Source organism: Pseudomonas sp. HN2, from assembly GCF_020736465.1.
Classification (GTDB): Bacteria; Pseudomonadota; Gammaproteobacteria; order Pseudomonadales; family Pseudomonadaceae; genus Aquipseudomonas; species Aquipseudomonas moraviensis_A.
Genome location: NZ_CP085885.1, coordinates 2,413,474 through 2,471,144 on the forward strand (window position 1 = coordinate 2,413,474; position 57,671 = coordinate 2,471,144).

29 protein-coding genes (2 of these 29 only partly in view) are annotated in these 57,671 nt (G+C 62.9%); 17 read left to right on the top strand and 12 right to left on the bottom strand.

Annotated features, from left to right (window positions below; translation table 11 throughout):
* From LIS66_RS10670 to gloB, 3 genes are all read right to left on the bottom strand, one after another.
* A protein-coding gene (locus tag LIS66_RS10670; protein WP_227974213.1) for an extracellular solute-binding protein crosses the window boundary here: on the bottom strand, positions 1-1,107 show its 5' portion. 726 nt of this gene lie to the left of the window's left edge; only the first 1,107 of its 1,833 coding nucleotides appear in the window; the start codon lies at positions 1,105-1,107; its stop codon lies beyond the left edge, outside the window.
* A 311-nt stretch (positions 1,108-1,418) separates the two neighbouring features.
* On the bottom strand, positions 1,419-2,882 hold the full coding sequence (locus LIS66_RS10675; protein ID WP_041480626.1) for a transglycosylase SLT domain-containing protein: 1,464 nt from the start codon (positions 2,880-2,882) through the stop codon (positions 1,419-1,421).
* Positions 2,883-2,981: 99 nt separating this feature from the next.
* A complete protein-coding gene (gloB, locus tag LIS66_RS10680; protein ID WP_042609669.1) occupies positions 2,982-3,749 on the bottom strand; it encodes a hydroxyacylglutathione hydrolase in 768 nt (255 codons plus the stop codon).
* 66 nt (positions 3,750-3,815) lie between these two features.
* On the opposite strand from gloB, the gene LIS66_RS10685 reads away from it, so the two are divergent.
* The 4 genes from LIS66_RS10685 (at position 3,816) to LIS66_RS10700 (ending at position 7,022) form a co-directional block, all read left to right on the top strand.
* Positions 3,816-4,574 (top strand): class I SAM-dependent methyltransferase, encoded by a 759-nt coding sequence (locus LIS66_RS10685; RefSeq protein ID WP_041480625.1) that lies wholly within the window; start codon positions 3,816-3,818, stop codon positions 4,572-4,574.
* Positions 4,575-4,664: 90 nt separating this feature from the next.
* The gene (gene rnhA / locus LIS66_RS10690; RefSeq protein ID WP_007910572.1) at positions 4,665-5,135 is read left to right on the top strand and encodes a ribonuclease HI; all 471 of its coding nucleotides are present in this window, start codon (positions 4,665-4,667) and stop codon (positions 5,133-5,135) included.
* Positions 5,136-5,339: 204 nt separating this feature from the next.
* Entirely contained in the window at positions 5,340-6,098 is a 759-nt protein-coding gene (dnaQ, locus tag LIS66_RS10695) for a DNA polymerase III subunit epsilon (protein ID WP_042609552.1), read from the top strand.
* A gap of 309 nt (positions 6,099-6,407) precedes the next feature.
* A complete protein-coding gene (locus LIS66_RS10700) occupies positions 6,408-7,022 on the top strand; it encodes a GNAT family N-acetyltransferase (protein WP_042609553.1) in 615 nt (204 codons plus the stop codon).
* Here LIS66_RS10700 and LIS66_RS10705 read toward each other — a convergent pair.
* Entirely contained in the window at positions 6,988-7,881 is an 894-nt protein-coding gene (locus LIS66_RS10705; protein WP_116657601.1) for a LysR family transcriptional regulator, read from the bottom strand. The genes LIS66_RS10700 and LIS66_RS10705 overlap by 35 nt on opposite strands.
* Positions 7,882-7,966: 85 nt before the next feature.
* Complete coding sequence (locus LIS66_RS10710; RefSeq protein WP_042609555.1) at positions 7,967-8,197, bottom strand: hypothetical protein; 231 nt, start codon at positions 8,195-8,197, stop codon at positions 7,967-7,969.
* Between the two features lie 183 nt (positions 8,198-8,380).
* Here LIS66_RS10710 and LIS66_RS10715 point away from each other — a divergent pair, with 183 nt between their 5' ends.
* On the top strand, positions 8,381-8,938 hold the full coding sequence (locus tag LIS66_RS10715) for an NADPH-dependent FMN reductase (RefSeq protein WP_042609556.1): 558 nt from the start codon (positions 8,381-8,383) through the stop codon (positions 8,936-8,938).
* Positions 8,939-9,082: 144 nt separating this feature from the next.
* The gene (locus LIS66_RS10720; RefSeq protein WP_064362003.1) at positions 9,083-10,366 is read left to right on the top strand and encodes an arsenic transporter; all 1,284 of its coding nucleotides are present in this window, start codon (positions 9,083-9,085) and stop codon (positions 10,364-10,366) included.
* 106 nt (positions 10,367-10,472) lie between these two features.
* On the opposite strand, the gene LIS66_RS10725 is transcribed toward LIS66_RS10720, so the two are convergent.
* Complete coding sequence (locus tag LIS66_RS10725; RefSeq protein ID WP_064362002.1) at positions 10,473-11,423, bottom strand: DUF1853 family protein; 951 nt, start codon at positions 11,421-11,423, stop codon at positions 10,473-10,475.
* 114 nt (positions 11,424-11,537) lie between these two features.
* On the opposite strand from LIS66_RS10725, the gene LIS66_RS10730 reads away from it, so the two are divergent.
* Genes LIS66_RS10730 through pepN form a run of 6 tightly spaced genes read left to right on the top strand, consistent with a single transcriptional unit; the run spans position 11,538 to position 18,055 of the window.
* Complete coding sequence (locus LIS66_RS10730; protein WP_041480619.1) at positions 11,538-12,428, top strand: NAD(+) kinase; 891 nt, start codon at positions 11,538-11,540, stop codon at positions 12,426-12,428.
* The gene (locus LIS66_RS10735) at positions 12,428-13,399 is read left to right on the top strand and encodes a metallophosphoesterase (protein ID WP_227974214.1); all 972 of its coding nucleotides are present in this window, start codon (positions 12,428-12,430) and stop codon (positions 13,397-13,399) included. Before LIS66_RS10730 ends, LIS66_RS10735 begins: the two co-directional genes overlap by 1 nt.
* On the top strand, positions 13,396-14,265 hold the full coding sequence (locus LIS66_RS10740) for a rhomboid family intramembrane serine protease (protein WP_227974215.1): 870 nt from the start codon (positions 13,396-13,398) through the stop codon (positions 14,263-14,265). The genes LIS66_RS10735 and LIS66_RS10740 overlap by 4 nt, the downstream gene beginning before the upstream one ends.
* Before the next feature lie 34 nt (positions 14,266-14,299).
* Positions 14,300-14,560, top strand: coding sequence for a YeaC family protein (locus LIS66_RS10745; RefSeq protein ID WP_064361999.1), 261 nt, complete (start codon positions 14,300-14,302; stop codon positions 14,558-14,560).
* Positions 14,557-15,387, top strand: coding sequence for a DUF2797 domain-containing protein (locus tag LIS66_RS10750; RefSeq protein ID WP_042609562.1), 831 nt, complete (start codon positions 14,557-14,559; stop codon positions 15,385-15,387). The genes LIS66_RS10745 and LIS66_RS10750 overlap by 4 nt, the downstream gene beginning before the upstream one ends.
* Positions 15,388-15,397: 10 nt before the next feature.
* Positions 15,398-18,055, top strand: a complete 2,658-nt coding sequence (gene pepN, locus LIS66_RS10755; RefSeq protein ID WP_227974216.1) for an aminopeptidase N — start codon at positions 15,398-15,400, stop codon at positions 18,053-18,055.
* A gap of 266 nt (positions 18,056-18,321) precedes the next feature.
* On the opposite strand, the gene katG is transcribed toward pepN, so the two are convergent.
* Positions 18,322-20,598, bottom strand: coding sequence for a catalase/peroxidase HPI (katG, locus tag LIS66_RS10760; RefSeq protein ID WP_227974217.1), 2,277 nt, complete (start codon positions 20,596-20,598; stop codon positions 18,322-18,324).
* A 220-nt stretch (positions 20,599-20,818) separates the two neighbouring features.
* A complete protein-coding gene (locus LIS66_RS10765) occupies positions 20,819-23,029 on the bottom strand; it encodes an LTA synthase family protein (protein WP_227974218.1) in 2,211 nt (736 codons plus the stop codon).
* A gap of 328 nt (positions 23,030-23,357) precedes the next feature.
* Between LIS66_RS10765 and LIS66_RS10770 the strand changes: the two genes are divergently transcribed.
* A complete protein-coding gene (locus tag LIS66_RS10770) occupies positions 23,358-24,374 on the top strand; it encodes an ABC transporter substrate-binding protein (protein WP_065617021.1) in 1,017 nt (338 codons plus the stop codon).
* A 550-nt stretch (positions 24,375-24,924) separates the two neighbouring features.
* Here LIS66_RS10770 and LIS66_RS10775 read toward each other — a convergent pair.
* From LIS66_RS10775 to LIS66_RS10790, 4 genes are all read right to left on the bottom strand, one after another.
* Positions 24,925-25,404, bottom strand: coding sequence for a copper chaperone PCu(A)C (locus tag LIS66_RS10775; protein WP_227974219.1), 480 nt, complete (start codon positions 25,402-25,404; stop codon positions 24,925-24,927).
* The gene (locus LIS66_RS10780; RefSeq protein ID WP_227974220.1) at positions 25,404-26,009 is read right to left on the bottom strand and encodes an SCO family protein; all 606 of its coding nucleotides are present in this window, start codon (positions 26,007-26,009) and stop codon (positions 25,404-25,406) included. Before LIS66_RS10780 ends, LIS66_RS10775 begins: the two co-directional genes overlap by 1 nt.
* A 156-nt stretch (positions 26,010-26,165) precedes the next feature.
* Entirely contained in the window at positions 26,166-27,518 is a 1,353-nt protein-coding gene (locus tag LIS66_RS10785) for an efflux transporter outer membrane subunit (protein ID WP_227974221.1), read from the bottom strand.
* A gap of 83 nt (positions 27,519-27,601) precedes the next feature.
* Positions 27,602-28,396, bottom strand: a complete 795-nt coding sequence (locus LIS66_RS10790; RefSeq protein ID WP_083353086.1) for a helix-turn-helix transcriptional regulator — start codon at positions 28,394-28,396, stop codon at positions 27,602-27,604.
* A 474-nt stretch (positions 28,397-28,870) separates the two neighbouring features.
* Between LIS66_RS10790 and LIS66_RS10795 the strand changes: the two genes are divergently transcribed.
* The 4 genes from LIS66_RS10795 to macA all read left to right on the top strand — a co-directional run.
* A complete protein-coding gene (locus LIS66_RS10795; protein ID WP_227974222.1) occupies positions 28,871-35,281 on the top strand; it encodes a non-ribosomal peptide synthetase in 6,411 nt (2,136 codons plus the stop codon).
* A gap of 161 nt (positions 35,282-35,442) precedes the next feature.
* Positions 35,443-48,408: a non-ribosomal peptide synthetase gene (locus LIS66_RS10800; RefSeq protein WP_227974223.1), complete on the top strand. Its 12,966-nt coding sequence runs from the start codon at positions 35,443-35,445 to the stop codon at positions 48,406-48,408.
* Positions 48,405-56,702 carry a non-ribosomal peptide synthetase gene (locus LIS66_RS10805; RefSeq protein ID WP_227974224.1) on the top strand — a complete coding sequence of 2,766 codons (8,298 nt, stop codon included), beginning with the start codon at positions 48,405-48,407 and terminating at the stop codon, positions 56,700-56,702. The genes LIS66_RS10800 and LIS66_RS10805 overlap by 4 nt, the downstream gene beginning before the upstream one ends.
* 66 nt (positions 56,703-56,768) lie before the next feature.
* Positions 56,769-57,671 carry the 5' portion of a macrolide transporter subunit MacA gene (gene macA, locus LIS66_RS10810; protein WP_042609572.1) on the top strand. The gene runs 246 nt beyond the window's last position, so 903 of the gene's 1,149 nt are visible here — the first part of the coding sequence; it begins with the start codon at positions 56,769-56,771; its stop codon lies beyond the right edge, outside the window.

Below are 57,671 nucleotides of genomic sequence, written 5' to 3' on the forward strand. Positions count from 1 at the left end.
GTAGTAACTGGTGGCGCGCTTGTAGGCGTCGCTGAACAGCGCGCGGTTGGTCCACTCGAAGTCGAACATCAGGCCCAGCGCTTCGCGAGTCTTTACGTCGGCGAACGTCGCGCGGCGGGTGTTCATGAACAGGCCCTGAGTCTGAGTCGGGATCTGATGCGGGATCTGCGCCTTGATCACCTCGCCACGCCGTACGGCAGGGAAGTTGTAACCGTTGAGCCAGTTCTTCGCCTGATGCTCGATGTAGACGTCGAACTCACCGGCCTTGAAAGCTTCGAAGGCCACATCGCTGTCGCGGTAGAACTCGACTTCCATGCGATCGAAATTGTACTTGCCGCGATTGACCGGCAGGTCCTTGCCCCAGTAATCCTTGACCCGTTCGAAGATCAACTGCCGCCCCGGCGTGACCGAAGTGATGCGGTACGGCCCGCTGCCCAGCGGTGGTTCGAAGGTGGTGGCCTTGAAGTCGCGATCTTTCCAGTAATGCTGCGGCAGCACCGGCAATTCGCCCAGACGCAGGATCAGCAGCGGATTGCCCGAGCGTTTGAACACAAAGCGAATGCGCTGCTTGTCGAGGATGTCGACCCGCAGCACTTCCTGCAGCGCCGTGCGATACAGCGGATGGCCTTCCTTGAGCAGCAGGCGATAGGAGAATGCTACGTCGTAGGCGGTGATCGGCGCGCCGTCATGGAAGCGCGCCTCGGGGCGCAGATTGAAGACGACCCAGCTGCGATCTTCGCTGTACTCCACCGATTGTGCGATCAAACCGTAGCTCGACGCCGGCTCGTCGCCGGAAGGCGAATACTGCCCGGTGCCGACCATCAGCGGCTCGTTCAGCTCGTTGATACCGTACTGGAGGAAGTTCGCTGTGGTGACCGGGCTGGTGCCCTTGAAGGTGTAAGGATTGACCGTATCGAAGGTGCCGGACGCCATCACCCGCAACGTGCCGCCCTTGGGCGCTTGCGGGTTGACCCAGTCGAAGTGGGTAAATCTGGCCGGGTACTTGAGCGTGCCGAACTGCGCATAACCATGACTTTCGGTAATCGTCGCGCTTGCGGTAGAGCTCAAGGCCAGGCTGATCAGGAGCAGGGAGAGGGCACGCTTCAAGTCAGATCCGATCCAGCGGCTTGGGCTTTGTGGGCCGTACAGTAACAGCTTGTCTGGACAGGAAAAAGATGCGGGTTAAAGAGCCCCTCACCCTAACCCTCTCCCGGAGGGAGAGGGGACTGATCGTGGTGTCAGGGCGAATTGCACCGACGTGCGAAACCGAGTCGAACTCAGATTTTGAAAAGCCTGGAGATCGGCTCCCTTTCCCCCTCGCCCCCTTGGGGGAGAGGGCTGGGGTGAGGGGGATGGATCTTCAGGGCGCGACAAAATTTCATCCAAAAAAAGCCCCCGAAATCTCAGGGGCTCTTCTGTCAGTGCGGCTGATAAACCGTCAGCATCTGCCCAGGCTTGAGTGCCTTGCCCGCACCCGGGTTCCAGCGCTTGAGATGTTGCATCTCGACGTTGAAACGCTTGGCCACCACATACAGGGTGTCGCCGCGCTTGACCTTGTACTGGGTCTGCTGCTTGCTCTCGTCCTTGCCTTTGGTCTTGGTATTCGCCGCGACCACGGTGTTTACCCGACCGGACTTGCGCGCCGGGGCACGCTTGGTGTTGTCCTGCATGACCAGGGTCTGGCCGACCTTGAGGTTCTTGCCGGTCAGCTTGTTCCAGCGCTGCAGATCCTTCACCTCGACCTTGTTGGCTTTGGCGATGGAGCCGAGGTTGTCGCCACGCTTGACACGATAAGCGCGCTTGAGTTGCGCGACTTCAGACGGATCGGCGCCTTCGAATACCGGCTTCAGCGAGCGCGGGCTGATCAGCTCGTCCGGGCGCATGGTCTGCAGACTCGCGGTCAGCAGTTGCGCCTTGGACGTCGGCACCAGCAAATGCTGCGGGCCATCGATGGTGGTGCGCTGTTTGAAGGCCGGGTTGAGCTGGAATAGCTCGTCCTCGTCGATGTTCGCCACCGCAGCGACCTTGGACAGGTCCATGCGCTGGTTGATTTCGACGACCTGGAAGTACGGTTCGTTGGCGATCGGGTTGAGGTTGACGCCGTAGGCTTCCGGCGCCAGTACCACCTGCGACAGTGCCAGCAGTTTCGGCACGTAGGCCTGGGTTTCCGCTGGCAGCGGCAGGTTCCAGTAGTCGGTGGGCAGGCCGAGCTTTTCGTTGCGCTCGATCGCCCGGCTGACCGTGCCTTCACCGGCGTTATAGGCCGCCAGAGCCAGCAGCCAGTCACCGTTGAACATGTCGTGCAGACGGGTCAGGTAGTCCATCGCCGCTGTGGTTGAAGCGGTGATGTCGCGACGGCCATCGTAGAAACGCGTCTGGCGCAGGTTGAAGTAACGCCCGGTGGACGGAATGAATTGCCACAGGCCCACGGCATCGGCACGGGAATAGGCCATCGGGTTGTAGGCGCTCTCGATCACTGGCAGCAGGGCCAGTTCCAGCGGCATGTTGCGTTCTTCGAGGCGTTCGACGATGTAATGAATATAGAGGCTGCCGCGTTCGCCGGCATTCTCGAGGAAAGAGGGGTTACTGGCGAACCACAGGCGTTGTTGCTCGATGCGCGGATTGACGCCAAGGCCTTCCTGCAACTGGAAGCCCTGGCGCATGCGTTCCCAGATGTCCTGGGGCGCCACGGGAGTGGGCTTCTCGGTCAGCCAGATCGGCTTCTGCTTGGCTCGCGCAGCAATGTTCGGCGTGTGCGTCGCTTCAGTCTGCGGAGCGTGGCTGGAACAACCCGCCAGCGTGGCGGACACAGCCACCGCGATGGCTTGCGCCAGGCGGGTCAAAGCATCTGAATTGACGGACTTACGTATGGATGACGACATTGGCTGGAAGTAAGTTCCGGGCAAAAATGTCGGGCGATTCTAGAAAGCGCACCCCCTGCGGTCAACCATTGAGAATTTCCGTGCCCGCCAGCCGCTTGCTCAGAACGTGTCTTTCCAGGCTCGCAACACTGCAAACACCTCGCTCGGCGCCCGGTTTTGAGCGCCTTCCCGTTCGTCCACTTTTTGTGTAACCAATGTTTCAGAAGTGCGTAAAAACGGATTGGTGAGCTTTTCCAGGGCCAGCGTCGACGGCAGCGTCATAACGCCGTTCTGCCGTTGTTGAGTAACCTTTTCCAGACGAGCGGCAGTGTGCGGATTGCCTGGCTCGACGGCGGCGGCAAATTTGAGATTGCTCAAAGTGTATTCATGGGTGCAGTAGACCAGCGTATCTTCCGGCAGGGCCGCGAGACGGCTGAGCGAGTGATACATCTGCTCGGGTGTGCCTTCGAACAGCCGGCCGCAACCGGCGGCGAACAGGGTGTCGCCGCAGAACAGCAGACCATGGTGGTAATAGGCGATGTGCCCCAGGGTGTGGCCGGGCACCGCATACACATCGAAGTCCCAGCCGAGCACGCTGACGCTGTCGTTGTCTTTCAGCGCTACGTCGCGCGCCGGGATGCGTTCGCTGGCCGGGCCGTAGACTTTGGCACCGGTCGCCGCTTTCAGGCGCTCGACACCGCCGACATGATCATGGTGATGGTGGGTAATCAGGATGTCGCTGAGCACCCAGTCTGGATGCGCGTCGAGCCACGCCTGCACCGGGGCGGCGTCGCCCGGATCGACCACCGCACAGCGCTGGGTCTGATGATCCTGTAACAACCAGATGTAGTTGTCGGTGAAGGCGGGCAGGGCACTGATCTGTATCATCGTCGGAATTCGCCAAGCGGAAAACATTGGCGCATCTTAGTAGTTCCTGGCGCGTTGGAGAATGACATGACCGATAAAGCGTTCGCTCAGGCCGATCCCGACTGGCTGGCATTGATCAGCGCCGCCCGCGAATGGCTGTCGGGGCCGCTCGGGCAATTTCTGCTGGATGAAGAACGGCGCATGCTCGATGACGAGCTCGGCCGGTTCTTCGGCGGTTATCTGGTGCATTACGGCCCGTCCGCCGAAACCCCGCCCGCTGCGCCGCAAGTGCAGCGCAACGTGCGGCTCGGGGCGCCGTTGCCCGGGGTCGAGATCGTCTGCGAAGAGCAGGCCTGGCCGTTGAGCGAGCATGCTGCCGACGTGGTGGTGATGCAGCACGGTCTGGATTTCTGCCTGTCGCCCCACGGCTTGCTGCGTGAAGCGGCCAGCAGCGTGCGTCCGGGCGGGCATCTGCTGATCATCGGCATCAACCCCTGGAGCACGTGGGGTCTGCGGCATTTCTTCGCCAACGATGCCCTGCGCAAGGCGCGCTGCATATCGCCGTCGCGGGTCGCCGACTGGCTTAATCTGCTGGGCTTCGCGCTGGAGAAACGCCGCTTCGGATGCTATCGTCCGCCGCTCGCGTCGCCCAAGTGGCAGAACCGTCTGGCCGGCTGGGAACGCAAGGCCGGTGACTGGCAATTGTCCGGCGGTGGCTTCTATTTGCTGGTGGCGCGCAAGATCGTGGTGGGGCTCAGGCCGTTGCGCCAGGAGCGCCGCGAGCCGATGGGCAAGCTGATTCCGCTGCCGATGGCCAAGGTCAACCGCCGCCGCATCGAACCGTAAACCCTCTTTTATTTGTGGCCGGGCTTGTCCCGGCCGCGGTCATTGTCGATCCGTGATTGGCAGGACACGCATTTTTCTGGAAAGACTGGCATGAGCGAAAGCGTGGAAAGCGTCGACACCGTAGAACTGTTCACCGACGGCGCCTGCAAGGGCAATCCCGGCCCGGGTGGCTGGGGCGCTCTGCTGGTGTGCAAGGGCGTCGAAAAGGAACTGTGGGGCGGCGAGGCCAACACCACCAACAACCGCATGGAACTGCTCGGCGCGATCCGCGGCCTCGAAGCACTCAAGCGCCCGTGCGAAGTGCTGCTGGTGACTGACTCGCAATACGTGATGAAAGGCATCAACGAGTGGATGGCCAACTGGAAGAAGCGCGGCTGGAAAACTGCCGCGAAAGAACCGGTGAAGAACGCCGATCTGTGGAAAGAACTGGACGAGCAGGTCAACCGCCACAAAGTCACCTGGAAATGGGTGCGCGGGCACATCGGCCATCACGGTAACGAGCGGGCGGACCAGTTGGCCAATCGTGGCGTGGATGAGGTTCGTGGGTACAAACAGTCCTGAGTTTTCCTGATAGTCCGTGGTGCGCTCATTCGCGAGCAGGCTCGCTCCCACAGGGAAATGTATTCCAGACCTTGAATTGGAATACATTCCAATGTGGGAGCGAGCCTGCTCGCGAAGGGCTCGCCACGGTCTGACTGAAACACCCCTCCGAGCGTGTTAACATCCGCGCCTTTGCCCGATTGACCCGTTGAGAGCTGAGCACTGATGGCCACCAGATCCGTTGTACTCGATACCGAAACCACCGGCATGCCGGTGACCGATGGTCACCGGATCATTGAAATCGGTTGCGTCGAACTGATCGGTCGGCGCCTGACGGGCCGGCACTTTCACGTTTATCTGCAGCCGGATCGCGAGAGCGACGAGGGGGCGATCGGTGTGCACGGCATCACCAATGAATTCCTCGTCGGCAAGCCGCGCTTTGCCGAGGTCGCCGACGAGTTCTTCGAATTCATCAAAGGCGCGCAGCTGATCATCCACAACGCGGCGTTCGACGTTGGCTTCATCAACAACGAATTCGCCTTGATGGGCCAGCACGATCGCGCTGACATCACCCAGCACTGCACGATCCTCGACACCCTGATGATGGCCCGGGAACGTCACCCGGGACAGCGCAACAGCCTCGATGCGTTGTGCAAACGTTACGGCGTCGACAACTCCGGCCGTGAACTGCACGGCGCCTTGCTCGACTCGGAGATTCTCGCCGACGTCTACCTGACCATGACCGGCGGCCAGACCAGCCTGTCGCTGGCCGGCAACGCCTCCGACGGCAACGGCACGGGCGAGGGCGCGGATAATTCGGCCACGGAAATCCGTCGCCTGCCGGTCGATCGCCAGCCAGCACGCATCATCCGCGCGACCGAAGACGAACTGGCGGCGCATCTGGTGCGGTTGGAAATCATCGCCAAATCGGCGGGAGCGCCGGCGTTGTGGACGCAGATTGCCGAGGCTGATGCGCAGGCCTGAAAGATCGAAAAATCAAAGGATCAGAAGATCAAAAGATCGCAGCCTTCGGCAGCTCCTACGGGGATTGCATTCCAGAGTTGAGAGACGAGGAAGGCTGCGATTTTTTGCGCTTGGCGACATGAAGCCAAGTTGCCACCCTCGCCACATTCGCTGCAACCCTCTACCCTGAGTGCATTGGCGGGTGCAGATCTGCCGCCTCAGGACACTGAGCCTCATGTACAAACAGTTGAAATTTGCGCTGGCAATCATCCATCGCGACATCAAGGTCGACAGCGTCGGCTGCGTCAAGGAATGAGGACCTTTCCCAGTATGCAACCGGTCATGAATCCGAAATACCCAGGGTTGTCGGTGCGCGTCGCCGACGAAGGTTTTGCGCCGTATATCTGGGGCAGCGACTTCAGTTTCGAGGTCGCTGCCTATGGCGCCGCCGTGATCGGCAAACCGGTCGCACAATGGCCGGTGACGCCGATCGTGCCGTACCGCAAGTGCTACGGCATCGATCCGGAGGAATTCAGCGCCTTTCACAACGCGCCCGACAGCGCGATTTTCATGGCGTACCTGGACGACGAGCCGGTCGGCCATCTGGTGATCAGCACCAACTGGAACGGCTTCGCCCACATTGATGAACTGGCTGTGCACGCCCCGGCCCGGCGCCACGGGGTGGCCAAGGCGCTGCTCGATGTGGCGCAGTTCTGGAGTCGCAAGAAAAAGCTGCCGGGCATCATGCTCGAAACCCAGAACAACAACCTCGGCGCCTGTCGGCTGTATGAGCGCTGCGGTTACGTGATTGGCGGCATCGATCAACTGCGCTATCGCGGCATCGATCCACACACCGCCGAAGTCGCGTTGTTCTGGTATCGCCTGTTCGACAACCCGTTGGAAAAACCCCTCAGCTCGACAGCATCGCCTCGGCTTGTTCCGTGATGATCGCCAGCAGCGACTGAATCGCCGCTGACGGCGCGGCGTGCTTGAAGGTCAGGGCGTAGAGGCTGATCGGCACCGCCGGTGACAGCGGGCAAACGTCCAGCCCACCGGCGCGAGCGCCCAAAGCGGTGAACGGATCGACGATGGCCAGGCCTTCGCCGGCCTCGACCATGCTGCGCATCATCTGATGGGTCTGCACGCGGGTCTGAATGCTCGGTGCCGGGCGCAACGCCTGCAGCTTGTTTTCCAGTGCCGGACTCAGCGGATCCTGACCTTCGAGACCGACCATGGCCTGACCCGCCAGGTCTGCCAAAGAAATATATTTCTGTTTCGGTTGCAGCCAGCCGTGCGGCGCAAGCAATTGCAGCTTGCCCTGGGCCAGTGGCTGACAGTGGATGTCGGGGTGTTCGGGATCGTGCAGGCTCAGGCCCAGATCGCTTTCGCGCAGCAACAGGCTGCGGACGATGTCGCGTGTCGGCGCGCTGAGCAGGCTGCAAGGTGCGTCGGGCAAGCGTCGGCGCAGAGTCGCAAGACTTTGTGGCAGTAATTGTTGGGCCAGCGGCGGGGTGCCAATGATGCGCAAGGGCGGGGCGAGGTATTGCTTGAGGCTGCTGGCCAGACGCTGCACCGGCTCCAGCGCTTCATAGACGTGTGCGATTTCCACCTGCAGAGCGCGCGCTTCGGGCGTCGATTGCAGGCGCCCGCGAACGCTGGCAAACAGCATGAACCCCAGCTGACTCTCGGCTTCGCGCAAACGCTCTTCGACCTCGGTCACGGGCAATTGCAGCCATTCGGCGGCGGTGCCCAGGTGACCGGTCTGCAAGAGCGCCTGAATCACTTCGATGTGGCGTAAACGCATGCGTGAAGTCCATGTTCAGCAGGTGGGGTCAGACGCTGAATCCTACCCCAAGTCTGCACGCATGACTTCTGCTCATAACGCAAGGTTACTGAGCGACGGTTGGCTCAGGTTCGCGGATCAGGGTAATGCCTGATTGAACCAGGAGAAACTCGCTGTCACTGACCTTGTTGACGCGATCGCCAATGGCCAGTCTGTAAATGGGCTCCGAGCCAGTGGATCCGCCTGCAGACGGGTTCGATTCCTGGAATTCATGCACGGAATAAACACGGCCTTCCGCGTCTCTTGCATGAAACTGACCGACGAGTACTGCTGCCATCTGCTTAGAACCTCTGGAGATAAAACGCTTGATTTGCGGCTTTGTAGACCGTCACCAAGCTCGGTAAGTTTTCTTACAGGAAAAAAATATTCCTAGCGCAGGAAAAACCAATGATCACTGGTGAAAGCGTCACTGGATCATCTATAACTAGCGACTCTTCCCACAGACCATCGAGAGTCTTCCATGAGCAATGTCTACAACGTCGCTGTAGTGGTCGGTAGCCTGCGCAAAGCATCGATCAATCGCAAAGTCGCACTGGCCCTCGCCGAACTGGCACCGGCCAATCTCAAGCTCGAGATTGTCGAAATCGGTGAACTGCCGTTGTACAACGAGGACATCGACGGCGATTCTCCGCCCGCAGCCTACAGCACTTTCCGTCAGAAAGTGGCGTCATCCGACGCAGTGCTGTTTGTCACCCCCGAGTACAACCGCTCGATCCCGGCACCGTTGAAGAACGCCATCGACGTCGGCTCCCGTCCTTATGGCCAGAGCGCGTGGAGCGGCAAGCCCGGCGCGGTGATCAGCGTATCGCCAGGCGCCATCGGCGGTTTCGGCGCCAACCAGCACCTGCGCCAGACCTTTGTTTTCCTCGATATCCATTGCCTGCAACAGCCGGAAGCCTACCTGGGCGGCGCGGGCAATGCGTTTGACGAAGCGGGCAAGCTGAGCGAATCGGTGAAGCCGTTCCTGCAGAAATTCATCGATGCCTACGGCCAGTTCGTAGAGCAACACAAGAAGTAATCTCGTACACGGTCCCATGTAGGAGTGAGCCTGCTCGCGATAGCGGTCTTTCAGCTGACAATAATGCTGACTGATACACCGCCATCGCGAGCAGGCTCACTCCTACAGTTTTGTCTATCAGACTTTTCATGAAGGCTTCTGCGAATGCTCGCTGCGTCACTGATTTTCCTGCTGACCATCACCCTCGTCATCTGGCAACCCAAAGGCCTCGGCGTCGGCTGGAGTGCAACGCTGGGCGCCGTGCTGGCGTTGATCTTCGGCGTCGTTCATCTCACGGATATTCCGCTGGTCTGGCAGATCATCTGGAACGCCACCGGCACCTTCGTCGCACTGATCATCATCAGCCTGCTGCTCGACGAGGCCGGCTTTTTCAATTGGGCGGCGCTGCATGTGGCGCGTTGGGGGCGCGGCAGTGGGCGCAAGCTGTTTGCGTTCATGGTGCTGCTCGGCGCGTTGGTCTCGGCGCTGTTCGCCAATGACGGCGCGGCGCTGATTCTCACGCCGATCGTGATTTCAATGCTGCTGGCGCTGCGATTCTCGCCAGCGGCGACCCTGGCCTTCGTCATGGGCGCCGGATTTATCGCCGATACGGCGAGCCTGCCGCTGGTGGTGTCGAACCTGGTCAACATCGTTTCCGCGGACTTCTTCCACATCGGCTTCAACCGCTATGCCGCGGTGATGGTGCCGGTCAACTTCGTCAGCGTTGCGGCGACGTTGGGCATGTTGCTGTGGTTCTTTCGCCGCGACATTCCTGCGTCTTACGACCCTGAACAACTGGAAAACCCGAGCACTGCGATCCACGACAAGGCGACGTTCCAAGCCGGTTGGGCGGTGCTGGTGATCCTCTTGATCGGCTGCTTCGCCCTCGAACCGCTGGGCATTCCGATCAGCGCAATTTCCGCGGTGTGCGCCGCGCTGCTGCTGGGTATCGCCGCGCGCGGCCACAAGATCTCCACGCGCAAAGTGATGAAAGAAGCACCGTGGCAGATCGTGATTTTCTCGCTGGGCATGTACCTGGTGGTGTACGGCCTGCGCAATGCCGGACTCACCAGTTACCTCGCCGGGTGGCTGGACGTATTCGCCGGCCACGGCGTGTGGGGTGCGGCCATGGGCACCGGGGTTTTGACGGCGCTGTTGTCGTCGATCATGAACAACCTGCCGACCGTGCTGATCGGCTTGCTGTCGATCGACGCGAGTCAGGCCAGCGGGGTGATCAAGGAGGCGATGATCTATGCCAACGTGATTGGCAGCGACCTGGGGCCGAAGATCACCCCGATCGGCAGTCTGGCGACCTTGTTGTGGCTGCATGTGCTGGAGCGCAAGGGCATCCATATTGGCTGGGGCTATTACTTCCGTGTCGGAATTGTGTTGACCGTACCGGTGTTGCTGGTGACGTTGGCGGCATTGGCTTTGCGGCTTTCGCTGTAGACCGGGCTGACCCCAATCGCGAGCAGGCTCACTCCTACAATTTGAAATGCGTTCCCCTGTAGGAGTGAGCCTGCTCGCGATGGCGGTGGCACAGGCACCACAAATCTCAGGCTTGGCCGGGGACATTCGGCCAGAGATCCGCCACCAGGAACAACCGCTCCGCCTCTTCCCATTCGCCCTGGGCATTCTCGGTCAGGCGCACCATCAATTGCGCCGGGGCCAGCGCTGGCAGGTCTTGCAGCCACAAACGCAAATGCTCATCCGCCCAGACCTGATCCGCCGGGTAGTGCGCCGGCGCCAGCCAGGCGTGGCGGGGCAGGGGTTGCCAGCGTCCTGGCGGACGTTGCGCGACAAACGCCGGCCAGTCCTGCTGATGCAGCCAACTGCCACGCAGATGTTGCGGATGGGCGCCGTTTGGTGAGTCGGCCTGCCCCGGCCACGGATACAGCAGATAACCGCCCAGCCACAATTGCGCGCTGAAGGTTTCGATATCCAGTGCCGCCAGCACTTCGCGGCTTTCCGGGCGCGCCGAGATCGGTAATTGATGCTCGGCCAGATGCGCCAGTTTGCGATCCAGCCGGTCATGGCAACCTGGCCCGAGCCACTGCGCCGGATCGCGGCCATCGCCAGCCTGCGGTCCGAGGTAGAGCTTGATCGCCAGTTCCAGATGGTGCACGCCGTCGCGGTCACGCAGCAGCATGTCCAGTTCGCCGAGGGTGTGCCCGGCGCGGCGGATCGGCAGGTTGGCGGCGATCAGGTCAATGCCCGGTGCGTGCTCCACGGCGAACTGCCACAGGCGTTCGTAATACAGGCCCAGACGCCGGGTGCGCGCCTGGGATAGCCATTGCAGCAGGCCGTAACTGTCGCGGTCGAGCTGACGCAACCAGTGTTCGAGACGCTGCGGGTCGTGCACCCAGTCGCTGCCGGCCAGCGGATGACGCTGCGGCCACGGCGTGTCGGCGAGCATCGGCGGCGCGAGGATCACCCACGCCAGGTCCCGCACTTCGGGATGGCGTAATTGATGGGGCAGTTGAAGCAAATCGGGAAACAGGATCATCTTGCGAGCATAGCCTTAAACCTGAGCCCACCCTTGAGGCTGAAAGGATTTTGTCTATCTGGCGCTTTCGCCCATAATCGGGTTTTCGCGTTTTCGATTGTCCGCAGAGGTCCCATGGAGCAATTTCGTAATATCGGCATCATCGGTCGCCTGGGCAGTTCCCAGGTGCTGGATACCGTCCGCCGACTGAAACGCTTTCTGCTCGACCGTCACCTGCATGTGATCCTCGAAGACACCATCGCTGAAGTCCTGCCGGGCCACGGCCTGCAAACCTCGTCGCGCAAGATGCTCGGCGAAGTCTGCGACATGGTCATCGTCGTCGGCGGTGACGGCAGCCTGCTCGGCGCCGCGCGGGCGCTGGCCAGGCACAATATTCCGGTTCTGGGCATCAACCGTGGCAGCCTTGGCTTCCTCACTGATATTCGCCCGGACGAGCTGGAAATCAAGGTCGCCGAAGTGCTCGACGGCCACTATCTGGTGGAAAACCGCTTCCTGCTGCAAGCCGAAGTGCGTCGCCATGGCGAGGCCATCGGGCAGGGCGATGCGCTCAACGATGTGGTGCTGCACCCGGGCAAATCGACGCGGATGATCGAGTTCGAGCTGTACATCGACGGCCAGTTCGTCTGCAGCCAGAAGGCCGACGGCCTGATCGTCGCCACGCCGACCGGGTCCACTGCCTACGCGTTGTCTGCCGGTGGTCCGATCATGCATCCCAAGCTCGACGCTATTGTGATTGTGCCGATGTACCCCCATACCTTGTCGGGACGGCCAATCGTGGTCGATGGCAACAGTGAGCTGAAAATCGTCGTGTCCAAAGATATGCAGATCTACCCGCAGGTCTCCTGCGACGGCCAGAACCACTTCACCTGCGCACCGGGCGACACCATTACCGTGAGCAAGAAAGCGCAGAAACTGCGCCTGATTCATCCGCTCGATCACAATTACTACGAGGTGTGCCGGACCAAGCTTGGCTGGGGCAGCAAGCTGGGGGGTGGAGGCGACTGATGCTCGATCCCGCGCGCAGTTACGACCTGATTGGTGACGTGCACGGATGCGCTCTGACCCTCGAACACTTGCTGGACCGTCTCGGTTATCACAAGCAGGGCGGGGTCTGGCGCCATCCTTCACGCATGGCGGTGTTCGTCGGCGACATCATCGACCGTGGCCCGCGGATTCGCGAGGCGCTGCATATCGTCCACGACATGGTCGAGGCGGGGCAGGCGCTGTGCATCATGGGCAACCATGAATTCAATGCGCTCGGCTGGGTCACCCCGGCGCCACCGGGCAGCGGCAAGCAGTTCGTGCGCGAACACACCAAGCGCCATGCGCGGCTGTTGCAGGAAACCCTGAGCCAATTCGAGGACCATCCCGGTGACTGGCATGACTTCCAACAGTGGTTCTACGAGCTGCCGCTGTTCGTCGATGCCGGGCGGTTTCGCGTCGTCCACGCCTGCTGGGATGCCGGCTTGATCGAGCCGCTGCAGGCGTTGTTCCCCGACGGCTGCGTCGATGAGCATTTCCTCCAGGCGTCGGCGGTTCCCGGCAGTTTCGCCTGCACCGTGTTCGACCGCTTGCTGCGCGGCACCGATATGCGCCTGCCGGGCGGCCTGACCATGACCAGCGGCGACGGTCTGGTGCGTTCGTTCTTCCGCACCAAGTTCTGGGAAGACGACCCGAAAACCTACGGCGATATCGTGTTCCAGCCAGATGCGTTGCCGGAACCTGTCGCGCAAACGCCGTTGACGTCCATTGAAAAGAATTCCCTGCTGCGCTATGGCGTCGACGAACCGTTGCTGTTCGTCGGCCACTACTGGCGCAGCGGCAAACCGGCGCCGATCCGCCCGAACCTCGCGTGCCTGGATTACAGCGCCGTGCTCTACGGCAAACTGGTGGCCTATCGTCTGGATCAGGAAACGCGCCTGGATCCGCAAAAATTCGTCTGGGTCGATGTCGAGCGGCCGGAGGTGCTGCAATGAGTGCGGTAGCGGTATTGCGCCTGCCGTTGGCGGTGGATTTGAGCGGCTTCGTCAAGCTGCTGCAACGTATGCAAATGCCCCATCGGGTCAGCGAAGAAGCGGGCGAGCAGGTGCTGTGGGCGCCGGAGGAAATCAGCGAGGACGTGCGTTCGCTGTACGAGCGCTTCCCGGCCGGCGACCCGGATCAGCAACTGGACATGCCTGTGGGCCAGACCTTCAAAAGGCCGGGTTTTGCCGAGCAGCTGAAACACGCCAGGGCCACCGGATTCATTCTGCTGTTGAGCCTGATTGTCGGCGGTCTGACCTTTCTCGGCGAAAATCTGGAAACGCTGCGCTGGCTGACCTTCCTCGATTTCCGCGTGATTGGCGAGTACATCCACTTCACGCCGCTGGCCGACAGTCTGGCGGCAGGGCAGTGGTGGCGGCTGATCACGCCGATGCTGATCCACTTCGGCATCCTCCATCTGGCCATGAACGGCATGTGGTACTGGGAGCTGGGGCGGCGCATCGAGTCGCGCCAGGGCAGCATCAACCTGATCGGCCTGACGCTGCTGTTCAGTCTGGTGTCCAACTATGCGCAGTTCGTCTGGAGCGGCCCGAGCCTGTTTGGTGGGCTGTCCGGCGTGCTCTACGGTTTGCTCGGGCATTGCTGGATCTTCCAGTTGCTGGCGCCGAACCCGGCCTATCGCCTGCCGCGCGGGGTGCTGGTGATGATGCTGGTGTGGCTGGTGGTGTGCATGTCCGGGCTGGTCTCGCTGATCGGTTTCGGCCAGATCGCCAACGCCGCGCACCTGAGCGGGTTACTCATCGGATGCTTCACCGGTTTGTTGGGCGGTTTGTATAACCGCCGTAAACTGGCCGTCTAAAATTTTTGCTTCAGTAAAGAGCACGGAGACCCTGATGTCCTCTTTCAACGACATGATCAGCAACATCACCCCGGACATCTACGAGAGCCTGAAACTGGCCGTGGAAATCGGCAAATGGTCGGACGGCAACAAACTCACCGCCGAACAGCGCGAGCTGTCGTTGCAGGCGATGATCGCCTGGGAAGTCCAGAACCTGCCGGAAGACCAGCGTACCGGTTACATGGGCCCGCAAGAGTGTGCGTCGAAGTCGATCGAAGTGCCGAACATCCTGTTCAAGTCGGATGCCATCCATTGATCGAGATTGGCCGCGGTGCAATCAGCAAAATGTCGGCGCGCCTGGACGGGCCGAACGTGCAGTACGCGTTTCGTCTGGATGACGTCGAGGTGCCGGTCAATCCGTTGATCGGCAGCACGCTGCGTCTGGAGTTCCTGGGCGCGATCCATTGCAGCCATTGCGGGCGCAGGACCAAAACCAGTTTCAGTCAGGGCTATTGCTACCCGTGCATGACCAAACTGGCGCAATGCGACCTGTGCATCATGAGCCCCGAGCGCTGCCATTTCGACGCCGGCACCTGCCGCGATCCGGAGTGGGGCGAGAAATTCTGCATGACCGACCATGTGGTTTACCTGGCCAATTCGTCAGGCATCAAGGTTGGCATCACCCGTGCTACGCAGTTGCCGACCCGCTGGCTCGATCAGGGCGCGAGTCAGGCGCTGCCGATCATGCGCGTGTCGACACGCCAGCAATCGGGGTTTGTCGAAGACCTGTTCCGCAGTCAGGTGGCGGACAAGACCAACTGGCGCGCGCTGCTCAAAGGTGATGCGGCGGCGGTGGATCTGGCGCAGGTGCGCGATCAGTTGTTCGAAAGCTGCGCCGAAGGCCTGCAAGGTTTGCAGGAGCGATTCGGCCTACAGGCAATTCAGACGATTGCCGATGTCGAACCGCTGGAAATCCGCTATCCCGTCGAGCAATACCCGGCGAAAATCGTCAGCTTCAACCTGGACAAGAACCCGATTGCCGAAGGCACGCTGCTGGGGATCAAGGGCCAGTACCTGATCTTCGACACCGGCGTGATCAACATTCGTAAATACACGGCCTACCAGCTCGCCGTGCATCAATAAGGATTCCAGCATGCGCACCGAACAACCGAAGATGATTTACCTCAAGGACTATCAGGCGCCCGAGTACCTGATCGACGAAACGCACCTGACCTTCGAGTTGTTCGAGGACCACAGCCTGGTTCACGCGCAACTGGTGATGCGCCGCAACCCCGAGCGCGGCGCCGGCCTGCCGCCGCTGGTGCTCGACGGCCAGCAACTGGAGCTGCTCTCGGTGACGCTGGCGGACCAGGAGCTGAGCGCTGCCGACTATCAAGTCTCCGACAGCCACCTGACCCTGCAGCCAACCAGCGAAATGTTCACGCTCGACACCAGCGTGCGCATCCACCCGGAAACCAATACCGCGCTGGAAGGCCTGTACAAGTCCGGCACGATGTTCTGCACCCAGTGCGAGGCCGAAGGCTTCCGCAAAATCACTTATTACCTCGACCGCCCGGACGTGATGAGCAAGTTCACCACCACAGTGGTGGCCGAACAGCACAGCTACCCGGTGCTGCTCTCCAACGGTAACCCGATCGCTTCCGGCCCTGGCGAAGACGGCCGGCACTGGGCGACCTGGGAAGATCCGTTCAAGAAACCGGCGTACCTGTTTGCGCTGGTCGCCGGTGATCTGTGGTGCGTCGAAGACACCTTCACCACCATGAGCCAGCGCAATGTCGCGCTGCGCATTTACGTCGAGCCGGAAAACATCGACAAGTGCCAGCACGCGATGAACAGCCTGAAGAAATCCATGCGCTGGGATGAAGAGGTCTACGGTCGCGAGTACGATCTGGACATCTTCATGATCGTCGCGGTCAACGATTTCAACATGGGTGCGATGGAGAACAAGGGCCTCAACATCTTCAACTCCAGCGCCGTGCTGGCCCGCGCCGAAACCGCCACCGACGCCGCGCACCAGCGGGTCGAGGCGATCGTAGCCCACGAATATTTCCACAACTGGTCGGGCAACCGCGTGACCTGCCGCGACTGGTTCCAGCTGTCGCTCAAGGAAGGCTTCACGGTGTTCCGCGACGCCGGTTTCTCCTCGGACATGAACTCGGCGACGGTCAAGCGCATTCAGGACGTGGCCTATCTGCGCACCCACCAGTTCGCCGAAGATGCCGGCCCCATGGCCCACGCCGTGCGCCCGGACAGCTTCATCGAGATTTCCAACTTCTACACCCTGACCGTGTACGAAAAGGGTTCGGAAGTGGTTGGCATGATCCACACCTTGCTCGGTGCCGAAGGTTTCCGTAAGGGCAGCGATCTGTATTTCGAACGCCACGATGGTCAGGCCGTGACCTGTGACGATTTCGTCAAGGCCATGGAAGACGCCAATGGCGTCGACCTCAGTCAGTTCAAGCGCTGGTACAGCCAGGCCGGCACGCCACGTCTGGCAGTGTCCGAGTCCTATGACGCCGCCGCGAAAACCTACAGCCTGACCTTCCGCCAGAGCTGCCCGCCGACTCCGGACAAGGTGGAAAAACTACCGTTCGTGATTCCGGTCGAGCTCGGCCTGCTCGACAGCCAGGGCAACGAAATCGCCCTGCGTCTGGCTGGTGAAGCCTCGGCACAAGGCACCACTCGGGTGATTTCGGTGACCGAAGCCGAACAGACCTTCACTTTCATCGATATCAACGAACAGCCGTTGCCATCGCTGCTGCGTGGCTTCTCGGCGCCGGTGAAACTGAGCTTCCCGTATAACCGCGATCAACTGATGTTCCTCATGCAGCACGACAGCGACGGCTTCAACCGCTGGGATGCCGGTCAGCAATTGTCGGTGCAAGTGTTGCAGGAACTGATCGCTCAGCATCAGAAGGGCGAGAGCCTGACGCTCGATCCGCGTCTGGTGTCGGCGCTGCGCACGGTGCTGTCCGACGAGTCGCTGGATCAGGCGATGGTTGCCGAAATGCTCTCGTTGCCGGGTGAGGCTTATCTCACCGAGATCAGCGAAGTGGCCGACGTCGAGGCGATTCATGTCGCGCGCGAATTTGCCCGCAAGCAACTGGCCGAAGGCTTGTTCGAAGCGCTGTGGCTGCGTTATCAGGCCAACCGCGATCTGTCGAAAAAGACTCCGTACGTAGCCGAGGCCGAGCACTTCGCCCGACGCGCGCTGCAGAATATTGCCCTGTCGTACCTGATGCTCAGCGGCAAGCCGGAAGTCCTGGCGGCAGCGCTGGAGCAGTTCGAGACGGCCGACAACATGACTGAGCGGCTGACTGCGCTGGCGGTGCTGGTCAACTCGCCTTTCGAAGAGCAGAAGGCCGTGGCTTTGGCCAGTTTCGCCGAGCACTTCAAGGACAATCCGCTGGTCATGGATCAGTGGTTCAGCGTGCAGGCCGGCAGCACCTTGCCAGGCGGGCTGGGGCGCGTGAAGGCATTGATGCAGCACCCGGCGTTCAACATCAAGAACCCGAACAAGGTGCGCGCACTGATCGGTGCCTTCGCCGGACAGAACCTGATCAACTTCCACGCGGCGGACGGATCCGGGTATCGCTTCCTCGCCGATCTGGTGATCGAACTGAACGGCTTCAACCCACAGATCGCTTCACGCCAACTGGCGCCGCTGACCCGCTGGCGCAAATACGACAGCGCGCGTCAGGCGCTGATGAAGGGTGAACTGGAGCGGATCCTGGTGTCCGGAGCGTTGTCCAGCGACGTGTACGAAGTGGTAAGCAAAAGCCTGGCGTAACCCCGATCCCGTAGGAGCTACCGAGTGAAACGAGGCTGCGATCTTTTGATTTTGATGATCACCGCCCCTCACCCTAACCCTCTCCCAGAGGGAGAGGGGACTGACCGAGGTGCCTTTTTCTATCCGCCGACCTGGAATTACCGAGTCGAACTCAGGATCTGAAAAGCCCTCGATCGGCTCCCTTTCCCCCTCTCCCATTGGGAGAGGGCAAAGCAGACACAAAAATGCCGCTCAACGAGCGGCATTTTCATTGGCACAAGAAACAGCTATTTACGCAAATCAAACCGATCCAGATTCATCACCTTCGTCCATGCCTTGACGAAATCGTTGACGAACTGCGTCTTCGCGTCGGAACTGGCATACACCTCGGCCAAGGCGCGCAATTGCGCATTCGAGCCGAACACCAGATCGACCCGCGTCGCCGTCCATTTCGCCGCTCCGGTCTGGCGATCACGACCCTCGAACTCGTCGGCATCCCGCGAGGTCGGCGTCCACTCCACGCCCATGTCCAGCAGGTGGGTGAAGAAGTCATTGCTCAGCGCTTCGGGTTTGTCGGTGAATACGCCATGCTTTGTCTGCCCGACGTTGGTGTTCAACACCCGCAGACCACCCACCAGCACGGTCATTTCCGGCGCGGTGAGGGTGAGCAATTGCGCCTTGTCGATCAGCAGGGTTTCCGCCGCAACCGTGTATTTGCCTTTGCTGTAATTGCGGAAACCGTCGGCGATCGGTTCGAGGAAGCCGAACGATTCGACATCGGTCTGCTCCTGCGAAGCATCGACGCGGCCCGGTGAGAACGGCACCGACAGCGAATGCCCGGCGTTTTGCGCGGCTTTCTCCACCCCGGCATTGCCGGCCAGCACAATCAAGTCGGCCAGCGAGATCTTCTTGCCACCGGCCGCGCCGTTGTTGAACTCGTTCTGAATGCCTTCGAGTGTGCTCAGCACCTTGTCCAGTTGCTCCGGCTGGTTGGCCTGCCAGAACTTCTGTGGGGCCAGACGCAAGCGCCCGCCGTTGGCACCGCCGCGCTTGTCCGAGCCGCGGAAGGTCGACGCTGCCGCCCACGCGGTGGAGACCAGTTGCGAGACCGACAGTCCTGAATCCAGCACCTTGTTCTTCAGCGCCGTGGCGTCGCTGTCATCGATCAGCGCATGGGTTACGTCGGGCAGCGGATCTTGCCAGAGCAACTCCTCTTGCGGCAGTTCCGGGCCGAGGTAGCGAGAGAGTGGCCCCATGTCGCGATGGATCAGCTTGTACCAGGCGCGGGCGAACGCGTCGGCGAGCTGATCGGGATTGGCCAGGAAGCGCCGCGAGATCTGCTCATAGGCTGGATCGAAACGCAGCGCCAGGTCGGAGGTGAGCATGGTCGGCGAGAGCTTCTTGTTCGGATCGTGAGCGTGGGGAACGGTGCCGGCACCGGCGCCGTTTTTCGGTTGCCACTGATTGGCGCCCGCCGGGCTTTTGCTCAGCTCCCATTCGAAGCCAAACAGGTTTTCCAGATAGTTGTTGCTCCACTGCGTTGGCGTGGTGGTCCAGGTGACTTCCAGGCCGCTGGTGATGGTGTCCGCGCCTTTACCGGTGCCGAAGGCGTTTTTCCAGCCCAGACCTTGATGTTCAAGGCCGGCCGCTTCCGGTTCGGCACCGACATTGTCGGCAGGGCCGGCGCCGTGGGTTTTGCCGAACGCGTGGCCGCCCGCAATCAGCGCCACGGTTTCTTCGTCGTTCATGGCCATGCGGCCGAAGGTTTCGCGAATGTCCTTGGCCGAGGCCACCGGGTCCGGGTTGCCTTCAGGACCTTCCGGGTTCACGTAGATCAAGCCCATCTGCACGGCGGCGAGGGGATTTTCCAGATTGCGTTCGCCCTGATCGGTGCGGCTTTCTTCACGGCCATGCAAATCAGGCTCAGCCACCAGCGTGCCGTCGCCGGGTTCCTGCACCGGGCCGTTGCTCTTGCCATAACGGTTGTCGCCGCCGAGCCACTCGGTTTCCGAGCCCCAATAAACGTCTTCATCCGGTTCCCAGACATCCGCGCGGCCGCCGGAAAAACCGAAGGTCTTGAAGCCCATGGATTCCAGGGCGACGTTGCCGGTGAGCACGATCAGGTCGGCCCAGGAAATGTTGCGTCCGTATTTTTGCTTGATCGGCCAGAGCAGGCGGCGGGCCTTGTCGAGGCTGACGTTGTCCGGCCAGCTGTTGAGCGGCGCAAAGCGTTGCTGACCGGAACCGGCACCACCCCGGCCATCGGCGGTGCGATAGGTCCCGGCGCTGTGCCACGCCATGCGCACGAACAACGGACCGTAATGGCCGAAGTCGGCTGGCCACCAGTCCTGGGAGTCGGTCATCAGCGCTTTGATGTCTTGTTTCAGAGCCTGGAAGTCGAGGCTTTTGAAGGCTTTGGCGTAGTCGAAGTCCTGGCCCAGCGGATCGGACTTGGGTGAATGCTGGCTGAGGATTTTCAGATTGAGTTGATTCGGCCACCAGTCACGGTTCGTCGTACCGCCACCGGCGGCGTGGTTGAACGGGCATTTCGATTCGTTTGCCATGTTCGTATCCCTATCAGGTCTGCGGCCGGCTCGTGCCGACTTCGGACTGGTAAGGCTAGACCCGAGTTGGCAACTCGGCTAATAGCCCGACTATTGGACACTGATAGGCAAACTCTTTCGCCGCACATGCAGGAGCTGCCGAAGGCTGCGTTTTTTTGATCTTGTTGTTCACCGATAAATCAAAAGCAAAGATCGCAGCCTTCGGCAGCTCCTACAGGGGTTAGCTCGATTGCGCGGTCTCGTCCTCCGGCACGTCGTCGAGGATGTCGTCCTGGCCAGGCAATTCGGTGATGACGCTGAAGTCGCTGACTTCGACCGCGCCATTCCCATACCCCAACAAATGAAACGAAAAGGCCTTGCGCGGTTGTGGGTTGTCGAAACTGAAATCCATCTCCAGTGGCTGATCCGCCGTGGCGACCATTTCTGCCGGCAGACCCAGTTGCACGTCCTGTTCGAATTCCTTGGCCTTTAGCTGAATGTACGCCGCCTGCTGCGGGTCGACCGAACGCACGGTCAGGCGTACGCGGGTGTGTGAGCCTTTGGGCATTTCCAGGTACTGCGCGCCGATCAGGTTGTCGGCCCAGTCATCCTTTATCTGCGCTTGCAGAGGGATGATGTTGTTGCTGCCGAACTGGTAGCGATGGTTGAGCGGCGTGCGCAGCAAGGACAGGTCCAGGGCGTCGGCGCGCGCGGCGATCTGCCGGGCCGGGTGGCCGCTGTAGGTGCCTTTATAGGTGGCGCTTTCGGCGATGAAGCCGGGGCTTTGGTAATAGCGGCACCGGCGCGGCAGGTCGCACTCGGAGAAAATGCCCTGACCGTTGTGGTAGCGCAGTTTGCCGTTGGTGAACGACATGATTTCGCGCCCGGAATCGTAGTCGCGAAACAGCGAACGACCGCTCAGCGCCGTCGGTACGGGCAGGTCGAAATAGTCGAGGATCGAAGTGCTCAGATCGACGTGGCCGTACACCCCGGCATTCAGGCGCGGCAGTTGCGCCTGTTCCGGTGCCAGCGTCAGATTGAAACCCCATGAAGAGGCCAGCCGCACGCCGTCGATGCCGTGGGATTCATCCGAGGTGATCACCACCAGTGTGTCTTTCAGAATGCCCTGGCGTTCCAGCCCCGAAAGAAACTGGTCCAGCGCATCGTCGAGGTAACCGACGGCGGCCTGCTTCGGCGTCTCATAGCGCTGCAGATAATCGTCCGGTGCGGAGTAGGGCTGGTGGGTGCCGACCGTCAACAACGTAAGCATCCACGGCTGTTTGTGCTTTTTCAGTTGGCCGACGTAATCCAGCGCGCCCTCGAAAAACGCCTTGTCATCCTTGCCCCACGGGAACTCCAGATAGTTGCTGTTGCTGAACCATTCCAGGCCATGGGTCGCATCGAAACCGATGTGCGGCATGATCTTGTCTTTGGCCATGAACCGCAGTCCGGCGCCCTGTAAATAGTGGGTGCTGAAACCGTGCTCGCGCAGCTGCGCCGGCAGGCAGGCCTGATTGCGCTCGTTGAGAGTGAGCATTTCCACGCCCTTGGGCGTGCCGTTGTTGAGCTTGTCGTAGTCACCGCAGAGCATGGCGTACAGACCGCGAATGGTCTGATGGGTGTGCAGCACGTAATCCGGCGTGTTCATGCCGCGCTCGGCCCAGCGGCTGAGGTTGGGCATCAGGTCTTCCTGATAATGACTGCCGATCGCCTCGCGGTTGGCACGGATGTAGGCGCCGGGAATGCCTTCCAGGGCGATGATCAACACGTTGCGCGCCTGACCCGGCGCGGTCAGCAGCTTCTGGCCATTGAGGTCGACGTCGGTGAGCCCCGCCATTGCGGGCGTCGGCTCTTCGAGGTCACCGTCCAGCCATTCCTCGGCCTGGATCTGCAGGTCGGCGACTTCACTGGCGAGCAGTTGATGCGACAGGTTGTACAGGCGCCATGCGTCGCCGTCGTTCGGCCACAGGTTTTGCGCAGCCCAGTGTGCGGCGAACAACACCATTGGCGCGGCCCAGAACGCGCGCGGCAGTGCCGGACGAGACAGACCACGTCCGGCCACTTGAGTGAGCAGCCAGAAACTCAATGCCCCCAACAAAGCGAAAGCCAGGGCAGGGTGCGCAAGTCCGCCGCCGGTGGAATTCTCGACGAACTGCGGGTCGATCAAATAGTGAATATCCGAAGGCGTCGGCAGGCGGCCGACGGCGCTGACCAGTTCTGCCGTGGCGATCGCCAGCAGCGCCCAGAACACCAGCACCGGCAAGGCCAGCCACCAGGCGCGACGATGCAGTGTTACCACCAGCAGACTGCCGACGGCCAGATCCGACAAAAAGCCCAGCGGTGTCGACCAGCCCAACGCCGCGCGCAGGCACACCGGTACGATCAATACCAAAACGATCAAGGACAGGAAGCGGGCATTCGGCCGCCGCAGCCAGTTGAAAAGAGCACTCACAAAAAAGGCCTGCATGTCATCAAAGGGTCAAAAAAGTGTGGGTGATGATACCAAGGACAGGCGGGCTGATCGGCTTTTTAAACCTGCGGCTGGCGATCCTTTAAATGTCGTGGACCCAGATCGGGCACGGGTTCTGGACGTATTGCGGCTTTGAAGTCAGCGGAGTTTTTTGTTTCAGACTGTTGTAAGTCCGTCCGCCTCTCGCGATATCCACGCAACAGACAGTAAACCGCTCAGTGCTATCGATATGCGATAAAGATATTTAATTTCTATTTTTTATAGCTATAAAGTCAGGCCTTTCAGCCCACCCCCATGCTGCGAGGTTGTCATGGCCACACCGTTCAAACGTTCCGCGCTGACTCTGTTGGCCGCTACTCTGGCAGCGGGCGCGCTGTTCAGTAGCGGCGCCCAGGCCGAAGGCAAGATCAGCATCGCCCAGCAATTCGGCATTGGTTACCTGATTCTCGACGTCGTGCGCGACCAACAACTGATCGAGAAACATGGCAAGGCCCAGGGCCTGGAGATCAAGGTCGACTGGAACAGCATTTCCGGCGCCACCGCCATGAACGAAGCGCTGCTGACCGGTGCGCTGGACGTGGTCTCGGCCGGCGTGCCACCGATGCTCACCGTGTGGGACCGCACCAAGGGCAAACAGAACGTCAAAGCCATCGCCGCGCTGGGTTCGATGCCCAATTATCTGCTGACCAACAACCCGAACATCAAAACCCTCAAGGACTTCAGCGACAAGGATCGCATCGCCGTGCCAGCCGCGGGCGTGGGGTTCCAGTCGCGCACGCTGCAGATCGAAACCGCCAAGGAATTCGGCGACGACCAGTTCAAGAAGTTCGACAACATTTCGGTCAGCCTGCCGCACCCGGACGCCACCGCCGCGCTGATCGCCGGCGGCTCGGAAATCAACTCGCATTTCTCCAGCCCGCCGTTTCAGTATCAGGCTCTGCAAAACCCGAACGTGCATAAAGTGCTGAGCTCCTACGACATCCTCGGTGGCCCAGCGACGTTCAACGTGCTCTACACCACGGAAAAATTCCACGACGAAAACCCGAAAACCTACAAGGCGTTCTACGACGCACTGGCCGAAGCCGAGAAGATCATCAAGGCCGACAAACCCGCCGCTGCCCAGGCTTACATCCGCGTAGAACAATCGAAACTGCCGCTGGCCCTGGTCGAGCAAATCGTCAAAGATCCGGAAATCGACTTCACCGTCGTACCGCAACGCACGTTCATCTATGCCGAGAAATTGCAGGAACTGGGTGTGTTGAAAAACAAGGCGGCGAGCTGGAAGGATTATTTCTTTGAAGAGGCGCATGGTGGCGCGGGGAGTTGAGGGATTGGGCATCACCCGGCACTACTGTAGGAGTGAGCCTGCTCGCGATGGCGTCAGGTCATTGGACATTTTCGTGACTGACACACCGTGATCGCGAGCAGGCTCGCTCCTACAGGGGATTTGTGGCGGATGCGGAATAGGGCATCACCCGGAACTACTGTAGGAGCGAGCCTGCTCGCGAAAGCGTCAGGTCATTCGACATTTTCGTGACTGACACACCGTGATCGCGAGCAGGCTCGCTCCTACAGGGGATTTGTGGCGGATGCGAAATGGGGCATCACCCGGAACTACTGTAGCAGTGAGCCTGCTCGCGATGGCGTCAGGTCATTGAACATTTTCGTGACTGACACACCGTGATCGCGAGCAGGCTCGCTCCTACAGGGGATTTGTGGCGGATGCGAAATGGGGCTTCACCCGGCACTACTGTGGGAGCGAGCCTGCTCGCGAAAGCGGAGTTTCAGCCACAGGTGATTTGCCTGACCTGACGCCATCGCGAGCAAGCTCGCTCCCACAGGTTTTTCTGCCAGGCGAATAGCATGTCCGTCAGCAATCAATGCATCTTGCTGTGATCGTGGCCGCCCATGTTGGTCAGCGCGCGAACCGGTGCTTTGACCTCAATGATTTCTTTCTCGCCCTTGGCGTTTTCCACGGTCAGCGTCAACGGCACGCTGTCGCCTTCCTTCAACTGACCGGTCAGGCCCATCAGCATGACGTGGTAGCCGTTCGGGTCGAAGCTCACGGCTTTGCCGGCAGGCAGGTCAACCGACTTCACCGGGCCCATGGTCATGACGTCATTCTTCATGCTCATCTCATGAATCTGCACGTCCTTGGCCACTGGCGAGGCGACGCTGAGCAGCTTGCTGTCGATGTCGGCAGTGACGGTCATGAACGCGCCGCTGGCGGACTGGGTCGGCACGGTTGCACGGACCCAGGCGTCGTCGACTTTGGTCTGCGCGGACGCCTGGAAGGCCAGGCCGAGCAGGGACAGTGCACATACGGTGCGTTTGAGGTGATTCAAAACGGGATGCATCAGCAGACCTCCATAACAGTAAGCAAATCTTCCGTGCACTCTTGGGCTGTCAGCGAAGTGGACAGGCCCAGGCGCAACTCACCACGCGAATCGTAGACGTAGCTGGTGGACGTGTGGGAGATGGTGTAGGTGTCGCCGGCCGGGACTTTTTCGTAGAACACGTCGAATTCCTTGGCGGTGGCCTTGGTTTCCTCAAGCGTGCCGTACAGCGCGACGAAGCTCGGGTCGAAGGCTTTGACGTAGGCGTCGAGGATCTGCGGCGTGTCGCGTTCGGGATCGAGGGTGATGAACACCACTTGCAGGCGGTCGCCGTCGCGGCCCATGAGCTTCTTGATCTGCGCGGCGCGGGCCAGGGTGGTGGGGCAAATGGCCGGGCATTGGGTAAAGCCGAAGAAGATCATCGGCATCATCCCGCGAAAACTCGACAGCGACATGGTTTCGCCTTCAGGGTTCTTCAGCTTGAAGGTGCGTCCGAGGATCTTGTCGCTCAGATCCTTGCCGTACTTGTACGACAGTTGGCCACGGGTATCGCAACCGGCGAGCAGGCCGAGCCCGAGCACGCCCATTCCCGCAAGTACCTTGCGGCGAGTCAACAAAGCCGTCATCTAATACCGCCTTTTGCAGCCCGCAAGTCGGCAGGACTGGCGGGGGGTTAACCGTAAAAGCGCCGCATGATAGCAAACTGAGGCTGATCGCCGGCCGCCGATCGCCGCGCGGTGCCGGATCGGGCGACAAAAGGTGTAAGAAGAAATGACTGAAGATCAGCGCAGCGCAGGCTCCTGCGTCTGCCAGCCACCGCCCAGCGCGGTGTACAGATTGACCTCTGCAACCAGTTGCGCGAGGCGGTCGCTGATCAAGGCTTGTTGCGAAGTGAACAGCGAACGCTGCGCATCGACAAAGGTCAGGCTGCTGTCGACGCCGTTGCGATAACGGTTCTGCGCCAGGTTGTAGTAGTCCTGCGTGGCTTGCACCAGATCGCGCTGGGCCTCCAGTTGCTGCGCATAGGTGCTGCGCGCCGCCAGTCCGTCGGCGACTTCCTGAAACGCCGTCTGGATCGACTTTTCATACTCGGCGACGGCCACGTCTTTTTGCAGCCGCGCGTAGTCCAAACTCGCCCGCAGGCTGCCGGCATTGAAGATCGGCAGGCTGATCTGCGGCTGGAACGTCCACGCGCCGGAGCCTGAGCTGAACAACCCGGAGAGATCGCGACTGGCGGTCCCGGCACTGGCGGTCAGGCTCACGCTGGGGAAAAACGCTGCGCGCGCCGCGCCGATGTTGGCGTTGGCGGCTTTGAGCCGGTATTCGGCCTGGAGAATGTCCGGGCGCCGTTGCAACAGATCCGACGGCAGCCCGGCCGGCAGCGGCGATACCAGCTCACTGGCCAGTGGCAGCGCCGGCAATTGCTCGGGTACCGGCGCACCCACCAGTAAGGTCAGGCTGTTCAGGTCCTGGGCGACCAGACGCTGATAGCGCGCCAGATTGACCCGCGAACTGTCGACGCTGGTCCGCGCCTGCGCCTGTTCCAGCGCCGAAGACTTGCCAGCCTCACGGTTGCGCGTGGTCAGGTGCAGGCTCTGCTCGTCCGCGGCGAGGGTGTCGCGGCTCAGTTCCAGCAATTGCTGATCGGCGCGCCAGGTCAGATAGGCGCTGGCAACGTTGGCCACCAGACTCAGCTCGGCACTGCGTCGCGCCTGCTCAGTGGCGAGCCAGCTCTGCAACGCTTGTTCGCTGAGGCTGCGCACCCGACCGAACAGATCCAGCTCATAAGCACTGATGCCCAGATTGACCGTGTACGCCGAGGTGATTTGCGCCGGGCCGCCGGTGACGCTGGACGGCAGGCGCTGGCGCAACTCGTTGGCGTTGGCCGACACCGCCGGCAGCACGTCGGCGCGCTGAATGCGGTATTGCGCCTGAAACGCCAGAACATTCAGCGCTGCCACGCGCAGGTCGCGATTATTGCTCAGCGCGGTTTCGATCAGTTGCTTGAGGGCCGGGTCGTTGAACAGCGTGTGCCACTCTTCGCGGTTCGTGGTCGGCTGGGTCGCCACCGGGTACTGCGCGGCGCTTGGCGACGGCGGTCGCTCATAATCAGGGATCAGCGAACACCCGGCCATGAGTAGAGCCGTGCACAGTAGGGGAAGGCGTAAGCTCGAACACCTGCGTTTCGGCTGCACATGCGGTAAAGGTCGAGAAGGGTTCAAGCGCCGGCCATCCATTTTGCCAGGCCATGTCGCCCGCTGACACCCAGTTTGGCGGCGGCGCGCTTGAGATACGTCTCGATCGAGCTGTTTTTGACCCGCAGTTTTTCCGCCATTTGCGGCACGGTGGCCCCGGTCAGCAGGCCCAGACAGACTTCCTTCTCGCGGGCCGACAGGACAATGGCGCTCAACGCCAGCCGCTCATCGAAGACCTGCGCCAGCGGCGCCTGCTCCAGCTCGGCCAGCGCCGGGCGAGGCAAGCGGGCGAGGCTTTGTCGGGTCATTTGCGCGTGTCGCTCGATCAGCGGCAGCAAGGTGTCGGACAGGCTTTTCAGAAACGCCAGCTCCGGCAGGGAGAACACCCGCTGGGTATGCGGCCGGTACACCGAGATCACACACCGGCGATTGGACGTGCGCGACACCAGATTGCATTGATGCACGCCGTGTTGCGGATGGCGTGGCAGCAGGGAGGCTTTCAACTGGATCAGCAGTGAGTCGTTCATCTCGATCATTTTCTGCAACAGCGGATGATCGTCCGGGCGCTCGATCGCTGCATGGCATTCGCCAGCCGAGGGCAGGCCCGCACAGCCCAGCGGTTTGATCTCGACCACGCTGGCCTGACGCTCATCCAGCGTCCACTCACTGAGGTCGAGGCGGTTGACCGGCACCAATGTGTCGACCAACTGGAACATGTTGCTGGCGAAATGATCGTCGCCGGTGCTGGCTATCAACTCTCCAAGTTGCCAGTAGAAATGCGGGTTTTCCATGTTGCGAATACTGCCGGTCAGATTCATATCCTTCTCATCCCTGGTTCAGAGTCATCACCGCTTCGTCTACCGCTCATGCACACGTCACCGCGCAATCATTTCTCCTTGAACTGAGCTGCAGCGGAATTTAATCCTATGCATTTGTCCTGCGTCTGTAGGGGAAAACAGGGACACAAAGTGCCACTATTTCCGCTGAGATGCTGATGGCAGGCGGCTGCGCTCAATCGGCATGCGTGACTGATGAGTCATGCCGAACGCCCGGATTATCGGCAGATGAAGTCTTCTCGGCGTCGACTGCCCAGCGAAAAGCGCTACCTCGGAATGGTGTTTTTCCTACAGATTTTTCAGTCGTTGCTTCAGCAGGCAGGGCACGGCGCCCCTGAGTTCGGGGGTTTCAGGGCGAGCGGGGCAGGGAAGCGTTGCGCTTGTCCGGGTTTCAGGTGTCATCCCGTAAACGGGGCCGATGCTTGAATATCCGGCAAATCACATGAGATGGATCTTATGCAGCCTACTTCTGCTCCCGCAGCGGACGATCTGTCCGTGCCTCGCGAAACCTTTGCGCTGACCGCCGCCCAACGAGATATCTGGCTCGATCAACTCAGTCGCGGTGATTCGCCGCTGTACAACATTGGCGGATACGTAGAGCTAAATGGCCCGCTAGACCCAGCGGTCATGCAGGCAGCGCTGCAATCGCTGGTCGCCAACAATGATGCGTTACGCACCGTCCTGTTGCCGGGCGCCGGGGCCGATGGCATGCCCCTGCAAACTTTCGCCTCGACGATACCGGTGGCCGTGCCGCTGTTTGATCTAGCGGCGCTGGACGATGCGCAAGCGGCGGCGCAGGCGTTGGTAAAGCAGCAAATGCAGCAGGTCTATCGCCTGGACGGCGAGCCGTTGTTCCGTTTCTGTCTGATTCGTCTGGACGAAGAGCGTCATTGGCTGGCGACCCAGGCCCATCACCTGATTCTCGACGGTTGGGGCTTTGGCCAGATGCTCAAGTCGCTGGGCGAGATCTACAGTGCACTGAGCGAGGGACAACCAGCGACCCTTTCGGCGCCGTCCTATGTCGATTTCATTGCCGACGACGCGCGCTATCAGGGTTCGGATCGGCACGCCCGCGATCGCGCCTATTGGCTGGACAAGTACCGGACGCCGCCGGAGCCGTTGCTCCTGCCGCGCCATCGTCAGGATTCCGGCCAAGTGTCGCGAGCGGCGCAGGCACATTTGCAAGTCATGCCCGCGTTGCTGCATCAGCGCATGCAGCAAGCGGCGCGAGAGCATGGCGCTTCGGCGTTTCATGTTTTCTTGGCGGCCTTGCACGTGTATTTCAGCCGCACCGCGCAACGCGACGATTGGGTGGCGGGCCTGCCGATTCTCAACCGCTCCGGTGCCCGTTTCAAAACCACCCTCGGCCTGTTCGCCCAGGTCAGCGCGGTGCGCCTGGATTTTGCTCGGGACTTGCCATTTGCGCAGTTGGTGCAAGCCATCGCCGCGCAGCTGAAACAGGATCTGCGCCATCAGCGGTTTTCCCTGAGTGAAATGAATCGCGCGCTCGCCCTGCTGCGCGAGGACCGCGCCCAATTGTTCGAGGTATCGGTGTCCTACGAGCAGGACGACCACGATTACCGCTACGGCGCGGCCTCGGCGCGCACCGTCAAAGTCTCCAACGGCCACGAAGCCACACCGCTGGCGATCCATCTGCGCAGCAATCGCTTCGACGCTCAGGCCTGGCTGCATCTGGTCTACGACCAGGCGTACTTCGATGCCCAGGAAGTTGAAGCGCTGGGCGCACGGTTGCTGTTGATCCTCGAGCAGGGGCTGGAGCAACCGGCGCTGTCGACGGCAGAGTTCGGTCTGAGCACCGCAGACGAAGCGCAGCTGTTGCAGCAATGGAACGACACGCGGATGGATTTTCCGCAGGGCCAGACCATTGCCCAGCGTTTCAGCGCGCAAGCAGACCAGCGCCCTGACGCCATCGCTGCTGTGTATCAAGGGCAGCAACTGACCTATGGCCAACTCAACAGCCAAGCCAATGACCTCGCCCGACATCTGCTTGAACTCGGGGTAAAACCCGATGATCGCGTCGCCGTGGTCGCCCGGCGCGGGCTCGATACGCTGGCGGGACTGCTCGCTGTGCTCAAGGCCGGCGCCGCTTATGTGCCGATCGACCCGGCGCAGCCGCGCGAGCGTTTGAGCTATTTGCTGACGGACAGCGCACCGCTGGCCGTGCTGATCCACAGTGATTTGCGCGCTCGCTTGCCGCTGCTGCAGGTGCCGGTGATTGCCCTTGATCAACCTGATTGGCCGACCGCCAACGAGGCCGACCCGGTAGTGGCGGGAGTGACCGTGGACAACCTCGCCTACGTGATTTACACCTCCGGCTCCACCGGCCTGCCCAAAGGCGTAATGGTCGAGCATCGCACGTTGGGCAATCTGATCGACTGGCATTGTCAGGCCTTCAGCCTCGGCCCCGGCCAGCACACCTCCAGCCTCGCCGGATTCGGCTTCGACGCGATGGCCTGGGAAGTCTGGCCGGCCCTGTGTGCTGGCGCGACCCTGCATCTGGCACCGGCCCGTGAAGGCAGCGAAGACATCGATGCGCTGCTGACCTGGTGGCGTTCGCAACCGCTGGATGTGAGTTTCCTGCCCACGCCCGTCGCCGAATATGTCTTCAGCCGCAAAATCAAGCATCCGACCCTGCGCACCCTGTTGATCGGCGGCGATCGTCTGCGCCAGTTCAATCGTGCGCAGTCATTCGAAGTGATCAACAACTACGGCCCGACCGAGGCCACTGTGGTCGCGACGTTCGGCAGAATCGAGCCAGGACGAGCGCTGCATATCGGCCGACCAGTGAGCAACGCCACGGTGCATGTCCTCGACCAACAGCAGCGGCCACTGCCGATCGGCGTGACCGGCGAGCTGTACATCGGCGGCGCCGGTATTGCCCGGGGATACCTGAATCGCCCGGAGCTGACGGCCGAACGCTTTCTGCGCGACCCGTTCAGTACTGACCCGGCGGCGCGCCTGTATCGCAGCGGCGATCTGGTGCGCTGGCGCGCCGACGGCACCCTTGAATATCAGGGGCGCAGCGATGATCAGGTGAAAATCCGTGGTGTGCGTGTGGAACCGGGCGAAGTCGAGGCCGCGCTGAGTCGCCATGACGCGGTTCAGGAGGCAGTGGTGCTGGCGCGGGACGGCCAGTTGCTGGCGTGGTTCAGCGAACGCCGACCGGTGCAAGTCCTTGAGTTGCACACCTTTCTGCAAGCGCATTTGGCCAGTGCCCTGCTGCCGCAGGCGTACGTGCGTGTGCCGGCGATGCCGCTGACCGCCAATGGCAAAATCGACCGCAAGGCCTTGCCGGCCCCGGGCGCTGAAGCGTTGATACGCCGTGAATATGAAGCGCCTCAAGGCGAAGTGGAAAGCGTATTGGCGCAGATCTGGGCCGAGGTTTTGCAAGTAGCACGAGTCGGGCGCCACGACCATTTCTTCGAACTGGGCGGGCACTCGCTGCTGGCAGTGAGCCTGATCGAACGTATGCGTCAGCTCGGCATGACTTGTGATGTGCGCGTGTTGTTTGGCCAACCGACGCTCGCCGCACTGGCGGCGGCCGTTGGCAGTGGGCGCGAAATCGAAGTGCCGGCCAATCGCATTGCCGCCGGTTGCACCGCTCTCAGCCCCGACATGCTGGCGCTGATCGAGCTGGATCAGGCCACTCTCGATCGCGTTGTCGCCAGCGTGCCCGGCGGCGCGGCCAACGTGCAGGATATCTACCCGCTGGCGCCGTTGCAGGACGGCATCCTTTATCACCACATCACCGCCGCGCAGGGCGATCCGTACCTGCTGCAATCACATCTGGCGTTTGCCAGTCTGGAGCGCGTCGAGGCCTTCGCCGACGCTTTGCGTGCGGTCATGGCGCGCCACGACATTCTGCGCACCGCGGTGGTCTGGGAGGGGCTGGTCACGCCAGTGCAAGTGGTGCTGCGCCACGCCGAACTGCCGCTGCAGGAGATCGAAATCGATCCTGCCCAAGGCGACGTTCTTGAGCAATTGCATCAGCGCTTCGATGCCCGACGCTATCGCCTCGACGTCAGTCAGGCACCGCTGCTGCGCTTGCTGTTTGCCCATGATCCCGCCAACTCGCGGCTGGTCGGCGTGTTGCTGTTCCATCACCTCGCGCTCGATCACATAGCCCTTGAAGTACTGCGCGCAGAAATGTCCGCCAGCCTCGCCGGACTGCGCGAGCCTCCGCCGCCGGCGGTGCCGTACCGCAATTATGTGGCGCAAGCGCGGCTGGGCGTCAGCGAAGCGGAACATGAGGACTTCTTCCGTGAAATGCTCGGCGATATCGATGAGCCGACCTTGCCGTTCGGTTTGCACGACGTACAAGGCGATGGCCGGGGTATCGAAGAATCGCAGCAACATCTGGCCAGCGAACTGGATGGCCGACTGCGCCAGCAGGCGCGCCGACTCGGTGTCAGCGTCGCCAGCCTGATTCATCTGGCCTGGGCGCGGGTACTGGCGGCAACCTCGGGGCAGGAGCGCGTGGTGTTCGGCACGGTGTTGATGGGCCGCATGCAGGGCGGCGCCGGCGCTGATCGTGCGTTGGGGGTGTTCATCAATTCCTTGCCGTTGCGCGTCGATGTCGACGCTGCGGCGCGAACCGCCGTGCAGGCGACCCACCGGCGCTTGACCGGTTTGCTCGGGCACGAACACGCATCGCTGGCACTGGCCCAACGCTGCAGCGGCGTGGTCGCGCCGACGCCGCTGTTCAGCGCACTGCTCAACTATCGCCACAGCGAGCGACAGCTCGGCCAGGCAGAAGGGCCGCAGTGGCAGGGCATCGAAACCCTCGCCAACGAAGAACGCACCAACTACCCGCTGACCCTGAGCGTCGACGATTTCGGCGATGGTTTGCAGTTGACCGCCAGAGCCGTGACCAGCATCGGCGCGCACCGCATCGGCGACTACATGCACACGGCCCTGGGCGGGCTGATCGAGGCACTGGAGCATGACTCGGATCTGCCGCTGAGCCGACTGCCGATTCTGTCACCGGCAGAGCGAGATCAGTTGTTGACCTGCTTCAACGCCACCGCAGTTGACTGCCCACTCGAGCAACCGCTGCACGTGTTGTTCGAGCAGCAGGTGCAACACCGACCGGACGCGATTGCCTTACAGGCCGGCGACGCGCACCTGAGCTGGCGGCAACTTAACGAACAGGCCAACCGTCTGGCCCGTCACCTGCGTGAGCAAGGCGTGAGACCCGATGCGCGGGTGGCGATTTGTGTCGAGCGCAGTCTCGAGCTGGTGATCGGCCTGCTGGCGATTCTCAAGGCTGGTGGCGCCTACGTGCCGCTGGACCCGGATTATCCGTTGGCGCGTCTTGAATTCATGTTGCGCGACAGTGCTCCGGTGGCAGTGCTGCTGCATGCAGCGACCCGCGACCTGCTGGGTGACACGGATGTAACCGTGGTCGACCTCGACCGCAGCACTTGGGACGAGGCATCAAGCGATAATCTGCAGGTGGCGGACCTGAGTGCGGCGAACCTGGCTTACATGATCTATACCTCGGGCTCTACCGGCACGCCCAAGGGCGTGATGATCGAGCATCGCAGTGTCTGCAACCTGATGCACTGGGGCTCGCAGATCCGCCCGCCGACCGAGGACGGCGCGCTGTTGCAAAAGGCGCCGTTCAGTTTCGACAGTTCGGTATGGGAGATTTTCTGGCCGTTGAGCGCCGGTCTGCGCCTGGTGCTGGCGCGCCCCGACGGCAACCGCGATTCGGCCTACGTCACGCAAGTGATTCGTGAACAGCGCATCAGCGTGGTCAAGTTCGTCCCGGCGTTGTTGCAGCAGTTCCTCGAGCAGGAAGACGTCAGCAGCTGCACCAGCCTCACCGACGTGTTCTGCGGCGGCGGCGACCTGACCATCGCCATGGTCCGTACCATGCGCGATCGCTTGCCGTGGGTGCGCCTGCACAATGTGTACGGCCCGACCGAAACCACGGTCGACAGCAGCGCCTGGACCTTAGAACCCCATGACCCGGTGCCCGAGCGGGTCATCCCGATCGGCAAGGCACTGTGCAATACGCGGCTGTATGTGCTCGATCGCAACGATCAGCCGGTGCCACTGGGCGTCAGCGGCGAGCTGCACATCGCGGGCGTTGGCGTCGCTCGCGGTTATCACCAGTTGCCGCAGATCCAGGCCGAACGCTTTATCGACAGCCCATTTGTGGCGGGTGATCGCTTGTATCGCAGCGGCGATCGGGTGCGCTATCAGGCAGACGGCAATCTCGAGTTTCTCGGCCGCACCGACTTCCAGCTGAAACTGCGCGGCCTGCGTCTGGAACCGGGAGAAATCGAAGCGCGGCTGCTCGAGCATGCCGCCGTGCGCCAGGCCGTGGTGCTGGTGCGCGATGAGCGCCTGGTCGCCTATTTCACCGTGGGCGAAGGCCACCCGGCGCCTGCCATCGAAGCGCTGCGTGAGCATGTCTTGCAGCAATTGCCCGAGTACATGGTGCCAGCCGCCTTCGTGCTGCTGGCGGCGATGCCACTGACGCCGAATGACAAGGTTGATCGCAAGGCCTTGCCGGCCCCCGGCGCCGAACACCTGCTCAGCCGCGCCTACGTGGCGCCCGAGGGCGACCTCGAACAGGCCGTGGCGCGGGTCTGGGCCGAGACGCTGGGCATCGAGCAGATCGGGCGCAACGACAATTTCTTCGAGTTGGGCGGGCATTCGTTGCTGGCGGTGAGTCTGGTGGCACGCATGCGTCAGGCCGGGCTGCACGTCGACGCCCGCACGCTGTTCAGTCAGCCGACGCTGGCGGCACTGGCGGCGCAGACCTCGCGGCAGACGCACAAGGTCGACATCGCGCCCACCACCATTCCGCAGCTCAACCGCAAGCGGCGGATCTGACCGCGCCAGGGCGTCTGCGCTGCTGTGCGGAGCGGGGCTTGTCCCGGCTTCCCATGTCAGACAGCGCCGCGCCGATGTTTTAGTTTTTCCGGGCTGCGCGCGGTGAGCACGGACTCGCTGCTGCGTGCGCCTTTTTTCTTGTCTTTACAGCAGGTTATCCCATGCATTTCAGCGAACTGATGGCAGTTATTTCGACCCATGCGATCCGCCTTCAACAGGAAGATGAAGACCTGGTCATTCTGGGCAGTGACGACGCGCTGGATGATGCGTTGTGGGACAGCCTCGCCGCTCACAAGGCACAACTGCTGGAACTGGTCGCGCGGCACAACGGTGACTGGTTGAGTCCGGCGTATCGCATCACCCCGGACATGCTGCCGCTGGTGGCGCTCGATCAGGTCAGCCTCGACCGCATTGTCGCCGGTGTGCCGGGCGGTGCGGCGAATGTGCAGGACATCTACCCCTTGGCGCCCTTGCAAGAGGGCATGCTTTATCTGCATCTGGCGGCAGCGGCGGGCGACCCGTACGTGTCGCAGGCGCGCTTTGCCTTTGCCAATCGTGAGCGCCTGCAAGCCTTTGCCGATGCGCTGCAATGGATGATCGGCCGCCACGACATCCTGCGCACTTCGTTTGTCTGGGAGCGCCTGGACGAACCGTTGCAAGTGGTCCAGCGCAAGGCTGCGCTGCACTGCGAAGAGCTCGAATTGAACGGCAATGGCGAGGTGCTCGAGCAACTGTTGCAGCGCCACGACCCGCAGCATTTCCGTCTCGATGTGCGGCAGGCACCGCTGCTGCGCCTGGTATTTGCCGACGATCCGGGCAATGGCCGCGTGGTTGCCTTGTTGCTGTTCCATCACCTGATCATGGATCACCTCGCGCTGGACGTGATCCGTCGCGAAGCCCAGGCGTTTCTGCTCGGGCACAGCGCGCAAGTGGCGGCGCCAGTGCCGTATCGCGATCATCTGGCGCGGGCGCGGCTGGCCGCAAATGAATCGGCCCACGAGGCATTTTTCCGCGAGATGCTCGCCGACATCGACGAGCCGACGCTGCCCTGCGGCTTGCGCGATGTGCAGGGCGACGGCCACTCGATCGAAGAAGTCTCGCTGCTGCTCGACGGCGCCCTGAGTCGCCAATTGCGCGAGCAGGCGCGGCAACTGGGGGTGAGCGTGGCCAGTGTCATGCACCTGGCCCTGGCGCGGGTTCTCGGCGAATTGTCCGGGCGCACGGCGGTGGTGTTCGGCACCGTGCTGCTCGGGCGCATGGCGGCCGGCGAGGGTGGTGAACACGCGCTGGGGATGTTCATCAACACCTTGCCGCTGCGGGTCGATGTCGGCGCCGACGACGTGCGCGCCGGCGTGCTGTTGACCCATCGCCGCCTGACCGCGCTGCTCGGCCATGAGCAAGCCTCGCTGGCGCTGGCGCAACGTTGCAGTGCGGTGGCAGTGCCGACGCCGCTGTTCAGCGCGATCCTCAACTACCGTCACAGCAGCGTCGATGAAGTCGCCGAAATCATCGAGATCGCCCCGGGCGTGCAAGTGCTGGGTGCGCGCGAACGTACCAACTATCCCCTGACCGTCAACATCGATGACCTGGGCGAAGACTTGCGTATCACCGCACTCGCGGAGTCGAGTCTGGGCGCGCAACGCATCGCCGATTATCTGCAGACCACCCTGCAAGGCCTGGTCGATGCGTTGCAGACGAGCACGCCGACGCCGCTGCACAGCGTCCGGATTCTGCCGGCCGCCGAGCGCGAACGGCTCTTGCACGGCGCCCATGCAGCGCTTGCGCATTTCCCCGATACGCCATTGATTCATCAGCAATTCGAAGCGCACGCCCAGGCCCGGCCGGATGCCACTGCGTTGCTGTTCGACGGGCAGAGCCTCAGCTACGGCGAACTCAATCACCGTGCCAACCAGGTTGCTCATCATCTGCTGGGGCTGGGAATTCGCCCGGACGAACGCGTGGCGATCTGCGTCGAGCGTGGCCCGCAAATGATCATCGGCCTGCTCGGTGTGCTCAAGGCCGGCGCCGCGTATGTGCCGATCGACCCGGCCTATCCGCAGGAGCGAATCGCTTTCACCCTGCAGGACAGCGCCCCGGTGGCACTGCTGCTGCAAGCTGCCACCCGAGAGCGGGTCGGCGCGCTGCCAGTGCCGCTGATCGATCTCGACGATCACACTCTGCGCGGCGAATCCGAGCGCAATCCGCAGATCGCCGGGCTGACTCCGGCGAGTCTGGCGTATGTGATCTACACCTCCGGCTCCACCGGTTTGCCCAAGGGCGTCATGGTCGAGCATCGCAACGTGGCGCGGCTGTTTTGCGCCACAGCGCACTGGTTTCAGTTCAATGAGCGCGACGTCTGGGCGCTGTTCCACTCGTTCGCCTTTGATTTCTCGGTGTGGGAAATCTGGGGGGCGCTGGCCTTCGGCGGGCAACTGTTGCTGGTTCCGCAAACCGTCAGTCGTGCGCCCGATGAATGCTATGCGCTGCTGTGCCGCAGCGGTGTCACCGTGCTCAATCAGACCCCTGGCGCGTTCCGCCAGTTGATCGCTGCGCAGGGCCGCAGTGGGTTGCAGCATTCGCTGCGTGAAGTGATTTTCGGCGGCGAGGCACTAGAGCCCGGACTGCTCAAGCCGTGGTACGCCCGGGTCGGCAACGCCGGCACGCGGTTGGTGAACATGTACGGCATCACCGAAACCACCGTGCACGTGACCTATCGGCCGCTGCAGGCCGCCGATGCGCAATTGGTCGGTGTCAGCCCGATCGGCGGGCCGATTGCCGACCTGCAACTGTACGTGCTCGATCCTCAAGGCGAACCGGTGCCGGTCGGTGTGACCGGCGAGTTGTATGTCGGTGGCGCGGGCGTGGCGCGCGGATATCTCAACCGTCCTGAGCTGACCGCCGAGCGCTTCATTCGTGATCCGTTCAGCCGCACCGCCGATGCGCGCCTGTACAAAACCGGGGATCTGGCGCGCTGGGCCGCCGACGGCAGTCTCGACTATCTGGGGCGCAACGATGATCAGGTGAAGATCCGCGGTTTTCGCATTGAGCTCGGCGAGATCCAGGCACGCCTGTCGGCCTGCGCCGGTGTGCGCGACGCCGTGGTCATCGCCCGCGAAGACAGCCCCGGCGACACGCGACTGGTGGCGTACTGGACCGCTGCCGAAGGCGAAGAACCGAGCGTGGCGCAGCTGCGCGATACGCTGCTCGACTCGCTGGCGGACTACATGGTGCCCAGCGCCTTTGTGCGCCTCGACGCCTTGCCGCTGACCGCCAACGGCAAACTCGACCGCAAGGCACTGCCGGCGCCGGACAGTGATGCGTTTGCGCGACGCGGATTCGAAATGCCGCAAGGCGCGGTGGAAAGCCTGATTGCCGGCATTTGGCAGAGCCTGCTCGGCGTCGAGCAGGTGGGTCGGCATGACAACTTTTTCGAGCTCGGCGGGCATTCCCTGCTGGCGGTGAAGCTGATCGAACGCATGCGTCAACACGACTTGCACTGCGATGTGCGGGTGCTGTTCGGCCAGCCAAGCGTGGCGGCGCTGGCGGCAACCCTCGGCGCGACACAGGTGCATGCCGTACCGGTCAATCGTATCGAAGCCGGTTGCACGGCGATCACCCCGGAGCAATTGCCGTTGGCCGATCTCGATCAGGCTGGCATCGACACAGTGATCGCCAGTGTGCCCGGCGGTGTCGGCAATGTTCAGGACATCTACGCACTGGCACCGTTGCAGGCGGGCATTCTCTACCACCACCTCGCCAGCCACAGCGGCGATCCCTACGTGCTGCAGGCGCAATTTGCCTTTGCCGGCCTGGCGCAGATCAAGGACTTCGTGCGCGCCTTGAACAGCGTGATTACCCGTCATGACATTCTGCGCACCAGCGTGGTCTGGGAGGGGCTGGAGGCGCCGGTGCAAGTGGTCTGGCGCGAGGCGCCGCTGAATCTTGAGCGGGTCGATGCCGACGAGCTTGCCGGCGACGCACTGGAGCAGATGCAGGCGCGTTTCGATCCGCGTCACTATCGCCTCGATCTGACCCAGGCGCCGCTGATGCGTTTTGCCTATACCGAAGATCAGGCCAATCAGCGCTGGGTCGGCATCCTGCTGATGCATCACATCGTCCTCGACCACACCGCACTCGAAGTGCTGGTGGCGGAAATGAACGACCTGCTGCTCGGGCGCACGGATGATCTGCCGCCAGCCGTGCAATACCGCAATTACGTGGCCCAGGCCCGCGCGGGCGCCGATGACGAAGCGCACGAGGAGTTCTTTCGCGACATGCTCGGCGACATCAGCGAGCCGACACTGGCGTTCGGTGTGCAGGATGTGCTCGGCGACGGCAGCGCCATCGTTGACAGCCAATTGGCCCTCGACGTTGGCCTCGGACAACGTTTGCGCGGAGTGTCGCGGCGCTTCGGCATCAGCATCGCCAGTCTCGTGCATCAGGCCTGGGCGCAGGTGCTGGCGCAGGTTTCCGGTCAGCAGGACGTGGTCTTCGGCACCGTTCTGCTGGGGCGCATGCAGGGCGGCGCTGGCGCCGATCGTGCGTTGGGCATGTTCATCAACACCTTGCCGTTGCGCGTCACTGTCGGCGCCGAATCGGTGCAGGACAGCGTGCGTGTCACCCACCAACGCCTGGCGCAGTTGCTCGGCCACGAGCAGGCGTCACTGGCCTTGGCCCAGCGCTGCAGCGGTGTCGCCGCGACGTCGCCGCTGTTCAGCACGCTGCTCAATTACCGTCACAGTCAGGCGGACGCTGCTGCAGTGGAATGGGACGGCATCGACATTCTCTGCTCCCGCGAGCGCAGCAATTACCCGCTGGTGGTCAGCGTCGATGACCTCGGCGATGGTTTCCTGCTGAACGTGCAAGCAGTGCCGCAGGTGGACGGCGTGCGGGTTTGCGATTATCTGCAAACCGCACTGCACAGTCTGGTGAACGCCCTCGAATACTCGCCGACGCTGCCCGTGCAGCAGTTGTCGATTGTCTCGCCGGGCGAACGCCAACAAGTGTTGTTCGGCTTCAACGACACCACGCAACCATTCCCGCCCGCGCAGACTGTGCAGCGTCTGGTCGAAGCGCAAGCGCTGGCGAATCCCGACGCCTGGGCGGCGGTGCAGGGCGAGCAGCGTCTGAGTTACGCGCAGCTGAACCAGCGCGCCAATCGTCTGGCCCAGCACCTGATCGGCCTCGGCGTGCAGCCGGACGATTGTGTCGCCGTATGCCTGCGCCGCAGCCCGCAGATGCTCGTCGCGTTGCTGGCAATTCTTAAGGCCGGCGCGGCTTACGTGCCGGTCGATCCGGCCCATCCCCGCGAGCGCATCGCCTATCTGCTGCAGGACTGCGATCCGCTGGCAGTGCTGGCCGAGGCCTCGACCCGCGACTTGCTCGGCACGGTGCCGCTGATCGATCTGGACAATAACGGCTGGGCAAATTTGTCCGACGCCAACCCGCAATTGCCGGCGCTGACCCCGGCCCATCTCGCCTATGTGATCTACACCTCCGGCTCTACCGGCCAGCCAAAAGGCGTAATGGTCGAACACCGCACCCTGGAAAACCTTGTGCACTGGCACGCCGCAGCCTTCGATCTGCACGCCGGCAGCCATACCGCCAGCGTCGCCGGGTTCGGTTTCGACGCCATGGCCTGGGAGGTCTGGCCGGCCTTGTGCGTGGGCGCGACCCTGCACTTGCCACCGGCATCGATCGGCAATGAACACCTCGATGAATTGCTCGAATGGTGGCGCGCGCAGCCATTGCAAGTGAGCTTCCTGCCGACCCCAGTGGCCGAGTACGCGTTCAGCCGCGAGTTGAGCCATCCGACCCTGCGCACGTTGTTGATCGGCGGCGACAAGCTCCGGCAGTTCCCGCGTAACCAGACCTTCGACGTGATCAACAACTACGGGCCGACCGAAGCCACGGTGGTGGCGACGTCCGGGCGCATTGAGGCCGGGCAGGCGTTGCACATCGGTCGGCCGATCGCCAATGCCAAAATCTATCTGCTCGACAGTCAGCAACAACCGGTGCCGGTGGGCGTGCAGGGCGAACTGTATGTCGGTGGCGCCGGGGTCGCTCGTGGCTACCTGAATCGCCCGGCACTGAGTGCCAACATGTTCCTCGAAGATCCGTTCAGCGATGAGCCCCATGGGCGCATGTATCGCACTGGCGATCTTGCCCGTTGGCGCGCCGACGGCACGCTCGAATATCTGGGGCGCAATGACGATCAGGTGAAACTGCGCGGCGTGCGCATCGAGCCGGGGGAAATCGAAGCTGCGCTGAGTACGCACAGCGCCGTGCAAGACGTAGTAGTGCTGGTGCGTGACGGGCGCTTGCTGGCGTGGTTCAGCGAGCGCAGCGCGGTAGACATCGCTGATCTGCGCCGACACTTGCAGAGCCGACTGCCCGAGGCACTGATTCCCGCCGCTTATGTCCGCGTCGAGGCGATGCCGCTGACCGCCAACGGCAAGCTTGACCGCAAAGCCTTGCCGGAGCCGGATCACAGCGCCTGGCTCAGCCACGAATACGCAGCGCCGCAAGGTCCATTGGAGCAGGCGTTGGCGCAGATCTGGAGCGATCTGCTCGAGGTCGCGCAGGTCGGTCGGCATGACAATTTCTTCGAACTGGGCGGGCATTCATTGCTCGCCGTCAGCCTGATCGAGCGCCTGCGCCAGCTCGGCCTGAGCGCCGATGTGCGGGTGCTGTTCAGCCAGCCGACCCTCGCCGCACTGGCGGCGGCGCTGGGCAGCGGTCGCGAAATCGAGGTGCCGGCCAATCGCATTGCCGATGACTGCCGCCACATCACCGCGGACATGTTGAGCCTGAGCGAACTGGACCAGGCCAGTGTCGAACGCATCGTCGCCACGGTGCCGGGCGGCGCGGCCAACGTGCAGGACATTTATCCGCTGGCGCCGTTGCAGGAGGGCATTCTTTATCACCACATCAGCGCCGGCCCGGGCGATCCGTATCTGCTGCAATCGAGTCTGGCCTTTGCCGACATCGACCGCCTGTATGCCTTCGCCAAAGCCCTGCAGGGCATTATCGAGCGCCACGACATTCTGCGCACCAGCGTGGTCTGGGAGGGATTGCCGAGCCCGCAGCAATTGGTCTGGCGACGGGCGCCGTTAGCGGTCGACGGCGTGGCGCTGGACCCTGTAGACGGTGATGTGCTTGCCCAGTTGCAAGGGCGTTTCGCCGCCCGGCACTGGCGCCTCGACCTCGGCCAGGCGCCGCTGATGCGCCTGGTGTATGCCGATGACCCTGAGCACAAACGGGTCGTCGCCATGTTGCTGTTCCATCACATCGCCCTCGATCACACGGCGCTGGAGGTGGTGCGGCAGGAGATGCAGGCCGGCTTGCTCGGCAACAGCGAGCCACTGCCCGCAGCAGCGCCGTATCGCAATTACGTGGCGCAGGCTCGCCACGGCGTCAGCGAGCAGGAACACGAGATATTCTTCCGCGAGATGCTCGGCGACGTCGACGAGCCGACCCTGCCGTTCGGTTTGCGTGAAGTTGAAAATGACGGCAGGGACATCGAAGGGCATGTCAGCGCAGTGCCGCTTGAGTTAAGCAGGCGTTTGCGGGCGCAGGCGCGCAGTTTCGGGGTCAGCGCGGCCAGTCTGTTCCACCTCGCCTGGGCGCAGGTGTTGGCGGCCACGGCCGGGCAGCCGCGCGTGGTGTTCGGCAGCGTGTTGCTCGGTCGCCTGCAGGGCGGTGCGGGGGCCGATCGGGCACTGGGAATGTTCATCAATACCTTGCCGTTGCGCGTAGAAGTCGGTGAGGCAAGCGTCGGTGCAACACTGCGCGGCGTGCATCAGCGGCTGGCTGCGCTGCTCGGTCACGAACACGCTTCACTGGCGCTGGCCCAGCGTTGCAGTGCGGTTGCCGCACCGTTGCCGCTGTTCAGTTCGGTGCTGAATTATCGGCACAGCGCCTCGCGCCAGTCTGACGAGGAGGCGTGGCAGGGGATCGAGTTTCTTGCTCATGAGGGGCGCAGCCATTATCCACTGACGCTGAGCATCAACGATCTCGGCGAGGGCTTCGATTTGTCGGTGCTGACGCCCGCCGAGGTTGGTGCGCAACGGGTCTGCGAGCTGATGCACAGCGCGCTGGCAGTGCTGGTGGCGGCGCTGGAGCAGGATCCCGAACAGGCACTGGATCGGCTGGCGATCCTGCCGCCATCCGAGCGCGAACGAGTGCTCACACAGTTCAACGCCAGCGCTGTGGCCTTCCCGCCAGCGCAGACGGTGCACCGCCTGTTCGAGGCGCAAGCGCTGCTCAACCCGCACGCGCTGGCGCTGCACGCGGGCGAACACCAGCTGACCTATGCGCAGCTCAATCAACAGGCCAATCGCCTCGCGCATTACCTGCTTGAGCTGGGCGTTCGGCCCGACGCGCGGGTGGCGATTTCCACCCGGCGTGGCCCGCACATGCTGCTGGCCATGCTCGCTGTGCTCAAGGCTGGCGCGGCCTATGTGCCGATCGACCCGGCACATCCGGCCGAACGCATTGCCTATCTGCTGGCCGACAGCGCACCGCTGGCGCTGCTGGTGTCCGGCGTGGAACCGGGCAGGGTGGCGGTGCCGGTGATCGATCTTGGCGACGAGCGTTGGCATGACCGGCCGGACCGCAATCCTGAAGTCGGCGATTTGACGGCCGATCATCTCGCCTACGTGATCTACACCTCGGGCTCCACTGGCCAGCCAAAAGGCGTAATGGTCGAACACCGCACCCTGGAAAACCTGGTGCACTGGCACGCCGCAGCCTTCGATCTGCGCGCCGGCAGCCATACCGCCAGTGTCGCCGGATTCGGATTCGACGCCATGGCCTGGGAGGTCTGGCCGGCCTTGTGCGTGGGCGCGACGTTGCACCTGCCGCCGGCGTCGATCGGCAATGAACACCTCGATGAGTTGCTCGAATGGTGGCGCGCGCAGCCGTTGCAGGTGAGCTTCCTGCCGACGCCAGTGGCGGAATATGCCTTCAGCCGCGAGCTGGGCCATCCGACCTTGCGCACGCTGTTGATCGGCGGCGACAAGCTCAGGCAATTCCCGCGTGACCAGAATTTCGAAGTGATCAACAACTACGGCCCGACCGAGGCAACGGTGGTGGCGACCTCGGGGCGCATCGCGGCCGGGCAGGCGTTGCATATTGGCCGACCGATTGCCAATGCCAGGGTGTACGTCCTCGATGGCCGGCAGCAGCTGTTGCCGGTTGGGGTCAGAGGCGAGTTGTACGTCGCCGGCGCAGGCGTGGCCAGGGGGTACCTGAACCGCGATGAGTTGACCGCCGAGCGCTTCCTCGCCGACCCGTTCAGCCATGAGCCTGGGGCGCGCATGTATCGCACCGGCGACTTGGTGCGCTGGCGCACCGACGGCACGCTGGAGTATCTGGGGCGCACTGACGATCAGGTCAAACTGCGCGGTGTGCGCGTGGAACTCGGCGAAATCGAAGCGGCGCTGGCCAGTCATCCGGCGCTGCAGGACGCTGTGGCACAAGTGCGCGACGGGCAGTTGCTGGCGTGGTTCACCGCGCGTGGGCCGCTCGATCTCGAGGACCTGCGTGAGCATTTGCAATCGCGCTTGCCGCAAGCGTTGCTGCCGGCGGCCTACGTGCGCCTCGACGCCTTGCCGTTGACCGCCAACGGCAAACTCGACCGCAAGGCCTTGCCGGAACCGGAGCAAAACGCTTGGCTCAGCCGTCAGTACCAAGCGCCGCAGGGCCCGGTGGAAACCGCGCTGGCGCAGATCTGGAGCGAGGTGCTCAGGGTTGCGCAGGTTGGCCGCCACGATAATTTCTTCGAGCTCGGCGGGCACTCGTTGCTGGCGGTCAGCGTCATCGAACGCATGCGTCAGATCGACCTGACTACCGACGTGCGTGTGCTGTTCAACCAGCCGACACTGGCGGCGCTGGCGGCGGCGATCGGCAGCGGCCGCGAGATTGTGGTGCCGGCCAACGGCATCGCCGCGCACTGCACCTGCATCACGCCCGACATGCTCAGTCTGCTGCAACTGGATCAGGCCAGCATCGAGCGCATCGTCGCCACGGTGCCGGGCGGTGCGGCCAATGTGCAGGACATTTACCCGCTGGCGCCGTTGCAGGAAGGCATTCTCTACCACCACATCACCGCCGGGCAGAACGACCCGTACGTGCTGCATTCACGGTTGACGTTCGCCAGTGTCGAGCGCGTCGAGGCGTTCGCCAGTGCGTTGCGTCAGGTCATGGCGCGCCATGACATCCTGCGCACTTCGATCGTCTGGCAGGGCCTCGCCGCGCCGGTGCAAGTGGTGTGGCGCGAGGCGCAATTGCCGGTGGAGGAAGTCGCGTTCGAGCAACTGTCGACGCGTTCGCTGGATCTCGGCAAGGCGCCGCTGATCCGCTTGTTGTACGCCCGCGATCCGGCCACCGGACAAGTGGCCGGCCTGCTGTTGTTCCATCACATCGCCCTCGATCACACGGCACTGGAAGTCGTGCGCGAAGAAATGCAGATCAGCCTCGCTGGCGAACAGCGCTCGCTGCCCCCGGCGGCGCCGTACCGCAACTATGTAGCGCAGGCGCGGCTGGGCATCAGTGAGGCGGAGCACGAAGGGTTCTTCCGCGACATGCTCGGCGATGTCGATGAACCGACGCTGCCGTTCGGTCTGCATGAGGTCAATGCTGCGGCGGGTACTTATGAGGAAGCGGCGCTGGCACTGCCCGATGCGCTGGCACAGCGTCTGCGCAGTCAGGCGCGACAGCTGGGCATGAGCGTCGCCAGCGTGTTTCATCTGGCCTGGGCGCAAGTCCTGGGCGCCACCTCCGCCCAGCAGCGGGTGGTGTTCGGCACCGTGCTGATGGGCCGGATGCAGGGCGGGGCGGGGGCGGATCGCGGGCTCGGCATGTTCATCAATACCTTGCCGCTGCGCGTCGATCTAGCTGCGCAGACGGTGCGCGCGGCCCTGGCGGCCACCCATGAGCAACTCACCGGCCTGTTGGCGCATGAGCATGCTTCGCTGGCGCTGGCCCAGCGTTGCAGCCGGATCGCCGCACCGGCGCCGTTGTTCAGCGCGATGCTCAACTATCGCCATGGCAGCGCGACGCCAGCGCAAGCGCACCCGGCTTGGCAAGGCATCGAGACCTTGCACAGCGAGGAACGCACCAACTATCCGCTGAGCCTCAACGTCGACGACTTTGGCACGGGTTTCAGGCTCAGCGCGATCACCTCGGCGGAGGTCGGTGCGTTGCGCATCTGCCGCTATATGGAAACAGCGTTGCAGCGCTTGGTCGATGCCTTGGAACAGACGCCGCAGCAACCGATCGAGCAGTTATCGGTGTTGCCGGATGCCGAGCGCCAGCGCTTGCTGTTCGACTTCAACGCGACGGCGGTCGATTACGACTTGCAGCAAACCCTGCACGGCCTGTTCGAAGCTCAAGTGCTGCGCACGCCGCAGGCCGTCGCCGTGCAGATGGCTGATCAACGGGTGGATTTCCAACAGCTCAACGAGCGCGCCAATCGTCTGGCCCACCACCTGATCGGACTCGGGGTGCAGGCGGACTCGCGGGTGGCGATCTGCGTCGAACGCAGTGTCGCCATGGTTGTTGGCCTGTTGGCGATCCTCAAGGCTGGCGGCGCTTACGTACCGCTGGACCCGGACTACCCGGCCGAACGCATCGCCTACATGCTTGCCGACAGCGCACCGCTGGCGCTGCTGGTGCAAGGCAGCACGGCCGCGCTGGCCGGTGCACTGGCAGTGCCGGTGATCAATCTGGAGCAGGAGACCTGGCGCGATTTGCCGGCGAGCAATCCGCCGGTCAGCGGCCTGACGTCGGCGAATCTGGCCTATGTGATCTACACCTCTGGCTCGACCGGTCAACCGAAAGGCGTGGCCAACGAGCACGGCGCAGTGGTCAACCGTTTGCTGTGGATGCAGGATGCCTGCGCGCTGACGGCGGCGGACACCGTGCTGCAAAAAACGCCATTCAGTTTCGACGTATCGGTCTGGGAGTTTTTCTGGCCGCTGATGACCGGCACACGCCTGCTGCTGGCGCGTCCTGGCGGGCACAAGGAACCGGTCTACCTGAGCGAGCTGATCGAGCGCGAACAGGTCACGACTGTGCATTTTGTGCCATCGATGCTCGACGTGTTCCTCGCCCACGGCCAGACCGAGCGCTGTGCCGGGTTGCGCCAGGTGATGTGCAGCGGTGAGGCGTTGCCCGGCAGTCTGGTGCGGCGTTTCAAACAGCAGTTGCCCGCCAGTCAGTTGCACAACCTGTATGGCCCGACCGAAGCGGCGGTGGACGTCACCGCGTGGAATTGCGCCGGGCCGCTGCTGGACACGCCGGACAATACGCCGATCGGCAAACCGATCGCCAACACGCGGATGTACATCCTCGACGCGCAGCAACAACCGGTGCCGCAAGGCGTTGTCGGCGAGCTGTATATCGGTGGCGTGCAGGTGGCGCGCGGCTATCTGAACCGCGCCGAGCTCAGCGCCGAACGTTTTCTGCGCGACCCGTTCAGCGCCCAGGCGCAAGCGCGTATGTACCGCACCGGCGATATCGCTCGCTATCGTGCCGACGGCAATATCGAATACCTCGGGCGCAATGACGATCAGGTGAAGATTCGCGGCCTGCGCATCGAACTGGGTGAAATCCAGGCCTGCCTGAGCCGGATCGACGGCGTCCAGGAGGCGGCGGTAGTGGCCCGCGAAGACGTGCCGGGGGACAAACGCCTGGTGGCGTACTACACCGGCTCGCGGCTGGACATCGACATCCTGCGTGCGACGTTACTGCACGGTTTGCCGGACTATATGGTCCCGGCGACCTTCGTTCATCTCGATCGGTTGCCGCTCAGCCCCAACGGCAAACTCGATCGCAAGGCGTTGCCCGCACCGAATCAGGATGCGCTGATCAGCCGGCCGTATGAGGCGCCGGTCGGCGAGGTGGAAATCGCCCTGGCGCGGCTGTGGTGCGAGTTGCTCAATGTCGAACGGGTAGGGCGGCATGACCACTTTTTCGAGCTGGGCGGGCATTCGTTGCTGGCGGTGAGTCTGGTCGGCCGGTTGCAACAGGAAGGCATGGAGGCCGACGTGCGGGCGTTGTTCGAACAACCGACGCTGGCCGGTTACGCAGCAATCACGGAAAGAATGGAGATCGTCCTGTGAACCTCAATCCCTTGTTGGCGACACTCAAAGCCCGCGACATCCAGTTGACGGTCACGGACGACCAGTTGCGCGTCAATGGCAACAAGCAGGCGCTGGGCGATCCGGCATTGCTGGCGTCGTTGCGCGAACACAAGGCGGCGCTGATCGAGCTGATCAAGGCCGGCGAATATTCAGCGGCCAGGGTCGGCCAGGTCGAGGTGCCGGCCAATGGTATTGCGGCCGGCTGCACCCACATCACCCCGGCAATGCTGACCCTCGCGCAACTGAGCCAGGAGAGCCTCGATCAGCTTCTCCAAGGCATTCCCGGCGGCGCTGCCAACGTGCAGGACATCTATCCGCTGACGCCGTTGCAGGAAGGCATTCTCTATCACCACGTCAGCGCGCAACACGGCGACCCCTACGTCATGCAGGCGCATTTCGCGTTCAGCGGAGCGCAGCGTTTGCAGGCATTCGTCGATGCCTTGCAGACGGTCATCGACCGCCACGACATCCTGCGCACCGCAGTGTTCTGGGAAGGTCTCGACACGCCGCTGCAAGTGGTCATGCGTGAGGCGCGCCTGCCGCTGGAAGAAGTGACGCTGGAGGCCGATGGCGGCGATGCGTTGGCACAATTGCACGCGCGTTTCGACGCCCGCCAGTTTCGCCTCGACGTCACCCGCGCGCCGCTGCTGCGGCTGGCGCATGCCTGGGATGAACGCGAGCAACGCATCGTCGCGATGCTGCTGTTTCATCACATGGCGATGGACCACTCGGCACTGGCGGTGGTCAGCGAGGAATTGCAGGCTTGCCTGAGCGGGCACGCCGCGCGGTTGGGCGCGCCGGTGCCGTTTCGCAATTACGTGGCGCAGGCACGCCTGGGCATCAGCGAGGCGCAACACGAAGCGTTTTTCCGCGACATGCTGGCTGACATCGACCAGCCGACTCTGCCGTATGGCCTGCAAAGTGTGCACGGCGACGGCAGTGACATCGTCGAATTCAGTCAGGCGCTCGAGCTGCCACTGGAGCGTCGCTTGCGCGCGCAGGCACGCCGCCAGGGCGTCAGCGTCGCCAGCCTGTTTCACCTCGGTTGGGGCCAGGTGCTGAGCGCCCTCACCGGGCAAGCGAGCGTGGTGTTCGGCACGGTGCTGATGGGGCGCATGCACAACGCAGAAGGCACCGAACGAGCGCTGGGCATCTTCATCAACACCTTGCCGCTGCGGGTCGACATTACGGCGCTGGCGGTCAGTGAGGCGATCAAGGCCACCCACGCGCGGCTGACCACGCTGATGCGTCACGAACATGCGCCGCTGGCATTGGCGCAGCGTTGCAGTGGCGTGGTCGCGTCGTCGCCGTTGTTCAGCACGCTGCTCAACTATCGGCACAGCGCTTCCAACGGCAGTGCCAGCGCCGAAGCACTTGCCGCGTGGGAAGGCATCAGCGTGCTGCGTTCGGAAGAACGCACCAATTATCCGCTGACCCTGAGCATCGATGACTTCGGCGACCGCTTCAGCCTGACCTTGCTGGCCACCCGCGCCGTTGAGGGTGAACGTCTCTGCGCCTATCTGCTGCACGCAGTGGAACAAGTGCTGTCGGCGCTGGAACACGCGCCGGAGACGCCGCTGAATCGGTTGTCGGTACTGCCCGCCGCCGAACGCGAGCAACTGTTGCACGGGTTCAATGCCAGTCAGGTCGATTACCCGGCGGCGCTGCCGATCCAGCAGCGTTTCGAAGCGCAAGTGCTGGCGCGGCCGGATGCGCTGGCGGCGGTGCATCTGGGCGAGTCGCTGACGTTTGCCGAGTTGAACCACCGGGCCAATGCGCTGGCGCACCAGTTGATCGACTTGGGCGTGCAGCCTGATGACCGCGTTGCCATCGTCGCGCGCCGCGGGCTGCACGCGCTGGTGGGTTTGCTGGCGATCCTCAAGGCCGGCGCCGGTTATGTGCCGGTCGATCCGGCGCACCCGGCCGAACGCCTGCTGCATCTGCTGCGCGACAGTGCCCCGGTCGCGGTGTTGACCAGCGCCGATCTGCGCGACCGCTTGCCGCTGCTGGCGGTGCCGGTGCTCAATCTCGACCCGCGCACCTGGCCGCTGGGCATCACCCGCAACCCGCAGCTGCCGAATCTGCAGGCCAGCCATCTGGCCTACGTCATCTACACCTCCGGCTCGACCGGTTTGCCCAAGGGTGTGATGGTTGAACACCACACCCTGTCCAACCTCGTCGATTGGCACTGCGCGGCCTTTGACCTGTGTGCCGGCCGCCACACTTCGAGCCTTGCCGGATTCGGTTTCGATGCCATGGCCTGGGAGGTCTGGCCGGCGCTGTGCGCGGGGGCGACCTTGCACATTGCGCCGGCCCATGACGGCAGCGAAGACATCGACGCCTTGCTCGACTGGTGGCGGGCGCAGCCGCTGGACGTGAGTTTCCTGCCCACGCCGGTGGCCGAATACGCCTTCAGCCAACACCTGGAACACCCGACCTTGCGCACGCTGCTGATCGGCGGCGACCGCTTGCGCCAGTTCTCGCGCAACCAGCGTTTCGACGTGATCAACAATTACGGCCCGACCGAGACCACGGTGGTCGCCACTTCCGGGCGCATCGACAGCGCTGATGCGTTGCACATCGGCAAACCGGTGAGCAATGCCACGGTGTATCTGCTCGACGAGCAACAGCGCCCGGTGCCGATCGGCGCGGTCGGCGAGTTGTACATCGGCGGCAGCGGCGTCGCCCGGGGTTATCTGAACCAGCCGCAGCTGACCGCCGAACGCTTTCTGCGCGATCCATTCAGCAGTGCGCCGCAGGCACGCATGTACCGCTCCGGCGACCTTGCGCGCTGGCGCTGCGATGGCACCCTGGAGTACCTCGGGCGCAACGACGATCAGGTGAAAATTCGCGGCGTGCGCATCGAACCGGGAGAGATCGAAAACCGCCTCAATCAGCTGCCCGGTATTCAGCAAGCGGTGGTCGTGGCCCGTGAGGATCAGCCGGGGCAGCCGCGGCTGGTGGCGTATTTCACCGAGCAGACTCAGGTGCAGGCGCTGGCCGTGGCTGAACTGCGCGCGCTGCTGCTGAGCCAACTGCCGGAATACATGGTGCCGTCCGCCCTGGTCAAACTCGACGAACTGCCGCTGACCGCCAACGGCAAACTCGACCGCAGAGCCCTGCCGAAACCCGAACGCTCGGCGCTGTTCGCCCGCGAATACGCCGCGCCGCAGGGCGAAGTTGAGACCGCACTGGCGGACATCTGGGCCGAGGTGTTGCAGGTCGAGCGGGTAGGGCGCGAGGACCATTTCTTCGAACTGGGCGGGCATTCGCTGCTGGCCATGCGCATGGTCGCGCAGGTCAGGCAGCGCCTGGGCGTCGAGCTGGTGCTCAGCGACCTGTTTGCCAACGCCGAGCTGGCGGCGGTGGCGCAGGTGTTGACCGAGGCCGGGCGCTGCACGCAACCGCCGATCCTGCCGGTACCACGTGAAACGGCGCTGCCGCTGTCGTTTTCGCAGCAGCGCTTCTGGTTTCTGACGCAGATGGAGGGCGCCAACACCGCCTACAACATCCCGATCGCCCTGCGCTTGCGCGGTGCCCTCGACGCCGCTGCCCTGCAACGCGCGCTGGCGCGTATCGTCGCGCGCCACGAGACATTGCGCAGCCGCTTCGCTCCGCTGGATGGCGACGCTCAGGTGCTGATCGCGCCGGTCGACAGCGGCCTGCTGTTGCGCGTCGAGGATCTGCGCCAGCACTCGCAGGCGGACGAGGCGTTGCAGGCGCTGATTCAGGGCGAAGCCTCGGGGCCGTTCGATCTGCTTGATGACCCGCTGATACGCGGGCGCCTGGTGCGTCTGGCCGATGATCATCACGTGCTGCTGCTGACGCTGCACCACATCATTTCTGACGGTTGGTCGATGGGCGTGCTGACCCGTGAACTGATGGCGCTGTATCAGGCATTCAGTCAGGGCGAAGACGATCCGTTGCCGGCGCTGACCCTGCAATACAGTGACTACGCGGTGTGGCAGCGGCGCTGGTTGAGCGGCGAGGTATTGCAGCGTCAGAGCGAATACTGGCAACGCACCCTGCGCGAGGTGCCGGCCTTGCTCACCCTGCCCACCGATCGGCCGCGACCGGCGCAGCAGGACTACGCCGGCAGCAGCATTGACCTGCAACTGGATGAGCGTTTGAGCGCCGGGCTCAAGGCCTTGAGCCAGCGCCACGGCGTGACGTTGTACATGACCCTGCTCAGCGCCTGGGCAGTATTGCTCGGGCGTCTGGCCGGGCAGACCGATGTGGTCGTCGGCTCGCCGGTGGCGAACCGCAATCGGGTCGAAGTCGAGGGCATGATCGGCCTGTTCGTCAACACCCTGGCGCTGCGCATCGACACCTCCGGCGAGTTGACCGGCGCAGCGCTGCTGGCGCGGGTCAAGGCGCTGACGTTGCAAGCCCAGGCGCATCAGGATCTGCCGTTCGAACAAGTGGTGGAAATCACCCGACCGGTGCGAAGTCTGGCGCACAGTCCGTTGTTCCAGACCATGTTCAACTGGCGCAACAGCGACGGCCCGGCGCTGGCCCTGGGCGATCTGACCCTGGAAGCGGTGGCCGAGCCGAGTCACTTTGCCAAGTTCGACCTGACCTTGACCCTCGGCGACACGCCCGAGGGCATTGGCGGCTGGCTGGAATACGCCACGGCGCTGTTCGATGAAGCCACGGTGCAGCGTTTCGTCGGTTACCTGCGGCAATTGCTGCAGGCCATGGTTGCCAACGATCAGGCGCTGCTCGACGAGGTGCCGCTGGTGCAGGACGAAGAACGCCAGCGCTTGCTGGTGGACTTCAATGACACCGAGCGCGAGTACCCGCAGAACGACACGGTGCAGCGTTTGTTCGAAGCGCTGGCCTTGCGACAACCCGACGCTGTCGCCGCGCTGCATGGCGAGCAGACCCTGAGCTATGCCGAGTTGAACCGCAGGGCCAATCGGCTGGCGCATCATCTGCTCGGCGAGGGCGTGAAACCCGGGGATGCGGTGGCGATCCTGTTGCCGCGCTCGCTGGATCTGCTGATCGCGCAACTGGCGATCGGCAAGTGCGCGGCAGCGTGGGTGCCGCTGGATATTCATGCACCGAGCGAGCGCCTGGCGTTCATGGTCGAGGATTGCCAGGCGGCCGCGCTGCTGAGCCACAGCACAACCACGCTGACGTTTGCCGCACGGCGCATCGATCTCGATCGGCTGGCGCTCGGCGCTCAGCCCAGCTACAACCCGGATCTGCAGCAGTCGGCAGAGTCGCTGGCGTACATCATGTACACCTCCGGCTCCACCGGCATGCCCAAAGGCGTGATGGTCCCGCACCGGGCGATCACGCGGCTGGTGATCAACAACGGCTACGCCGATTTCAATCGGCAGGACTGCGTGGCATTCGCCTCCAACCCGGCATTCGACGCGAGCACCATGGACGTCTGGGGCGCACTGCTCAACGGCGCGCGGGTGGCGATCATCGAGCATGCCACCTTGCTCGATCCGCAGGCGTTCGGCGCCGAACTCAAGCGCAGCGGCGCGAGCATCCTGTTCCTCACCACCGCGCTGTTCAACCAGTATGTGCAGCTGATTCCCGACGCCCTCAAGAGCTTGCGCATTCTGCTCTGCGGCGGCGAGCGCGGCGATCCGGCGGCGTTTCGCAAGTTGCGCGCCGAGGCGCCGCAGCTGCGTCTGGTGCATTGCTACGGGCCAACGGAAACCACCACTTACGCCACCACGTTTGCCGTGCAGAGCGTCGCCGAGGATGCCGACAGCGTGCCGATCGGCGGGCCGATTTCCAACACTCAGGTGTATGTGCTTGATGGCTGTCAGCAACCGGTACCGTTCGGCGTTACTGGTGAGTTGCACATCGGCGGGCAGGGCGTTGCCCTGGGTTACCTCAATCGTCCCGAGCTGACGGCGGAGAAATTCCTCCACGACCCGTTCAGCCGCCGGCCCGAAGCGATGATGTACCGCACCGGCGATCTGGTGCGCTGGCTCGCGCCGGGGCAACTTGAGTGCATCGGTCGCAATGACGATCAGGTGAAGATTCGCGGTTTCCGCATCGAGCTGGGCGAGATCGAAAACCGCCTGCTCAGTTGCCCCGGCGTGAAAGAGGCGGTGGTACTGGCGCGGCGAGACGGCACGCAAACACGCTTGGTCGCCTATTACAGCGCCGCCGATGCCGAGTTGCAAAGCGCCACGCTGCGCGCGTTGTTGCAGGCCCGGCTGCCGGAATACATGGTGCCGTCGGCGTGGGTGCGACTGGCGACGTTGCCGCTGAACAACAACGGCAAAATTGATCGCAAGGCCCTGCCGGCACCGACGCAAGAGGCAATGCTCAACCGCGTGTACGAGGCGCCGGGCAATGCCGTGGAAAGTCGTCTCGCCGAGTTGTGGCGCGAGGTTCTCCAGGTTGAACGGGTGGGTCGCCACGACAACTTCTTCGAACTGGGCGGGCATTCGTTGCTGGCAGTGAGGCTGGTCAACGAGATGCAGCAGGCCGGTCTGCCGATGACCCTGGCCGAGCTGTTCCAGCACCCGAGCATCGAGGCGGCGGCTGCGCTGCTCACTGAACGTGACGGCGTTATCGAGGAGGAACCGGGGCTGATCGTGGTACGCGCTGGCGATCACGGCACGCCGTTGTTTCTGGTGCATGAATTCAGCGGTCGCGATGTGTATTTCCCGGCGCTGGGACGGCACATCGATGGGAGTTTTCCGATTTACGGTTTGCCCGGCATCGAGTTCGGCCAGACGCAACTGCGCACCCTCGAATGCCTGGCCACCCGCATGGTCGGGATCATTCGTCGCAGACAGCCCCACGGGCCTTATCGATTGGCAGGCTGGTCGTTTGGCGGGGTGCTGGCTTATGAAGTCGCCCAGCAATTGCTGGGGCTGGACGAAAGGGTCGAGTTCATCGGCCTGATCGACAGCTATGTGCCGCGCCTGGCCGATCCGCACAAGGCTCGCTGGAACGATGCCCACGTGCACAAGCGCCAATTGATTCTGCATTGCACCGCGCACTGGCTTGGCCTTGGCGACGATGGCCAGCGCGGGTTGACGGCGCTGACAGCGTTGCAAGCCGAACTGGAAAGCCTGACCTTCGCCGAACTGCTCGAGCGCTGCCAACAGCAGCAATTGCTCCATCCCGAGTTGGCGGTTGCCACGGCAGCGGATGCCTGGCATTACCTTGATCGCGAAGTGGCGCACGGACACGCGCTGGCGCATTACCGCATCAGTGCGCTGCCGGTGCCGCTGCATGTGTTCCGCGCGCAGCAACGTTCGGCGGCAATGGCGACGCTCAGCCCGACCCTCGGCTGGGCCGAAGATCTGCCAGATGCCGAGTTGCACTGCATCGATGTGCCCGGCGATCACCAGAGCATGATGAAAGCGCCGCATATTCAGGCGCTGGGTCAGGCCATCGGTCAGGCACTGGAGGCGGCCCAGGCGCCGGCATTGCCGGTCTATCAACCGTTGGTGACCATCCAGACTGGCGACAGTGCCCGGGCGCCGATCTTCTGCGTGCCGGGTGCCGGCGACAGTGTCACCGGCTTCATTCATCTCTCCGAGGCCCTCGGTTCCGAGTGGCCGATCCATGGTCTGCAACCGCGCGGGCTGGACGGCGGCGCGGTGCCGCACAGTCAGGTCGAGGTGGCGGCGCGGTTTTACCTGCGCGCTATTGAGCGACTCTATCCGCACGGGCCGCTGCACTTGGTCGGGCATTCCTTCGGCGGCTGGGTGGCGCATGCCATGGCCGCGCAATTGCAGGCTGAGGGGCGCGAAGTGGCGTCATTGACGCTGATCGACAGTGAATCCCCCGGCGGCAACGGGGTGATCGGCAAACCCTACACCGCGACCGCTGCATTGCAGCGGCTGATCGAGGCGTTGCAACTGTCGTCAGGCACCTCCCTGGGCATCGATGCCGAGGTTTTCTCCGAGGCCGATGACGCCACGCAATTGCGTTTGTTGCACGAAGGCATGGTGCGTGCGGGCGTGCTGTCGGCGCGGACAACGCCGCAGTCCTTGCTTGGCTCGACGCGCACCTTCGCCAGCGCCCTGCGCACGGTTTATCAACCGCGTCAGCGTTACAGCGGCCCGGTGCGCCTGGCGCTGGTTGACGATCCGACACTGGATGCGGCGGGCAATCAGCGCGAGCAGGCGGCGATGATCGAAGGCTGGCGTCGCGAGGTGACGGATCTGACGGTGTGGTACGGCCCGGGCAACCATTTCACGTTGCTCAAGGCACCCAACGTAATGAGTTTCGCCGCGTGGTGGCACGAGGGGCTGAAACGGCCGGCCAAGGCAATGCTCTCCTGATTGATGTGGACGTCTTGCAGCCCGGCCGCTGGCCGGGCTCAACCCTGAACGGATTTGTGGTCATTTATGGAAAAGTCGAAGTTGCGCAAAGTCGCTATGGGTGTGGCGCTGACGGCGGTGGCCGGGTTGTTGTTGTACGCGGTGCAGGCACCGGCGGAGGCGCCGCAGTATCTGACCGCGACGGTGGAGCGCGGTGATATCGAGAACGCGGTACTCGCCACCGGGTTGCTCGAGGGCATCAAGCAGGTCGATGTCGGCGCGCAGGTGTCGGGGCAACTGAAGTCGCTCAAGGTCAAGGTCGGCGACAAGGTGAAGAAGGGCCAGTGGCTGGCGGAAATCGATCCACTGGTACTGCAGAACACACTGCGTCAGGCCCAGGTCGACGAAGAGAACCTGCAAGCGCAGAAGCGTGCGACCCAGGCCCAGTTGCGCCAGACCAAGGCGTTGTTCGAGCGTTATCGGAATCTGCAGGAGGACGCTTCGATCTCCCGTCAGGATTTCGAAACCGCGCAATCGAATTACGAAGTGCAGCAGGCCAACCTGTTGTCGCTGGACGCGCAGATCAAGAGTGCGCACATTCAGATCGACACCGCCAAGGTCAATCTAGCCTATACGCGAATCATTGCGCCCATCGACGGCGATGTGGTCGGTATCGTCACCCAGGAAGGCCAGACTGTCATCGCTAACCAGTTGGCGCCGATCCTGCTCAAACTGGCTGATCTGGACACTATGACTGTCAAGGCGCAGGTCTCGGAAGCGGATGTGATTCACATCGCGCCGGGGCAGGAGGTGTATTTCACCATTCTTGGCGAGGACAAGCGCTACTACGGCAAGCTGCGCGGCACTGAACCGGCACCGCAGAACTTCCTCGAAACGCCGCCGGCCGGGACGCCGAAGCAGAACACGGCGGTGTTTTACAACGCACTGTTCGAGGTGCCGAACCCGGATCATCGCCTGCGCATTTCCATG

Bases quoted from the DNA above. Each gene is read 5' to 3' on its own strand.
- LIS66_RS10715 (WP_042609556.1), top strand. From the start codon at position 8,381: ATGAGCAATGTCTACAACGTCGCTGTAGTGGTCGGTAGCCTGCGCAAA.
- LIS66_RS10700 (WP_042609553.1), top strand. From the start codon at position 6,408: ATGCAACCGGTCATGAATCCGAAATACCCAGGGTTGTCGGTGCGCGTC.
- gloB (WP_042609669.1), bottom strand. From the start codon at position 3,749: ATGATACAGATCAGTGCCCTGCCCGCCTTCACCGACAACTACATCTGG.
- LIS66_RS10770 (WP_065617021.1), top strand. From the start codon at position 23,358: ATGGCCACACCGTTCAAACGTTCCGCGCTGACTCTGTTGGCCGCTACT.
- katG (WP_227974217.1), bottom strand. From the start codon at position 20,598: ATGGCAAACGAATCGAAATGCCCGTTCAACCACGCCGCCGGTGGCGGT.
- LIS66_RS10735 (WP_227974214.1), top strand. From the start codon at position 12,428: ATGCTCGATCCCGCGCGCAGTTACGACCTGATTGGTGACGTGCACGGA.
- rnhA (WP_007910572.1), top strand. From the start codon at position 4,665: ATGAGCGAAAGCGTGGAAAGCGTCGACACCGTAGAACTGTTCACCGAC.
- LIS66_RS10705 (WP_116657601.1), bottom strand. From the start codon at position 7,881: ATGCGTTTACGCCACATCGAAGTGATTCAGGCGCTCTTGCAGACCGGT.
- LIS66_RS10785 (WP_227974221.1), bottom strand. From the start codon at position 27,518: ATGGCCGGGTGTTCGCTGATCCCTGATTATGAGCGACCGCCGTCGCCA.
- LIS66_RS10730 (WP_041480619.1), top strand. From the start codon at position 11,538: ATGGAGCAATTTCGTAATATCGGCATCATCGGTCGCCTGGGCAGTTCC.
- pepN (WP_227974216.1), top strand. From the start codon at position 15,398: ATGCGCACCGAACAACCGAAGATGATTTACCTCAAGGACTATCAGGCG.
- LIS66_RS10800 (WP_227974223.1), top strand. From the start codon at position 35,443: ATGCATTTCAGCGAACTGATGGCAGTTATTTCGACCCATGCGATCCGC.
- LIS66_RS10675 (WP_041480626.1), bottom strand. From the start codon at position 2,882: ATGTCGTCATCCATACGTAAGTCCGTCAATTCAGATGCTTTGACCCGC.
- LIS66_RS10740 (WP_227974215.1), top strand. From the start codon at position 13,396: ATGAGTGCGGTAGCGGTATTGCGCCTGCCGTTGGCGGTGGATTTGAGC.
- LIS66_RS10710 (WP_042609555.1), bottom strand. From the start codon at position 8,197: ATGGCAGCAGTACTCGTCGGTCAGTTTCATGCAAGAGACGCGGAAGGC.
- LIS66_RS10720 (WP_064362003.1), top strand. From the start codon at position 9,083: ATGCTCGCTGCGTCACTGATTTTCCTGCTGACCATCACCCTCGTCATC.
- LIS66_RS10745 (WP_064361999.1), top strand. From the start codon at position 14,300: ATGTCCTCTTTCAACGACATGATCAGCAACATCACCCCGGACATCTAC.
- LIS66_RS10725 (WP_064362002.1), bottom strand. From the start codon at position 11,423: ATGATCCTGTTTCCCGATTTGCTTCAACTGCCCCATCAATTACGCCAT.
- LIS66_RS10795 (WP_227974222.1), top strand. From the start codon at position 28,871: ATGCAGCCTACTTCTGCTCCCGCAGCGGACGATCTGTCCGTGCCTCGC.
- LIS66_RS10775 (WP_227974219.1), bottom strand. From the start codon at position 25,404: ATGCATCCCGTTTTGAATCACCTCAAACGCACCGTATGTGCACTGTCC.
- LIS66_RS10685 (WP_041480625.1), top strand. From the start codon at position 3,816: ATGACCGATAAAGCGTTCGCTCAGGCCGATCCCGACTGGCTGGCATTG.
- LIS66_RS10790 (WP_083353086.1), bottom strand. From the start codon at position 28,396: ATGAATCTGACCGGCAGTATTCGCAACATGGAAAACCCGCATTTCTAC.
- LIS66_RS10780 (WP_227974220.1), bottom strand. From the start codon at position 26,009: ATGACGGCTTTGTTGACTCGCCGCAAGGTACTTGCGGGAATGGGCGTG.
- dnaQ (WP_042609552.1), top strand. From the start codon at position 5,340: ATGGCCACCAGATCCGTTGTACTCGATACCGAAACCACCGGCATGCCG.